At 62.3% G+C, this 57,671-nt stretch carries 44 protein-coding genes (1 of these 44 only partly in view); 29 read left to right on the forward strand and 15 right to left on the reverse strand.

Annotated features, from left to right (window positions below; all coding sequences use genetic code 11):
• From Tam10B_RS03860 to Tam10B_RS03875, 4 genes are all read left to right on the forward strand, one after another.
• Positions 1-261 carry the end of a DEAD/DEAH box helicase gene (locus Tam10B_RS03860; protein ID WP_093960139.1) on the forward strand. 1,404 nt of this gene lie to the left of the window's left edge, so only the last 261 of its 1,665 coding nucleotides appear in the window; its start codon lies off the left edge, out of view; its stop codon occupies positions 259-261.
• Between the two features lie 339 nt (positions 262-600).
• Positions 601-1,314, forward strand: coding sequence for an ABC transporter ATP-binding protein (locus Tam10B_RS03865; protein ID WP_093959952.1), 714 nt, complete (start codon positions 601-603; stop codon positions 1,312-1,314).
• A 419-nt stretch (positions 1,315-1,733) separates the two neighbouring features.
• Positions 1,734-3,026 (forward strand): COG1361 S-layer family protein, encoded by a 1,293-nt coding sequence (locus Tam10B_RS03870; RefSeq protein ID WP_143248530.1) that lies wholly within the window; start codon positions 1,734-1,736, stop codon positions 3,024-3,026.
• 12 nt (positions 3,027-3,038) lie between these two features.
• Complete coding sequence (locus Tam10B_RS03875; RefSeq protein ID WP_093959953.1) at positions 3,039-4,565, forward strand: ABC transporter permease; 1,527 nt, start codon at positions 3,039-3,041, stop codon at positions 4,563-4,565.
• A 392-nt stretch (positions 4,566-4,957) separates the two neighbouring features.
• On the opposite strand, the gene Tam10B_RS03880 is transcribed toward Tam10B_RS03875, so the two are convergent.
• Entirely contained in the window at positions 4,958-6,817 is a 1,860-nt protein-coding gene (locus Tam10B_RS03880; RefSeq protein WP_093959954.1) for a 1-deoxy-D-xylulose-5-phosphate synthase, read from the reverse strand.
• Positions 6,818-7,028: 211 nt separating this feature from the next.
• Between Tam10B_RS03880 and Tam10B_RS03885 the strand changes: the two genes are divergently transcribed.
• The 4 genes from Tam10B_RS03885 (at position 7,029) to purK (ending at position 11,572) form a co-directional block, all read left to right on the forward strand.
• A complete protein-coding gene (locus tag Tam10B_RS03885) occupies positions 7,029-8,018 on the forward strand; it encodes a zinc-binding dehydrogenase (protein WP_093959955.1) in 990 nt (329 codons plus the stop codon).
• A gap of 592 nt (positions 8,019-8,610) precedes the next feature.
• On the forward strand, positions 8,611-9,663 hold the full coding sequence (locus Tam10B_RS03890; protein WP_158214122.1) for an ATP-binding cassette domain-containing protein: 1,053 nt from the start codon (positions 8,611-8,613) through the stop codon (positions 9,661-9,663).
• 258 nt (positions 9,664-9,921) lie between these two features.
• Positions 9,922-10,419, forward strand: coding sequence for a 5-(carboxyamino)imidazole ribonucleotide mutase (purE, locus tag Tam10B_RS03895; protein ID WP_093959957.1), 498 nt, complete (start codon positions 9,922-9,924; stop codon positions 10,417-10,419).
• Positions 10,403-11,572 (forward strand): 5-(carboxyamino)imidazole ribonucleotide synthase, encoded by a 1,170-nt coding sequence (gene purK, locus Tam10B_RS03900; protein WP_093959958.1) that lies wholly within the window; start codon positions 10,403-10,405, stop codon positions 11,570-11,572. The genes purE and purK overlap by 17 nt, the downstream gene beginning before the upstream one ends.
• Positions 11,573-11,937: 365 nt before the next feature.
• Here purK and Tam10B_RS03905 read toward each other — a convergent pair whose 3' ends face one another.
• A complete protein-coding gene (locus Tam10B_RS03905; protein ID WP_126030791.1) occupies positions 11,938-12,261 on the reverse strand; it encodes a hypothetical protein in 324 nt (107 codons plus the stop codon).
• Between the two features lie 659 nt (positions 12,262-12,920).
• Between Tam10B_RS03905 and Tam10B_RS03910 the strand changes: the two genes are divergently transcribed.
• Positions 12,921-14,183 (forward strand): MFS transporter, encoded by a 1,263-nt coding sequence (locus Tam10B_RS03910; protein WP_093959960.1) that lies wholly within the window; start codon positions 12,921-12,923, stop codon positions 14,181-14,183.
• A 319-nt stretch (positions 14,184-14,502) separates the two neighbouring features.
• Here Tam10B_RS03910 and Tam10B_RS03915 read toward each other — a convergent pair whose 3' ends face one another.
• Together Tam10B_RS03915 and Tam10B_RS13695 are read right to left on the reverse strand one after the other, a co-directional pair.
• Positions 14,503-15,543, reverse strand: a complete 1,041-nt coding sequence (locus Tam10B_RS03915; protein WP_158214123.1) for a LacI family DNA-binding transcriptional regulator — start codon at positions 15,541-15,543, stop codon at positions 14,503-14,505.
• A 186-nt stretch (positions 15,544-15,729) separates the two neighbouring features.
• Positions 15,730-15,855, reverse strand: a complete 126-nt coding sequence (locus Tam10B_RS13695; RefSeq protein ID WP_269843566.1) for a hypothetical protein — start codon at positions 15,853-15,855, stop codon at positions 15,730-15,732.
• Positions 15,856-16,369: 514 nt separating this feature from the next.
• On the opposite strand from Tam10B_RS13695, the gene Tam10B_RS03920 reads away from it, so the two are divergent.
• Entirely contained in the window at positions 16,370-17,290 is a 921-nt protein-coding gene (locus Tam10B_RS03920; RefSeq protein ID WP_093959962.1) for a deoxyribonuclease IV, read from the forward strand.
• A gap of 262 nt (positions 17,291-17,552) precedes the next feature.
• Here the strand turns inward: Tam10B_RS03920 and Tam10B_RS03925 are convergent, their stop codons facing one another.
• From Tam10B_RS03925 to Tam10B_RS13715, 5 genes are all read right to left on the reverse strand, one after another.
• Positions 17,553-18,626: a hypothetical protein gene (locus tag Tam10B_RS03925; RefSeq protein WP_093959963.1), complete on the reverse strand. Its 1,074-nt coding sequence runs from the start codon at positions 18,624-18,626 to the stop codon at positions 17,553-17,555.
• A gap of 323 nt (positions 18,627-18,949) precedes the next feature.
• On the reverse strand, positions 18,950-19,072 hold the full coding sequence (locus Tam10B_RS13700; RefSeq protein WP_269843567.1) for a hypothetical protein: 123 nt from the start codon (positions 19,070-19,072) through the stop codon (positions 18,950-18,952).
• A gap of 90 nt (positions 19,073-19,162) precedes the next feature.
• Complete coding sequence (locus tag Tam10B_RS13705) at positions 19,163-19,288, reverse strand: hypothetical protein (RefSeq protein WP_269843568.1); 126 nt, start codon at positions 19,286-19,288, stop codon at positions 19,163-19,165.
• A 51-nt stretch (positions 19,289-19,339) separates the two neighbouring features.
• Entirely contained in the window at positions 19,340-19,465 is a 126-nt protein-coding gene (locus Tam10B_RS13710; protein WP_269843569.1) for a hypothetical protein, read from the reverse strand.
• Between the two features lie 122 nt (positions 19,466-19,587).
• On the reverse strand, positions 19,588-19,710 hold the full coding sequence (locus Tam10B_RS13715) for a hypothetical protein (protein WP_269843570.1): 123 nt from the start codon (positions 19,708-19,710) through the stop codon (positions 19,588-19,590).
• Positions 19,711-19,983: 273 nt separating this feature from the next.
• Between Tam10B_RS13715 and Tam10B_RS13215 the strand changes: the two genes are divergently transcribed.
• Positions 19,984-20,148, forward strand: a complete 165-nt coding sequence (locus Tam10B_RS13215) for a hypothetical protein (protein WP_158214124.1) — start codon at positions 19,984-19,986, stop codon at positions 20,146-20,148.
• Positions 20,149-20,706: 558 nt separating this feature from the next.
• Here the strand turns inward: Tam10B_RS13215 and Tam10B_RS13720 are convergent.
• The 3 genes from Tam10B_RS13720 to Tam10B_RS03940 form a co-directional block, all read right to left on the reverse strand.
• Positions 20,707-20,838, reverse strand: coding sequence for a hypothetical protein (locus Tam10B_RS13720; protein WP_269843571.1), 132 nt, complete (start codon positions 20,836-20,838; stop codon positions 20,707-20,709).
• Between the two features lie 1,066 nt (positions 20,839-21,904).
• Positions 21,905-23,257, reverse strand: coding sequence for an MFS transporter (locus Tam10B_RS03930; protein WP_093959964.1), 1,353 nt, complete (start codon positions 23,255-23,257; stop codon positions 21,905-21,907).
• Between the two features lie 1,153 nt (positions 23,258-24,410).
• Positions 24,411-27,593 carry an InlB B-repeat-containing protein gene (locus Tam10B_RS03940; protein WP_158214125.1) on the reverse strand — a complete coding sequence of 1,061 codons (3,183 nt, stop codon included), beginning with the start codon at positions 27,591-27,593 and terminating at the stop codon, positions 24,411-24,413.
• Positions 27,594-28,233: 640 nt separating this feature from the next.
• Here Tam10B_RS03940 and Tam10B_RS03945 point away from each other — a divergent pair.
• The 12 genes from Tam10B_RS03945 to Tam10B_RS04010 all read left to right on the forward strand — a co-directional run bounded on the left by Tam10B_RS03945 (position 28,234) and on the right by Tam10B_RS04010 (position 46,706).
• Positions 28,234-29,556 carry an ABC transporter substrate-binding protein gene (locus tag Tam10B_RS03945; protein ID WP_093959967.1) on the forward strand — a complete coding sequence of 441 codons (1,323 nt, stop codon included), beginning with the start codon at positions 28,234-28,236 and terminating at the stop codon, positions 29,554-29,556.
• 484 nt (positions 29,557-30,040) lie between these two features.
• Positions 30,041-31,018 (forward strand): carbohydrate ABC transporter permease, encoded by a 978-nt coding sequence (locus Tam10B_RS03955; protein ID WP_093959969.1) that lies wholly within the window; start codon positions 30,041-30,043, stop codon positions 31,016-31,018.
• 5 nt (positions 31,019-31,023) lie between these two features.
• On the forward strand, positions 31,024-31,920 hold the full coding sequence (locus Tam10B_RS03960; protein ID WP_093960140.1) for a carbohydrate ABC transporter permease: 897 nt from the start codon (positions 31,024-31,026) through the stop codon (positions 31,918-31,920).
• 7 nt (positions 31,921-31,927) lie between these two features.
• Positions 31,928-32,743: an alpha/beta fold hydrolase gene (locus Tam10B_RS03965; RefSeq protein ID WP_093959970.1), complete on the forward strand. Its 816-nt coding sequence runs from the start codon at positions 31,928-31,930 to the stop codon at positions 32,741-32,743.
• A 327-nt stretch (positions 32,744-33,070) separates the two neighbouring features.
• The gene (locus Tam10B_RS03970) at positions 33,071-34,231 is read left to right on the forward strand and encodes a LacI family DNA-binding transcriptional regulator (protein WP_093959971.1); all 1,161 of its coding nucleotides are present in this window, start codon (positions 33,071-33,073) and stop codon (positions 34,229-34,231) included.
• A 641-nt stretch (positions 34,232-34,872) separates the two neighbouring features.
• Positions 34,873-36,066, forward strand: a complete 1,194-nt coding sequence (locus tag Tam10B_RS03980) for a LacI family DNA-binding transcriptional regulator (RefSeq protein ID WP_093960141.1) — start codon at positions 34,873-34,875, stop codon at positions 36,064-36,066.
• A 507-nt stretch (positions 36,067-36,573) separates the two neighbouring features.
• On the forward strand, positions 36,574-36,852 hold the full coding sequence (locus Tam10B_RS03985; RefSeq protein ID WP_143248532.1) for a hypothetical protein: 279 nt from the start codon (positions 36,574-36,576) through the stop codon (positions 36,850-36,852).
• 27 nt (positions 36,853-36,879) lie between these two features.
• Entirely contained in the window at positions 36,880-40,080 is a 3,201-nt protein-coding gene (locus Tam10B_RS03990; protein ID WP_093959973.1) for an alginate lyase family protein, read from the forward strand.
• A 295-nt stretch (positions 40,081-40,375) separates the two neighbouring features.
• Positions 40,376-42,094, forward strand: coding sequence for a glycosyl hydrolase family 28 protein (locus Tam10B_RS03995; RefSeq protein WP_093959974.1), 1,719 nt, complete (start codon positions 40,376-40,378; stop codon positions 42,092-42,094).
• 1,055 nt (positions 42,095-43,149) lie between these two features.
• Positions 43,150-44,166 (forward strand): hydroxyacid dehydrogenase, encoded by a 1,017-nt coding sequence (locus tag Tam10B_RS04000; RefSeq protein ID WP_093959975.1) that lies wholly within the window; start codon positions 43,150-43,152, stop codon positions 44,164-44,166.
• Between the two features lie 47 nt (positions 44,167-44,213).
• Positions 44,214-45,473 (forward strand): AGE family epimerase/isomerase, encoded by a 1,260-nt coding sequence (locus Tam10B_RS04005; RefSeq protein ID WP_093959976.1) that lies wholly within the window; start codon positions 44,214-44,216, stop codon positions 45,471-45,473.
• Between the two features lie 201 nt (positions 45,474-45,674).
• Positions 45,675-46,706, forward strand: a complete 1,032-nt coding sequence (locus tag Tam10B_RS04010; protein WP_093959977.1) for a LacI family DNA-binding transcriptional regulator — start codon at positions 45,675-45,677, stop codon at positions 46,704-46,706.
• Positions 46,707-47,031: 325 nt separating this feature from the next.
• Here the strand turns inward: Tam10B_RS04010 and Tam10B_RS04015 are convergent, their stop codons facing one another.
• From Tam10B_RS04015 to Tam10B_RS04025, 3 genes are all read right to left on the reverse strand, one after another.
• Positions 47,032-47,700, reverse strand: a complete 669-nt coding sequence (locus tag Tam10B_RS04015) for a DUF4417 domain-containing protein (protein ID WP_093959978.1) — start codon at positions 47,698-47,700, stop codon at positions 47,032-47,034.
• Positions 47,701-48,096: 396 nt separating this feature from the next.
• Positions 48,097-48,447 (reverse strand): hypothetical protein, encoded by a 351-nt coding sequence (locus tag Tam10B_RS04020; RefSeq protein ID WP_093959979.1) that lies wholly within the window; start codon positions 48,445-48,447, stop codon positions 48,097-48,099.
• On the reverse strand, positions 48,444-48,821 hold the full coding sequence (locus Tam10B_RS04025; RefSeq protein WP_093959980.1) for a hypothetical protein: 378 nt from the start codon (positions 48,819-48,821) through the stop codon (positions 48,444-48,446). Before Tam10B_RS04025 ends, Tam10B_RS04020 begins: the two co-directional genes overlap by 4 nt.
• Positions 48,822-48,972: 151 nt before the next feature.
• Between Tam10B_RS04025 and Tam10B_RS04030 the strand changes: the two genes are divergently transcribed.
• From Tam10B_RS04030 to Tam10B_RS04055, 6 genes are all read left to right on the forward strand, one after another.
• On the forward strand, positions 48,973-49,695 hold the full coding sequence (locus Tam10B_RS04030; protein ID WP_143248533.1) for a hypothetical protein: 723 nt from the start codon (positions 48,973-48,975) through the stop codon (positions 49,693-49,695).
• 490 nt (positions 49,696-50,185) lie between these two features.
• Entirely contained in the window at positions 50,186-50,698 is a 513-nt protein-coding gene (locus Tam10B_RS04035) for a nitroreductase family protein (protein ID WP_093959982.1), read from the forward strand.
• Between the two features lie 226 nt (positions 50,699-50,924).
• A complete protein-coding gene (locus Tam10B_RS04040; protein ID WP_158214126.1) occupies positions 50,925-51,815 on the forward strand; it encodes a sugar phosphate isomerase/epimerase family protein in 891 nt (296 codons plus the stop codon).
• 342 nt (positions 51,816-52,157) lie between these two features.
• Positions 52,158-53,537 (forward strand): glycoside hydrolase family 28 protein, encoded by a 1,380-nt coding sequence (locus tag Tam10B_RS04045; RefSeq protein WP_093959984.1) that lies wholly within the window; start codon positions 52,158-52,160, stop codon positions 53,535-53,537.
• A gap of 91 nt (positions 53,538-53,628) precedes the next feature.
• Positions 53,629-55,788, forward strand: coding sequence for a glycoside hydrolase family 36 protein (locus tag Tam10B_RS04050; protein WP_093959985.1), 2,160 nt, complete (start codon positions 53,629-53,631; stop codon positions 55,786-55,788).
• Positions 55,789-55,809: 21 nt separating this feature from the next.
• Positions 55,810-57,552, forward strand: coding sequence for a glycoside hydrolase family 43 protein (locus Tam10B_RS04055; protein ID WP_158214127.1), 1,743 nt, complete (start codon positions 55,810-55,812; stop codon positions 57,550-57,552).
• The last annotated feature ends 119 nt before the right edge of the window (positions 57,553-57,671 follow it).

Genomic DNA, 57,671 nt, shown 5'->3' on the forward strand with positions numbered 1-57,671 from the left:
GGTAAGCGCGGCGCTGTGGCGCGGAACTCCGAAGAGCGCGGCCGCGGTCGTCGCGGAGCCGACGCCCGGTACGCCGACCAGCATGCCGCCGAACGCAAGGCCAAGCGTCATGGCAAGAACGGTGCCATGAGCGGTGGTTCCTACGGTTCCGGCTCTCACGGCTCGCATTCGCACGGCGGACACACCACGTCCCGCGCCGCGCAGGGCTTCCGCAAGTCCCGCAAGAAGGCCGCCCCCTTCCGCGTCTCCCGCGGCCGCTGACGGTCCCTTCCGCTAGGTATTAGACATTCGGCTCCCCTCTTAGGGGAGCCGTTTTGCAATCCGCCCGACACCGTCGTCGGGAAATCATCCCGGGGGACTATGGGGGTGTCGTTCCGATTCGCGATACGCTGGAAACAGCGTCGTCATGCTGCGCGAAAACCGTCCGATACACCTGTCCTGCCGTGTCTGGCACGGCAAGGGTTGACCATCGGAGAAACCCATACGATCCTTGATCGTGCAGCGGCGATCAGCGATGGCTGAACGCCGTCGAGGAAGAGACGATCCGCCGACCGCCATCAACGCCAAGGTGCGTACGGTCGACGGCAAAGGAGGTGAGCCATGGGTGAATCCGAACACGGACCATCCCGACCCATCATCGAAGTGCGGAACCTACGCAAGGAATATCCGGTCGGCGACGAGGTCGTCGTGGCGCTCGAACGCGTGAACCTGCGCATACCCAAAGGACAGATCTGCTGCATCTTCGGCGAATCCGGATCCGGCAAAAGCACGCTGCTCAACCAACTCGCCGGCATGGAAAAGCCCACGCGCGGCGGCGTGATGATCGGCGGCGTGCCCATCTCCAGACTCGAGGAGCATGAACTGGCCGAATTCCGTCAGAAGCATCTCGGATTCGTGTTCCAGTCATACAATCTGCTGCCCAACCTCACCGCCGTGGAGAACGTGGCCATGCCGCTCATGTTCCGCGGCGTGCCCAAGGAACAGCGGGAGGCTGCGGCCCGGGCCATGCTCAGACGCGTCGGCCTCGAACGACGCATGAAGCACTTCCCATACCAGATGTCGGGCGGACAGCAGCAGCGCGTGGGCATCGCACGCGCGTTCGTGGCCAAACCGCAGGTGGTGTTCGCCGACGAGCCGACCGGCAACCTCGACTCCAAGACCAAGACCGACGTGATGGAGATGATGTGCTCGTTCGCGCGGCGACTCGACCAGACGATCGTGCTGGTCTCGCACGACGGCAACATGGCCTCCTACGCCGACCGCATCGTCACCCTGCTCGACGGCCGCATCATCGACGACACCATGAACGACTGACCGACTTTTCCCCCTCCCTGACGCGTGCAGCCGGCAGCCGCGGCAACGCCTGAGACCCTTCGCATTCGCTGCTGGGAAGCCGGCAGCCGCGAGACGCCTGAAATGCTCCGCATGTGCTTCCCCTTGAGGGGAAGCTGGCAGCCGAAGGCTGACTGATGAGGTGAACACAGAACACACAGTCGTCGAAGACGACCCGATCCACGACTGGCGAAACGAAACCGGCCGATGACGAATGCACAGGCGTTGCGGCTGGCTGCGGCGTCACCTCATCCGTCGGCTTCGCCGACACCTTCCCCTCAAGGGGAAGGCGGCAAGAGAGACCGATCGGCATGGCCTTCCCCGGAAGAGAAGGGAAGAGAGCGATCGGCTGGGCTCGACATCGTACTTGACAACAACGGAACTAGAAGAAGGAAACCCCCATGAACGTCACATCCACCCGCCGTGCGTCGGCCACAGACTCGCCGATACGCCGACTGATCGGCATGCTGCTCGCGGTCATGACGAGTCTGACGCTCGGACTGGCCGTCAGCGCGCCATCCGCGCTCGCCGACGACAACACCGGCGCATCCTCGGCGAACGGCACCGCCACGACCGCCACGGACAACGGCTCCGGCTCCACGCAGACCGTGATCGCCGGACCCGTGCCGAACATCATCGTCACCGGCTACACGTACGGCGGCAACACCGTGGCCGCGGGCGCCACGTTCCCGCTCAACTTCACGTTCCAGAACAAGGGCAAGGTGCGCGTGGAGAACATGGTCGTCACGGTGGACGGCGGCGAGAACTTCACCATCGCCGGCGGCACGAACACGTTCTACTTCGACCGTCTGGCCGCGGGCAACAGCCTGAGCCAGGAGGTGCAGATGCAGGCGGTGACCGGCGCGAAGAGCGGCGCGCAGGGCATCACCGTGAGCTTCCGCTACGAGTATGTGGATCAGGACCAGCGCGGCTCGAACAACACCGACATCAAACTGTCCGTGCCGGTGAGCCAGCCCGACCGTTTCCAGGTGAACGACCCACAGATCCCCGAGACCGTCAACTCTGGCGAGGAGACCACCGTCACCATGGAATACGTGAACAAGGGCAAGGGCGACATCGCCAACGTGGAGGCCACGGTGGATGGCGACGGCATCGAGGCGGTGACCAAGACCCAGTATCTCGGCAACGTGGCGTCCGGCGCGTCCGGTTCGATCGGATTCGCGTTCACGCCCACCACCACGGGCGAGGTGAACGCCAAGTTCACCGTCACCTACGAGGATTCCGACGGCCATCCGCAGACCAAGGAGTTCCCGGTCACGCTCAACGTGCAGGAGCCGCCGACCCCGATCGAGTCCGACACAGCCGCCGACGCGACCGTGCAGGAGCAGCAGGGCGTACCGTGGTGGGCGTACGCCATCGCCGCAGTCGCCGTGGTGCTGCTGATCGTCGTGATCGTGGTGGTGCGTCGCAGGAGGAAGCGCAAGAAGAAGGCCAGCGTCGACGAGGCCTGGGATGACTGGGAGAAGGGCACCGACAGTACCTCGGCCGCCGGAGAGTCTGCCGCCGGCACGGGTGCAGGTGCGGCAGCCGCGGACGGCGCCGCCACCACGGTCATCACGCCCAACGACGACACGATGGACATGCCCGCAGTCGCATCCGTCTCCGACATGCCCGGCACCGGTCTGTCCGGCACGCACGACGCACCGAACGGCGCTCGCCGTCGCGGCCGCTAGACGGAGCCGGCCATGCGTTTCGACGATATCCTGCGCCTGTGCGCGCAGAACATGTTCCGACGCAAATCACGAACGATCCTCACCGTGCTCGGCGTGATCGTCGGCTGCTGCTCGATCGTGCTGATGATCTCGCTCGGCGCGGGCGTGAGCGAACAGAACCGCGCCATGCTCAAGCAGATGGGCGATCTCAACATCATCACCGTGTACCGGCCCGGTTCCGATTACGGCACCGCGTCGAGCACGTCCACAAGCTCGTCGGGCACCGGAGCGGACGGCGAGGTGAAGCTCGACGACGACGCCATCGCGGCGATAAAGAACATTCCCGGCGTGGTGGGCGCCACCGGGCAGATGACGATCGACTATCCGCTGACGGTCAGCACCGACAACGGCCGCTACTACACGACCTACGTCATGATCGACGCGATCGACATGGCCGAATCCGCGACCATGGGACTGGAGCTTACCCAAGGCGAGTCTCCCAAACGCGCCGACGAGGTGCTTGTCGGACAGTACTTCGCCTACCAGTTCATGGACAAGTATCGGCCCGACGGCTACAACATGCGCAACCAGCCGTATGACGCCGGCGACGGTCAGGTGACGCAGTGCGACAACACCGGCAACTGCGAGACCGTGCCCGCGGACGAGGCGCAGAAGCCGTTCTTCGATCCGCTCAAGTCCACGATCACGGTCACGCTCGGATCCACGGACGGCTCGTCTTCGGGCCTCGCCGGCTCAACGGGATCCGGCGCGTCCGGTGGCTCGACCGGGTCAACGGGTTCCGGCGACGGCGCGTCCGGTTCGGGGGCGTCCTCGGCGAACACGTTCAAGTTCAAGCCGACCGGCATCCTCAAGGAGGACTACAACAAGGGGCAGGCCACGTCCACCGGCATGCTGCTGGACATCACGCAGGTCAGGGCCATGCTCGCCAAGCTCGACAAGTCGACGGCACTGAAAAGCACGTCGTACACCCAGGCGATGGTCAAGGTGAGCGACATCTCGCAGGTGCCGGACGTGGAACAGCAGATCCGCGACATGGGATTCGGCACCATGTCGTACGAGCAGATGCGCAAGGATCTGGAGCAGCAGTCGCGGTTCATCCAGCTCATGCTCGGCGGTATCGGCGCGGTGTCGCTGCTTGTGGCGGCGATCGGTATCACGAACACGATGGTCATGTCCGTGACCGAACGCACGCGCGAGATCGGCATCATGAAGGCGCTTGGCTGCTATGTGCGCGACATCCGCATGATGTTCCTCGGCGAGGCGGGTGCAATCGGATTCCTCGGCGGCATGATCGGTTGTGTGCTGAGCGGCGTGATTTCGTTGGGCCTCAATCTGATCGTGCTCGGCGGATTCAGTTGGGAGCATGTGCGGCAGGCGATCATGGGCGGCGACGACGTGACCAGACTGTCGGTGATCCCGCCGTGGCTGTTCGTGTTCGCGATCCTGTTCTCCATGGCGATCGGCCTGATCTCCGGCTTCGGCCCATCCAACAAGGCCGTAAGAATCCCCGCCCTCGACGCCATCAAGAACGAACAGTAGTCTCGAGGAATCGGCAATCACGATCGTGCGCTGCCGATGCCGTCCTGTGAACGAGCGGCAGACGTGTGGAATCGGCCGGTGGCCGATGTGGCATCGCTGCGGCTTCGCCGCGTCATCTCATCCGTCCGGCTATCGCCGGACACCTTCCCCTCAAGGGGAAGGCGGGTATAACCCGTTTGACGTACAAAGGGAAGCATGAGCCTGTTCATATTGCGGCAAGGACGAAATGCATACCGGCCCTTCCTTCCCCTTGAGGGGAAGGTGTCGGCGCCAGCCGACGGATGAGGTGACCCCGACGCAGTCGGCAACAACACAGTATCGGTCGTAGACCGATACCTCATTCACCACCGCTTCCGCTCACGTCTCCGCTATGCCGAGAACCCGGAAGCCACTCACAGCGCCGCGAGCGCGCGTTCGGCGATGTGTTCCGGCGTGAGTCCGTAACGTTCGCGCAGCGTGGCCAGTGGCACGCGGTCGGTGACTTCCTTACGGGCACCGAAGTTGATCACGCGCATCGGAGTCGTACGGATCGGCTGCGTCTGGTCCGTCCGACCGTAGTATGAGGCGATCTTCTCGCCCCAGCCGCCCTCGAGCTGACCGTCCTCAACGGTCACGACCACCGTGTGATCGGCGCGCAGCGCGTCGAGCGTGGCGACGTCGATCGTGGAGAACTGATGCGGGTTGATCACCGTGGCCGTGACGCCGCGCGCGTCGAGTTCGCGAGCGGCGGCCTCCGCGGTGGGGTAGGCGTCGCCGAGGCCGATCAGCGCGATCTGCGATCCGGCACGCGTGACGGTGTACCGCGCCCACGGGTTGCCGACGGTCGGTGTGACGGTGATGTCGCGCTCGTCGTGCGCGCCGACGCCGGCGGTGTTCTCGCCGATCGTCGTCGTGCCGCCGAACGTCGGATATCCGCCCAACCGTTCCGCAGCGAGCACGTCGTTGCCGGGCATGCGGATCGCCACGGGGCGTGCGGCCGGTCCGGTCGACCAGGCGAGCATGTCGAGCAGTTCGCGGCCGCTCGTCGGCGCCAGGCAGGTCAGGCCGGGAACGTTGCCGAACATCATGATGTCGCCCGCGCCGGAATGCGTGTTGTCGGTGCCGGAGATGCCGCCGCCGAAGATCAGCAGCGTGCCGGGCGCCTGGTTGAGCGCGAACTCCTGATGGATCTGGTCGTACGCGCGCTGGAAGAACGTGGCGCTCGTGGCCAGCACCGGCGTGCCGCCCGCACGCGCTACTCCCGCGGCGAATGCGACGGCATGCTCCTCGGTGATGCCCGTGTCGAGATAATGCGCTCCGGCCGCGGCACGCCATTCGCGGGTGATGCCGTTCGAACCGGGCGTGGCGGGGGAGATGACCAGCAGGCCCGGCTCGCGGTCGAATCGTGCGGCCAGCGCGTCCATCGCCATCATGCCGTACGTCTTGCGCGCGTTAAGGGGGGATCCGGCCGCGGAATCGGGGTTATGCCAGTGGTTGCTCTCCACCGACCCCTCCTCATCGCCGAGCCCCTTGCCCTTGAGCGTGTGGATGTGCACCACGATCGGATGGTCGATGTTCTTCACCTCGTCGAACGCGCGGACCAGCGCGGCCACGTCGTTGCCGTCCTCCACATACCGGTAGTCGAGTCCCATGGAACGGAACAAATTGCGCTGCGCACGGCCTTTCGATACACGCAGTTCCGCAAGATCGTCGTACATGCCGCCATGATCCTCGGCGATCGACATCTCGTTGTCGTTGAGCACGATGATCAGATTGCCGTGCAGTTCGCCCGCCTCGTTGAGACCTTCGAACGCCACTGCGCTGCTGAGCGCTCCGTCGCCGATCAGCGCGATCACATTGCCGCTGCCGCCCATGAGATCGCGGGCCTTCGCCATGCCGCACGCCAGCGAGATCGACGTGCCCGTATGCCCCAGCACGAACGGATCGTGCGCGCTTTCCAACGGATTCGTGAAACCCGTCACGTCGCCGAACTTCGACGGATCGGTGAACGCCTCGCGACGACCGGTGAGCATCTTGTGCACGTAGCTTTGGTGGGAGACGTCGAAAATAATGTGGTCGCGCGGCGAATCAAACACGTAGTGCAGAGCGATCGTGGCCTCCACCAGGCCGAGATTCGAGCCGATATGCCCACCGTGGGCGTGCGAATACGTGAGGAGCGCGCGGCGGATCTCGTCCGCCAGATCAGGCAGTTGATCCACGGCAAGATGCTTCAGATCGCTCGGACCGTTGATCCCCGCCAGAAAATCGCTCATCCCTGCTCCTTCGCTGCTCGCGCGTCGCTCGTCTTCCAAAGGCGAAAGCATAGCCGAAACCATGCGACCGATGCATCTACTTCGTACGATACCCCCAACATCTCCGTATCACGGGTGTTTGCGTTGGGCCCGCGTGGGCGTGTCTGGCACAGTTTGCCGTGTGCCGGCGGCACAATGAATACGACGACATGCCGAGCGAAAGGGAACGCCAATGAAGGCCGTATACGCGAACGATGTGAACTACGACGATCCGCTGTCCGTGCTGGAGGTGGGGGAGAGGCCCGAGCCTACGCCCCGCGAATACTGGTCCACGATCAGCGTGAAATCCGCCACCGTGAACCACCACGACCTGTGGTCGCTGCAGGGCGTGGGCCTGTCCGCCGCGCAGACGCCGATGATCCTCGGCACCGACGCCGCCGGCATCCTCGACGACGACATCCCCGTGCGCAAGGGGCTCAAGGCCGGCAGCGAGGTCGTGCTGTACACGTTCGTCGGCACCGACGGCAACGGCGTGGCGCCGGGCGAGAGACGTACCATCCTGTCCGAAAAGTATGCCGGCACGCTCGCCGAGAAGACCCAGGTGCCCAGCGCCAACGTGTTCGCCAAGCCCGCGAACCTGAGCTTCGACGAGGCCGCGGCGCTCGGCACCAGTTGGTTGACCGCCTACTCGCTCGTGTTCAGCGCCGCCGGCGTGAAGCCCGGCGACACGATCCTCGTGCAGGGCGCAGGCGGCGGCGTGTCCACCGCGGCCATCCAGCTCGCCCACGCGGCCGGACTCGAGGTGTTCGTCACCTCCCGCAGCGAGTCCAAGCGCGACCGTGCCGTCGCCCTGGGCGCCGACGCCGCATTCGAACCGGGCGCCAGGCTGCCGCGCAAGGTGGACGCCGTGATCGAATCCGTGGGCGCCGCCACATGGTTGCACTCCGTCAAGTCCGTACGCCCCGGCGGCACGATCGCCGTGTGCGGCGCCACCACCGGCGACCAACCCGGCGCCGAACTGACGCGCGTGTTCTTCCAGGACATCCGCGTGCAGGGCGTGACCATGGGATCGCGCGACGACTTCGCCCGTCTTCTGCGCTTCGTCGAGCACGCCGACATCCACCCTGTGATCGACTCCACGTACGCGCTCGCCGACGCCCCCGCCGCCTTCCGCAAGGTCCTCGACGGCGACGTCTTCGGCAAGGTCGTCCTCCACGTGTGAACGTGCCAGCGTGTGAGCGGCGGCATCGCCGCGGCGATACGGTGGTTGTTTTCACTGCGTAAAAACGGGTCACCTCATCCGTCGGCTGCGCCGACACCTTCCCCTCAAGGGGAAGGCGGCACATTTCGGGATAAGCTTCACTGCGTAAACCCGGCTTCCCCTTGAGGGGAAGCTGTCGAGCGAAGCGAGACTGATGAGGTGCCCCGCCGTGCGACGAGAACGTGTCGCCGCGTCGCCGCTGTCGGTGCCGCTGCTCGTCGTCGAACCGTCGATTACGAATATTTGATCGGTTTTCACAAACGCCGTTTATACCGATCCGGGAGGAAGCCGGGAAATCCTTGCAATCGCAACGGTCATTCATGCAACGTCCAGCGAACTTTCCGGCATCTTCCCGCGACATCCCGCGCGTGCGGCTGGAAACCATGACCGAAGTTCACTACGATCGCAATCAGTAAACGTGTGTGAAACAAGCTGACGAAACCTGCGATGCTTGCGCTGCGGGCGACGACCTGCACGGCAGGCGATGCCGGAACATGCCGGAGCGAACGCCAGCGATGAACGTCGAAACGACGGAATGGAAGGGGAACTCCCGATGGTCGATGCGATAGTCTTCTCCTCGGTAACCAAGACGGTGCTGACCGCGGACGGTCCCAAGTCGCTGATCAAGGACGTGAATCTCAACTTCGAGACCGGTGGCATCTACGGCATCATCGGGCTCGGCGGCGCCGGCAAGTCCACGCTGCTCAAGCTCGTCGACCACACGCTCACCCCCACCTCCGGCACGATCAGCGTGTTCGGACAGGACCTCGGCGCACTCGACGAACGCGGCCTGGCCGCCGTCAAGGCGCAGATCAGCAAGGTGGGCGTGTTCCCCGACTTCGACCCCGAGCGCACCATCCTCGAATCCGTGGCCATCGCCGCAGGCGAGGACCCCGAGGCGCGCGAGCCCGACGAGAAGGCGCGCGCCAAGGCGTTCCGGCTGCTGCGCGAGGTGAGCCTGCGCTCGCAGAAGGACACCTACCCCTCGCAGCTGTCCGGCGGCGAACTGCAGCGTGCGGCCGTGGCCCGCGCGTTCGCATCCAGCCCGCGCATCGTGCTGCTCGACGAGGTGACCGCCGCGCAGGACCACATTGAAAGCCTCGACATTCTGCGACTCGTGCAGCAGTTCGCCCACGAATCCGACGCCACCGTGCTGCTCGCCACGCACGAGATCTCCGCCGTCAAGGAGATCTGCGACCACATCGTGGTGCTCGACCGCGGCCTGGTGGTGGAGGAGGGTGCCACGCACGCCGTGCTCGCCGACCCGCAGGCCGCACAGACGCGCATCTTCACCCAGTCCGCGTCCAGCCTCGGCAAGGTGCAGACCCTGCTCGACGGCCATGACCCGGTGGTGGACCTGCGCCCTGGGCAGAAGCTCATCTCCCTGCGCTACGTGCACGAGGATGTCTCCGAACCGCTGGTCTCGCTGGTCACGCGCAAGTTCGGCATCGACGTGAACATCATGCTCGCCGACGTGCAGATCGTGGGCAAGCATCCGATCGGCGGCATCGTGGCGGTGTTCGAGGGCCCCGAACGCAACATTCGCGACGCGATCACCTTCCTGCGTTCCAAGAAGGTGCGCGTGGAGGTCCTCGCCGAGAACTGACGGCGGTCGGCGTTCCCGTGGCGCCGCACGCTCTGAGGCATCGTACTCCCTCCACGGGGGCTGTCAGGGCTGTACGTTCGCAAGGATGACTGGCGTCGTGCTCCCTCCACGGGAGGGAGCTGTCATGCCATGCATGACTGAGGGAGGGCTACTGGCCGAACCGGATGCACCCTTCCTTCCTGATGCTTGGTTCCCGTTTTCCCCCGCCGTGCGTACAGTGGTGTCTGTTCTTATGGGTCCTTGAACGGGAGGTTCGACATGGCCGAAAACACGCCGCTGGTAGCGGTTGTTATGGGTTCTTCCAGCGATTGGGAGACGATGAAGCACGCTTGCGAAATGCTCGATCAGTTCGGCGTTCCGTACCACAAGCAGGTGATCTCCGCCCACCGCACGCCGGAGCTCATGGCCGACTTTGCCCACTCCGCGCGTGAGAAGGGCTTCCATGTGATCATCGCCGGTGCCGGCGGCGCCGCGCACCTGCCCGGCATGATCGCCGCGCAGACCACGCTGCCCGTCATCGGCGTTCCGGTACGCTCCCACGCCCTGTCCGGCTGGGATTCGCTGCTGTCGATCGTGCAGATGCCCGGCGGCATCCCCGTGGCCACCACGGCCGTGGGCAACTCCGGCGCCACGAACGCCGGCCTGCTGGCCGTGAGCATCCTGTCGACCACCGACGAGCGTCTGGCCAAGGAGCTGCAGGAGTACCGCGATGGTCTGAAGAAGAAGGTGGAGGAATCGAATGCCCAGCTTGTCTGAGGAAACCAACGGCGCGGTCAAGATGCTGCAGCCCGGCGCCACCATCGGCATCGTCGGCGGCGGACAGCTCGGCCGCATGATGGCCATCGTGGCCAAGTACCGCGGCTTCCGCATCGGTGTGCTCGACCCGACCCCCGACTGCCCGACCGCACAGGTGGCCGACTTCCAGGTCGTCGGCGAATACGACGACAAGACCGCCATTCACGATCTGGCCGAGAAGTCCGACGTGCTCACCTACGAGTTCGAGAACGTGGACGCCGACTCCATCGATGAGGTGCGTCATCTGGTCGCCGCCCCGCAGGGCACTGACCTGCTGCGCGTCACTCAGGACCGCATCAACGAGAAGACGTTCATCAACGAGCACGGCATCGAGACCGCCCCGTGGCGTGAGGTCAACGACTTCGACGAGCTCGAGGCCGCCATCGACGACCTGCACTACCCGTGCGTGCTGAAGACCCGTTCCGGCGGCTACGACGGCCACGGCCAGCATGTGCTGCGCAACGACTCTGATCTGGAGAAGATCCGCGCCCGTGGCGATCGCGGCGGCGGCTTCCCGCCGAGCATCCTCGAGGGCTTCGTCGACTTCGCGTTCGAGGCGTCGATCCTGGTCTCCGGCAACGGCAAGGACTATGTGACGTTCCCGATGGTGCGCAACGATCATCGCAACAACATCCTGCACATCACCGTTGCCCCGGCCGAGGTGAGCGATGAGCTGCACGAGCAGGCCCGCGACCTTGCGCTGCGTCTGGCGAAGGGCTTCGAACTGGCGGGCACACTCGCCATCGAGCTGTTCATCACCAAGGACGGTCGAGTGGTCGTCAACGAGCTGGCGCCGCGTCCGCACAACTCCGGCCACTACACCATCGAGGCGTGCTCCATCGATCAGTTCGACGCGCACATCCGCGGCATTGCCGGCTGGCCGCTGCCCGAACCGAAGCTGCTCAGCCCCGCCGTCATGGTGAACGTGCTCGGCCAGCATGTGGCGCCCAGCCGCGCGCTGATCGCCGACCACCCCGAGTGGAACGTGCACGACTACGGCAAGGCGCAGGTGCGTCACAACCGCAAGATGGGCCACATCACCGTGCTCACCGACGACACCGCCCGCACCGTGGCCGATCTCGAAGCCACCGGCGTGTGGGACGACCTGAAGTAGCCGAAGCATTCAGGTTCATTACCGTTCGCCCGGCTCCGGGTACGTTTGGTTTCCTTGCCGAAACACAACGTGCCCGGAGCCGGGCGAATGCGTACGTTCCGTTATTGTTGGCGGACATGACGTAATCGAATCTCCGGTCACGGTTACGTTGCGGTGCCTATGTGTGATGAATCGTAATCGAACCTGTTCCCACGGTTACGTTCTGTCATGGAAGCGAAATGGACCGTAACCGTAAGATCGGTCGGAGGAGTGGAACGCATTGGATGCCGCGCTCGACAGAAAGGCCCCGGACCGCAATGGATAGCACATTGCGATCCGGGGCCTTTCCGGTAGGAAACGAGAATGGATGAGGTTCCGTTCGGCGCTCAGCCGCGCTTCTTGACCAGATCCTCGGAATCCTTGTCCAGCGTGGCCATGATGGCGTGCTGGGCGTCCTTCACGTAGCCGAAGCCGCCGGCCTTGGAGAACGCGGTCTTGGCGGCCTCATCCTCGGAGACGGAACGGGTCACGCGGGCGATGGCGACCAGCACGTTCGGCAGCTGAGAGTCGGGCGCATCGTTGCCCAGCTCACCGTAGAACCGGATGGTCTCCACGTCGTTCGGATTGGCGCCATTGGTGGGAGCGGCCTTCAGTGCTTCCACGATGCCGCCGAGATACTGCTTCATTGGATACTCTGTTGGAATGCTCATGGCTCTCATGGTAGGAGCGTGCCCGCTGGCTGTTAAGCGCGGATCGCCACTGTTTTACCAATGGCAAACCACCGTTCACGCGCCATTGATCCGGGGTAAAATCCAAATGGGGCGTATACTTCTTTTTTCTCCGGTCTCTCCGTTCTTTTCCGGCTGCATTCGTATTGGCGAATGCCTATCCTCGAGTTCTGTGCACATTTGAAGATGCTGCCGGCATCTATCCTCGAGTTCTGTGCGCCCAATCGGCGAGTCGCCAGATATGGTCGTTGCGATTGCAACGCGCATACCTGCGATAGTGGTGATATGCCGCACAGAACTCGAGGATAGATGTCGGCGGGGGTGCGGATTCCGCACAAAACTCGGGGATTGCGCTCGATTCGGCTTCGGGGACAAGTGAGATTTCCCGGGTTTGACGAACGCGATGGGCGGATGCCCGAATGCGGCGATCACACGCCATGTAACTTGTTACAGAAAAACAAGGAGCCATCGGCTTGCTTCAAAACCTATATTCCGTTGTGATTCCAACGATTAACGAAGATTTCACCCACTTTTTGAAATCGGTTTCTTGCTGATATCGTTCTGAATTGTCACCGAACGACGATGTCGTCGGACGCCTGTCGGGGAAGACAGGTGGGAAATGAGCATGAAGGAGTGTTGTCATGGCCGCACAATATGTAAGCAACGGTCCGCACCGCGGAATAGCGGATGAGGATCAGCCGAAGTTCCCGTGGAAGCCGGGACTTGGTCTGCTCTTCGGAGGAGCGGGATGGTATTGGGCGGGCCAGGCCGTCAACGCCGTGCTGCTGCCCGCCAAGATCGGGCAGATCGACCCGCAGGGCAAGGTGGCCATGGTGGCCATTGTCTCCACGGTGACCATGGTGATCTCCATCTTCGCCGGCATCATCGGCGGCGCGCTTTCCGACATGACTCGCACCCGCTTCGGCTCCCGAACCCCGTGGATCGTCGGCGGCGTGATCGTGGGCACCGTTGCACTGCTGTGCTTCGCGTTCACCAGCCATGTGGCCGTGGTACTGGTGTCGTGGTGGGTGTACGCGGCCGTGTACAACGCCATGCTGGCGGCCGGCTGTGCATGGCAGCCCGATCAGGTGGCTCCCCGCTGGCGCGGCACCGCGTCGTCGCTGTATGGCGTGGGGCATCAGGCCGCGCTGCAGGGCGCCCAGGTGGTGGCCGCCCTGTTCGTGACCAACATCCCCACCGGCGTGATCATCTCGCTGGTCATCGGCGACGTGCTGTCGCTGCTGTCCGTGGCCGTGTGCCGCGAACCCTCCAACACGGACGTGCCCCGCGAAAAGTTCACGATCAGTGCCGCGCTCACCAACTTCCTGCCTCCGAAGGATGGCGGCCGCGACTACTGGCTGGCCGCACTCGCCCGCTTCCTGTGGATGGTCCCCGGCGGTATCGGCACCTACCGTCTGTACACGCTGACCGACTACATGGGCCAGTCCGAGGCCGACGCCGGCAAGTGGATGAGCTTCATGGCCCTGCTGGCCGTGATCGCCGCCGTGAGCTGCGGCATTATCGCCGGCCCGATCGCCGATAAGTTCCGCAGCATCAAGATTCCGCTGGGTGTGGCGATCCTCACCGTGGGTCTGCCGTGCTGGCTGCCGTTCTTCATCCCGACCCCGGTGATGTACACCATCTACGTGGCCGTCTCCTCGCTGGGATCCGGCGTGTTCAGCTCCCTTGACCAGGCGATCATGACCACCGTGCTGCCCAACCCGAAGAACGCCGCCAAGGACCTCGCGTTCCTTAACTCCTGCGGTGTGGTCGGCAATCTGTGCGCCCCGCTGCTCGCCGGCTGGGTGATTCACACCTTCGGCTACGCGGGTCTGTTCCCGATGGGCTTCATCGTGCTGACGCTCGCCGCCATCTGCGTGTTCTTCATCAAGAAGGTGCACTGATCCGGCTGATCGAGCCGATGGCTTGCGATTGATTCCGTGACTGATGGCCGTGGGGTCGCCTGGAGACAGGCGTCCCCATGGCCATCGTCGTTTTTTTTGGGGGGGGGCGGGTGAAGGACGGTCTGTTGTGGGATGGGATCCCTCCCTCTGTCATGACGTGCGTCATGACATCTCCCTCCCATGGAGGGAGAACCCCGGAGTTAGACGTGCTCCCTCCTGGGGAGGGAGCTGTCAGACGAAGTCTGACTGAGGGAGGGGCCCAACACCTCTTACCGATTTCTCGCGGAGCAAGCAGCCTCGCTTCGAACCTAGCTTTTTCCTACCGCTTCTCCGCCGGCGGGGCGATGGAGTCGCGGAGGATGAACCGCGACTCGAACGTCGTATGCAGATTGGGACTGCCGGGGCCGGGTTTTTCGAAGACCAGTTCGGCGGCGCATTGCCCCACGGCCCGGAACGATGGTCGGATCGTCGTCAGCGATGGCGTGACATCGGCGGCGAACGGGATGTCGTCGAATCCCACGACGGACAGATCGTCCGGAATGCGCAGGCCGAGCCGCTTCGCAGCCCGATACACGCCGATCGCGATGTCATCGGAGAACGTCATCACGGCGGTCGGCCGTTCATTCGGCCGCTCGATGAACCGTCCCAGCAGCTGTTCCGCGGCTCGGCTCCCGTCCGCGGTGATGCTTGGACACCGGGCGATCAGCGAGGGGTCCACGGGAATCCCCTCGCTCTCAAGACCCCGCCGATATCCATCCACGCGCCGGCGTGCCGAATCCTGGTCCCAGTCGCCGATGAAGGCGATCCGGCGGTGGCCAAGCATCGCCAGATTATGCACGGCGCGGCTCACCGCCATGGTCTGCTCGTACGAGACCGTGGCGACCTGCGGCAGTTGCGGAATCTCCGGCCTGCATAGCACCAGATACGAGCCGATCGACCGCAGCGCCTCATCATACCGGCGGATCCGCTCGACGTATTCGGGGGAGCCGTCCCCTGATTTGCCGAAGATCATGCCCGTGGCGCGCTGCTGCATGTACATGCGGATGAGCGCGCGTTCCTGGCGAATATCCGGCCCCGCGGTGTTGGCCGTGAACATCGCCCCGTGTCTGGCGGCCGTCTGCTCCATGCCGTCGATCACGTCGCTTTGCGTGCCGGACCTTGCGAACGTGATGTAGACCAACAGCCGCGGTCCGATGCCCATCATCGACTTCGCCAGCGTGTTGACGGTGTAGTGCAGGTCCTCGGCCGCCTGCAGCACACGCTCCCGGGTTCGCTCGCTGACGGACCCCTTGCCGTTGAACACCCGCGACGCCGTGGCGGCCGACACCCCGGCCTCCCGCGCCACATCCCGCAGCGTCACGCCATCCGTGCATCGGGGGCCTGGACTGTGCCGTCTTGTCATATCTGCTGATTGTATCTCGTTGGAATCGGTTTCGAACGATATAAAAAAGAACATTCGAACCACGCTGTCCGAATATTCCTCAAAAATGTGCTCGAACGGATCGGGAATCCGATCGGATATGTGCCTGCTGCTGGAGAACGGTTCTCAGCGGCTCTTGGCGATATCGATGATGGTGTCGTTCATTTCCTTGCTGCCGGCACCCATCGTGCTGGCCATCTTGGCTGCGCCGTAAAGAGCCATTCCGCGCATCATGGAGTTCATCTTGATCATGATCATTCCTTTCTTGGAGTGTGAAATCTTTTTCGTGCTGGTGTGAACCGGGGGAGAACGTTGGGTTTCGAGTGCCGTGGTTTTGGTGGACTTTCAGCCTTTTGAATCCCTGTTGTGTTCATCACAGCACCTTCACCATAACGCATGAAACCGATTTCAGCAAGTGGTGTGTTGGAGTTTGCCTGCCCTCTCATGCCGCACTATCGAGTTCGGGTGTCGCACCGGAGGCTGCCGGGGTGGTGTCTTCGGGCAGAACATTGGGCTGTATGAACTGCCCAGGCTGGCCTGCCCGAGCTGAACTGCCCAGGCTGGCCTGCCCGAGCTGAACTGCCCAGGCTGGCCTGAGCAGGCAGGCCTGCCAAGCTGACCGGTCTATGGGATGAGGGATGACAGCGCTGGCGTGACTGCACTGGAATGACCGAGCTGGCACGACTGCGCCGGGATACCCGCGACCTGGGATGACCACGCTTCCGGTCATACTGACGACAGTCCTGATGCGCGAAAGGGGAATGTCATGTCGGAAACGGAACGCACGCTGTACATCGGATCGCATCTGTCCACGGCCGGCGGCTGGGGCAAGCTGCTCGACCGTTCGCACAAGGAGGACGGCACCGCGTTCGCGTTCTTTCCGCGCTCGCCGTACGGCAAAAGGTCGAAGTCGCTGACGCCGGAAGGTGCGGCCGGCCTTGCCGGAAGTCTCGTGGCCGAACAGTACGGTCCGTTGGTGGCTCACGCGCCATACGTGTACAACTTCGCCGCCAAGGACGAGGCCAAACGCGAGTTCGCGGTCAACGCGATGATCGAGGATCTGCGGCTGCTGTCGGCGATTCGCAAGGCCGGCCAGCCGATCTATCTCAACGTGCATCCCGGTGCGCACGTGGGGCAGGGGAGCGAGACCGGCTGTCGGCTGATCGCCGAGAGCCTGAGCCGTGTGCTGATCGAGCTCGGCGAGGATGATGCCGTGGTGCCGATCCTGCTGGAGACCATGGCCGGCAAGGGCACCGAATGCGGCCGCACCTTCGAGGAGATCGCCACCATCATCGCCGGTATTGAGGGGCGTCTTGCCGAAGCGGGTGTTTCCGCCGTGTCGCGGGAGTTTGGCGAGCCGCTCGTCGGCGTCACGCTCGACACTTGCCACGTGCTCGACGCCGGCTACGATCTGGTGAACGATTTCGACGGTGTGCTCGCCGACTTCGATCGCGTCATCGGGCTCGACCGGCTCAAGGCCATCCATGCGAACGACTCAATTAACGGACTTGGTTCGCACAAGGACCGCCACGCGAACATCGGCGACGGCGCGCTCGGCCTGCCGTTCTTCGAGCGCATGGTCAACGACCTGAGGCTTTCAACGCTCCCGATGATCCTCGAAACCAAGGAGCTCACCCCGCAGACTCACCGCGACGAGATCGCCCTCATCCGCAGCTTGCGGCACTAGCGATGTCTGCTCCCCTCAGTCCGCTCTCCTCAGTCCGCTACGCAGACAGCTCTCCTCAGCGAGGGGGCCGAAGGTGCTGTTCCTGATCGCCTGTACCGCTTGGCTCCCCTCCCTGAGGGGAGCTGTCAAACGAACGTCTGACTGAGGGGAGCATGTGCCGGTCAGTATCGTGACGCTCCCTCGGTCGGTGTGACGTGCATCGCGTGGCTCCTCTCTCCGAGGGGAGCTGTCAGACGAACGTCTGACTGAGGGGAGCCGAAGATTAGACCCGAGATCTTGCCATTACCGCCGTGATCGTCAGGTCGGCGGCCATGATCGCCAGCATCATTCCAGCTCCGATGAGAGCGAGAATGCGTCCGCTGCCCGACTCCTGCAGCCCGCTCTGGTCGTACATCGGCCACGTGACGGCGGCAGTGCTCGCGCCAGGTCCCGGTCCATATTCGCATTGCACCTCGCCCACGGCATTGACCCTCGGATGAATGTACCGTGCTCCAAACGCCTGTACCTGATCCGATGTCGTATCGCCGGACATCGAAGCGTCATTCCCGTCACCCGTCACGGCATTTCCCAACGCCTCCAGCACCGCAGCCTTCTCCGCCGTGTGTGAAACAACGGGTGACGAATCCTTGTCGAGAACGGTCTCACCCCGCCATGCGGTCAAGCACATGTCACCGGTCTGTGAGGGCAGCATTGCGTAGGCGTTCACGCCCATCAGCATGATCAGCGTCACAGCAGCGAAGAACAGACAATGGCACATGCGCCCGATGAACGTCATTGTTTCACGCAGTGCATGTGCAGCCGAGCCGGAAGAAATCTGAGTGCCCTGTGGGCCCGAGCCATGAACATCCCGAACCGTCGATCGACGAACCCACGTCATCCGACACAACGTCACGAACAGCACGACCGCAGCAATAACTACCACGCCGGACGCAACCATGGACGCCGCCGGTATCCACCATCCCGCATTCGACGCGAACGTCACGACGGACCCGTCGCCGGAATGAACTGCACAATCTACATCAATTCGCGGCGATGGCAATGAGAACAATTTCCCGCCGCCGATCATGTCGCCGATCCTCGTCACGCGCACCCGGGCCTCGCCCCACCGCGTCACCGTCAGTGCGCCGGAGCCTCCCTGAGTAGCGGTCGTGAAGCTCGACTCCCCGCACGCCTCGAGATTGGAGACGTTCACCGCGCTCAGCATCGTCGCAGCATAAGCGATCAGGCCCAGAACCAGCGCCGCGAACGCGCCCAGGACCGCCATGCCGCCGCCTGTGAGATGTTTGCTGTGCCGGGTGCGTGTTTGCCGCACCGTATTCGTGAAATTCGCTGCCATGCTGTCCCGCCCCGCAACATTGCTTCCGTCATATCGATGTGATGCCGATTGTAATGCGGTGGAAGAAGGGAATTGTGCTCCGGGCGGCCGTTGCAAAATAATCAATACAAAATAATCAATACAGGGTAGAAAACCTGTCCGGATTTCATTCTCCGGAACCCCGTATCAGTTGCCGAACATAACAAAAAAGCGACCTCATCGGTCGCCTGCTTGGTAATAAATGAGAGTCGTACGCGGACGCCGTTGGCCGCATACTGTCTCTGTTCTTCTTCTCTGTTTTCGGATTTTTTTGTAAGGTTCCGAAGTTCCTCATCTAGCCCGGATCAGCGCTCGTCGTTGCTCATGGCAGATTCGGCGATCTGCTGGTAGGTGCGACCGTTGTAGGCGGTCAGCGAGGCGGCGCCCATGAGGGCCATGGTCTTCTTCATGCTGTCCTTGAAGCTCATTGTTACTCCTTGATTGATTTGATTGACGTTTGGTTGTGTTTTGTTATGCGTTGTTCGCGTTTGCGCGGGGGAGAGGCGTTACCGCTGGATTCAGCGGGCGTCGTTCTCGAGGCTGCGCAGGGTGGCGAAGATTTCCTTGCTGGCGGACGGGGTGGCGGTCATGGTGGAGGCGCCGTACAGGGCGAGGCCGCGGATCATGCTGTTCTTGAAGCTCATTGTTGTTCCTTACCTTGTGAAGTTTGATGTGTTATTGGTGCTGTTGATGGTTCAGCGGGCGTCGTTCTGCAGGTCGACCAGGGTGTCGGCGATGGCCTTGCCGGCAACCGGGTTGGAGGCCAGAGTGGAGGCGCCGTAGAGGGCCATGCCGCGCAGAATGCTCTTCTTGATGTTCATGATGTTCTCCTTGTTGGAAGTATTCGATGTGTTCTGTTATTCGGTTGTAAGTCTTTGATGTCCTGCGGTCTGCGGTGTGCTTTCGTTCGTTCCTATCCGTGACTCTGCAGGAGCGAGGGTGCTCAGCGGGTCTCGGCCGCGCGAGCCAGATCGATGACCGTCTGGTTGGCCTTGCTGTAGGAACCGGCCATCACGGAAGCGCCGTAGAGAGCCAGGCCACGCATCATGCTGTTCTTCATGTTCATTGCTGTCTCCTTTTTGCTTTTGTTGTCCGCCTTGCTTGGCTGACATGATTAACCATAGACCACCTGCGCAATTTGCGCAAGCGCTGGCGCAACGGAACTTACCAAGTGGTTGGTATTCCGCCGTTTTGTCGGCGTGTCGCGGATTGGCGATGATGTTTCCTTTGTGTTTCAAGGGATTTGAGCGGATTGTGAAGATGGTTGTGGACGGGATGTGAAGGCTCACATGGGATCAAACATGCATGGTGTTCGATTTTCTTGGTGCGATCGAGGGTGATGCTTGAGACAGCGTTGCCGCTTTTGCTGCGCTTGAATGATCCGGAATGCGCGTGGAATAAGCCGGTGGTGCTGCCGGTGGCTGCTTCTACTGCGATGGCCCGGAGTATGTGTGGGGATGAGGTGGCGGGCGTGTGGGTCGCGTTCGTATGGACGCTGATCTGAAGTGCGCAAGGGAATGGGGTGGTCGGGGGATTTTAGGTTGTAAAGGGCGTGGTGTTGTTGCCGGGCTGGGGCTTGCGGGTGGGTGATATGGGTGACTGCCGGTGGTTGCTCCTGCTGCCGGATGTAGCCGTGCCTTGGTTTTCCATGGTTCGTCTTGGTGGAGTGCCGTATGGGGGCTGTTGACTTGCTGCCGTTGGCATGCGGTGTGAGGTGACGCGGTCTTGGAATGTTCGATTGCTTTGTGAGATCTACCTGTGATGTGTGTGGAGGTGGGTGGGCTGTCGGTCTCGCCGGCCGTTGCGATGTATGCGAATGAAAGACGGGTGAATATGGGATGTGGAAAGGCGGACGCCGTTGTCCGTTTCCTGATTCGAGATATTCCCGGGGTTTGCTCGATTCCGAGTCCTATGACCGTGCCGGATGACAAGGAGCGAAAAACATCAAACGGTCGAAGGGGTCATGTGGCGTCGGAAGAGTGTCGGTCGATTGGCCTGATCGGTCGGATCGATCGATGCTAGCCGCGATTCGTGGCTGCTGTGGACTGAAGCCGATCCCGACTCAGCGCTGGTCTTCGTGAGCCAGATCGATGACGGTGTCCATGAGGTGGCGGTTGGCCATACCCGCGTGTGCGGTGGCGATGGAGGATCCGTACATGGCGAGTCCGTGCAGCATGCTCTTGGTGATGTTCATGATGTTCTCCCTGATTCTGATCGGTGCTGTTGGGGCTGCCGGCGTGTTGTCTGGCTGTGGAATCATCCCAACTTTGTTAGCGCTCACAATTATATGACAACAGCACGACGTTCAGGGCGAAATCGGGTATCCGGTACTGGGGCCTTTGGCGGCCGGATGCTTTCGGCGCTGGCGGTCTCGTCGTGTCTGTCCGGTCGGAGCTGATATGCCTTGGCCATATGCGGCTTCCCTTGCGGGTGCGCAAAAGTGACGTCATGGAGCAGATGGGCCTTGCGGCTGGAGTGCTTCTTCGATCGAGTGCGGAGGCTTGGTTATCGGCGGGCTACGGAGCTAACAGCGATGCCGGGTCGTACAAGGTGGGAGGCAATCTCCAAGTTCTGAATGGATTTTGCGATCTGCAGACATCAATCTCCAAGTTCTGACGTTTCAAAAGCTCATATGCGAAGTAGGAGCCTTGGAATTGCAGTCGTCCTACTCCGGGTATGGGGAATTTTCACTTCAGAACTTAGAGATTGGTGTCTGCAAGACCCCGAAATCACTTCAGAACTTGGAGAATGCTCCCCGATGAAGGCGAGTCAAGCGGAATTTGGGGTGTCAATGCCTTGCCGGCAGGCAATCTCCGAGTTCTGAGTGGATTTCCATGGGTCGCAGACACCTATCTCCGAGTTCTGAGCGGAATATTCCCCGTATCCGGAGTAGCGCGGTTGAAATTCCAAGGCTTCTACTTTGGGAATGGGCTTCGGGGCGCTCAGAACTCGAAGATTGATATTCGCAAGGCTTCGAAATCCGCGCAGAACTCGAAGATAGCCTCCGTTGGAGCATATATCCGCGCGGAATTCCGACGTCGGATTCCGCGTGGCGCCAGAACTCCGGGTTCCGAGGTCGATATGAAGCATGAGGCCGATATGAAGCATCCTAGAGGGGCCCGTTTCTTTAGTGTGATCACACTAAAGAAACAAAGGCGGTGCGGTGTGGGGCGCAGAGGATGGGGTGATTGTTGCCTAGTTTGGAGGTGATGGCCACGAACCAAGTGCCAATCACCTCGTGACGGGATCGCTTTCAGAGGTCACTCGAGATCGGAGCTGGCGCGAACCGCCTCGACCGTTTCCGTCGCCGAGGCCGCGGCCGCCTCTGCGCCGACTACCGTCTTCCTCCGCCTCTCCACAATGCCCGGCTGCTTCGGGTGCAGCGTGTAGGTCAGCAGGATTCCCGTCGCATACAGGATCGCGTACGCCCAGCAGATGCCGTCGATGCCAAGCATGGTAAGCAGGATCGTAGCGATGCCGGGGCCCACGAACGTGGCCAGACCTGCCGACAGGTTATAGACGGACAGCGCCGCGCCGCGCTCGTTCGGCGCCAGCGCATTCATGATCGAGGGGATGGAGGCGAACGCGCTCGTGCCCACGCCGATTAGAATGGCCGCGACCACCATGAGCGCCGCATTCGCGCCGAACCAGCGCGGAATGTAGTAGAACGACAGCGAGCACATGCCAAGCAGCGCGCAGCCGAACCACCGCATGGGCCATACCCAGCCGAAATGATCGAGGAACCATCCCCAGAACACGTTGAAGCCGAGCATCACGATGAACACGCATCCCCAGATGCGCATCCAGTCCTCGATGCGGAACCAGTTCTCGCCGCCATACTGCCTGCCGCACAGGTATAGCGGCATGATCACGGGGAATCCGTACAGCAGCAGACTGTTGATGATGCGGATCGCGGAGCAGACGGCGATGTCGCGGTTGCGGAAGATGATCGTGGCCCCCGACGCCACCCGTTCCAGCCGCTGCATATGCGTCAGGTTCGCGGACTGCGCGCTGCGGGTCCTGGGCACAAGCGCGAAGCACATGATCAGCCCGGCCACGGAGAACGGGATGGCGAACCAGAACGTACGGTATTCACCCACGATCGGGATGAGGAAGCTGGGGATATAGGCGCCGAACACGCCAAGACCCATGGAGAAGCAGGTCCAGAACAGGCCCATGGCGCTGGAGAGTCGGTCGGGCCGCACGGTCTGCGACAGCAGCACGACGAACGAGTAGATGAACAGCGGGTACCCGAATCCCCTCAGGGCGTAGACCGCCAGAATGAGCGGATAGATGCCGCTGGGCAACGCCACACCAAGGAAGATCAGATGGATGCCGATCCACCAGCCGGCGCCGACGAGCATGATGCGGCGTGCGCCGAACATCTCGGCGAGCATGCCCGCGGTCCAGCCGGCGAGCGCGGCGAACAGTCCGTAGACGGTGATGAGCAGTGAGCCCTGCGAGGCCGAGAATCCCTGATCCACCATGTATTTGGTGAGGAAGGTGAGTTCGAAGCCGTCGTCCGTCATGAAGATGGCGATGGTGAGGAACCCGACGATGAGTTTGCGTGGAATGCCGAACCGTTCCACGGCTTCGATTGCGCGGATGAACATGATGATCCTCTCTGATGAAATGTTCTTCCGCACTCAATGTAATTAGTTACATTAATGAATTCAAGTGGTTAATAATTGCCGTGAAACACAGTATGACGGGTGAATTTCGCCGGAAAACCAAGGGTTGCGAGTGGTGTCCACCTGTCGTTATGAAAGATGTATGACTAGTCACATTCCGGCGATCGTGACATTTCGGGAGTTCGGTTTGAGGATTGAGAATGGCGCGAGAGAGGGGAGTGCTGTGTGGCGGTTGGTTATGTGGCACGGAATGGTGGGGAGGACGGCGGCTCTTTGAAGGCGACGTATGGGCGTGGCTATGAGGCACGGGGCATTTGAAGCCCTCGTCGGTGGAGGGGGCGTGCGGGTGGAGGCGTGCGGAGTGCTGCGAGTAGGCGCAACGGGGCGTGGTGGGTGTTTGGGGTGGTGTCACCTCATCAGTCGGCTGCGCCGACAGCTTCCCCTCGAGGGGAAGCCCGCCTTTGGCGGAGAAGGGACGAGGTCTGTCTGGGGAAGAATGGCACGCGCGGGAAGCCCGCCTTTGGCGGAGAGGGGCGAGGTCTGGCTGGGGAAGGACGGCACGCGTGGGAAGACTGCCCTCGGCGGAGGAAGATACCGTCTTGACGGGGGTGGCTTTGTCGAGGCTCGCCTTCGGGTGGTGATTCGTCTATGGCGGAAGTGAGTTATGAAGTGGGGTATACGGAAATAGTCCGGTTGGGAGATGCCGCGTCTGGCGTTGTATCTCCCAACCGGACTATTGTTCGGTGCCGGGGCTCTTGCGTTTATCTATCGGGCTCCGGCACCGGCTGGTCCTGCTGATGCACGGGTCTTGCGGGTATCCTGTCCGCCATGCCCGCGATCCGACTGGGCTGGTCCTGCTGATGCACGGGCCTTGCTCTGCCGTGCTGGGGTCTCGTTCGTCACGCCTTGGCATAACGAAAACCAGCAATCAGCGAGGTGAAGAGGCCTTTTCCCGTCACTGCCATGGCACGACTTGAGAGGTGGGGCGGTTGCAGGGATCGCGCCGTTCTCGCCCCACCCCCTCATTTCTTAGTGTGATCGCACTAAGAAATGAAGGGCCTACACTGGTCTCTTCCTTTGCCACGCCGGACATGGCGCCTTCCCCCGTCAGAGGGGAGTCTGGAGGAGACGGGGCTTAGGCGCGGCGCTTGCGCAGGACCAGGGCGGCTCCCGCGCCGACCAGTGCGATCGCCGCGATGGCGATGCCAGCCACGGCGCTACCGGTGCGGCTCAGCCTGGAGACGCTTGCCTTTGCGCCGGAGACGTTCCGGTTCGCGTTGCTGCCGTTGACGGTGCCATTGGCGTTGCTGCCGCCGTTCGTGGAACCGCTACCGTTGGCGCCATTGGAACCGTTGCTACCGTTGGCTCCGGCGTTGCCCGCGTTGCCGTCATTGTTGCCGTTGCCGTCATTGCCGGAACCGTTCCCGTCGGAACCGCCGTTCTCCGAGCCGTTGCTGCCGTTGCCGTTGCCGCCGTTGTCCTTGTGCTTCAGCCCGTCCTTGGCGGTCTTCAGCGCGGCGGTTGCGGCATCCACCTGCTCCTGCGTGGCGTTCTCGTCGTCACGCACCTGACGAGCGCCGCCGAGCGCGGTCTGGAACGCCTTCCAGCTGGCATCGGTGTAATCGCCCTGACCGTTGCCGTCAACACCCTCTGCGTCGGTGATCGCGGCGATCAGACCGGCCTTGTCCACGCCGGCGACCTGCTTGGTCCATCCGGCGTACAGCGTCACGTTGCCGGTCACGGCATCGGCGTCGAAGTCCCACGCGTGGGTCAGCGCCTCGTCGGAGTACCAGCCGGTGAACGTGTAGCCGTCACGGGTCGGATCGGCAGGCTTCGCGGCCTTATCGTTCCACTCCACGGTCTGCGCGGCCACGTCGGAGCCGCCGTTGGCGTTGAACGTCACGGTCATGTCGCCCACCTGACGCATCAGACCGAACGAACCCTTCACGCCGTCCGCGCCGAGCACGAGCCTGGGGGAGGTGTTGGCCGGGCCGCCGCTGGTCTTCGGATCGATGGTCAGCTGACGGCTGCCGTGCGAGGGCGAGGTGATCGTGGCGCCCGGGGCGCCGATCGCGGAGACCTTGAACTTCTCGTTGTCGCCGATCTTGGAGGCGCTCGCCTTTACGACCAGCGTGCCGGCGTCGTCGGCCTTCTCGTCGGTCACGGACAAGTACTTGCCGTTCTGCGTGGCGAGCAGCGAGACGGTGCCGTCGGCGTTGTTCACGACCTCGAACACCGGGGCGCCCTCCCAGCGGGAGGTGATGGACACGGTGCCGTCGTCGGCCACGGAGAAGAACGAGTTGAGCGTCTGGTCCACGCCGCTAGGCAGCTCGTTGGTGTCGGGACGGTACTTGTTCACCTCATCCCATGTGTTCTGATACCAGGGCTTCTCGGAGGTGCGCAGCTGGATGAACGTGCGCTGCTCGCCGGCCTTGCCGTTGTAGTTGGTGAGCGTGGAGTAGTTGAGGAAGTCGAGCGTGTTGTAGCCTTCGGGGCGCATGGCGCGCGCGGCCTTCTCCATCCATGTGGTGTCCACGCCGTCCACGGTGCTGTAGTGGGCGAGCGCGGTTTCGAACGTGGGGGCGAGGAATCCGCGGTAGCTCACGTTGATCCACGTGTTGATCTTGTCCCAGTAGGCGAACGGCCCGCGGGCGTGGTAGATGTTGTCGACGATCTCGTAGGGCACGTCGTCGTGGCCGAGGTTGTACTTGGCGTACCAGTTCATGGCCTTGGCGAGACGGTTGTCGTACAGGCCCCACAGGTCGGTGTCGCCCTGTTTCTCGGCGGTCAGGCAGATCTGCGCCATCCATGCGATGGGCAGCTGCGCGTGGTCCATGTCGCGGCCGGCCTCCTGCGTCACGCCGTCGTCGTTGATGTATGCGGCGATGGATCCGTTGACGTGGATGTCCTGGTACATGGTGAGGGCGCGGTTGTAGATGTGCGCGTTCTCGGTGTAGATGCCGATGGCCATCATCGTCATGATCGAGCTGTCGTCCCAGCTGCCGTTGGCGATCATGGGGGCGCTGCCGTCGCGGATGACGGGGTAGAACACGTCGAGCATCTCGTTCTTGAGCGCGGTCTGCGCGTCTTTGGCGAAGCCGGCGTATCCGCCGTTGTAGTAGGTCACGATCTCGGCGGCGGCGAGCAGTCGGTAGGTGCCGATGCTGGCGCCGAGGATGCGGTCGCGGCCGTTGAACGCCTTGAGATGCGTCCAGTTGGTGATGGTTTCGGCGGCCTTGTCGCCGTACTTGGCGTCGCCGGTCACGGCCCAGGCGAGCGCGTTGTTGTAGGCGGTCTGCGCGTCCTTGTCGAACTGGTCGCGTCGCGGCGCGTCCCAGCTGGTGTAGGAGCCGCGGCCGATTTCGGTGTAGTTCTGGCCGAGTGGTCCGCTGGTGGTCAGCGGGTCGGAGACGAGCTTGTCGAAGTCGGCCTTCCACGGCTGCTCGCCCTTGGCCACGTGCTCCTTCATGGTGTCGAGGTCGGCGGCGGCCAGCGCGATGCCGGGGTGGGTGAAGTCGCGCGTCTCGCTGTCCTTGACGATCGTCGACTGCGGGTCGGCCTTCTCGAAGCTCACGCGGTAGGGGGCCTTGTCGGGGGTGGAGACCTCGGTGTTGAACGTGACGAAGCGGTTTCCGGCGATCTTGGTCTGGTACTTGGCGAACGACTTGCCGTCACTTTCGTCGCCGGGCTTGATGTCGCGCTCGGAGTTCATGTGGGTGCTCACCGCGTAGCTGCCGTCGATCTCGTTCTGGTCGAGGTAGAAGCGTTCGTTGTAGCTCACGTAGTCGGCGGTGGCGTCGATGCTGTACACGGTGGAGCCCCAGGTGGGCACGTCGTTGTAGTACTTCTCGGCCACCGTGTTCTTCTGCGTGTAGTTCTGGATGGTCAGGTACTTGCCGGAGCGAGTGTCCTGGATGGCGTATGTGGTGACCATGGAGCCGAACGTTTCGGCGGGGATCGTGTCGGTGCCCTTGACGTAGTCCTGATACTTGTATTCGTATTTGATCACGTTGAACACGGACGCCTCGTCCGCGTTGTCGGTGGGGTAGACCGCGCCGTCGTTGGTGCGCACGGCCAGATATTTGCCGTCGCTGCCCTTGATTCTGGCGGTCTGCCAGACCACGCCGTCCGGGTCGGGCGTGACGGTGCTTACGGGTGCGGCGAGCGGTTCGATGGCCTCTTCGGCGTTGGCCGCGCTGGCGCCCACGCCGAGCATGGAGAACGTCATGGCACCGGCGATGGCGGCGGCCAGTCCCGTTCTTCCCAGTCGGCGCAGCCATGACGGCCGCGTGGTTGACGACGATGTCGACAATGTCATTCCTATGGTCCCTTCCTCGGGGGGTTTCGGACGATGATCGTGCAATGGGACGCGCACGCGTTCCATCGCACTGCGGATATCGATGAAGCGCGGAATGCGTGCGGGCGCTCGCCGTGGCGATTGCTCGTCCGATGATCGGTTCGCCGTTGCGGGCGGCGAATGATACTGCGTTGTATTGGTGTGACTGTTGATGATTTGCCCGGCCGTGCGGCATTGATTGGCGGATGCCGCACGGCCGGATATGGGTTGACGTTGGCGGGCTGGATTGCCCGGTCCGTAAGCCGCCTGCCGACCCCCGTTCCGTACGTTGAACGGGAGTCGATCTCATACTGGAAAACCTCACAAATACAGCATGATGTGTAAGCGGTTACAGGCTTGATCTGCACTATACAAGGCGCTTCTTGAAATTGTCAATGTAACGAAACGCCGGAAATTTCAACGAAATTGACAGTTTGCCACGGTTTGCTCTATTCTGTAGTTGTTTCGCAGTTGAAACTAGTTACACAAACTACAGCAACACAAAACTCAGCATCGACATGATCGATTGAACGAGCCCAGCGGTTCGCGATCGGCATGCCGATATATCTAGACCAACCCGGTCGGCGACGATCGGGCAACAGCCAAACCAAGGAGGGTTCGGATGAACAAGCGTTGGATGAAGATCGCGATCAGCGCGGTCGCGGCCGTGGGCATGCTCGCCCCGCTGGCCGCCTGCGGCGGCTCCTCGAGCGGTAGCTCCAGCTCCAGCAACGGCACCACCACGATCGAATGGTGGGGCTGGGATCAGGGTCAGAAGGCCCAGGCCGAAGCGTTCAACAAGTCGCAGAACAAGATCAAGGTCGTCTACAAGCAGCAGGCCTCGCAGGAGAAGGCCGAGCAGGCCCTCGTCAACGCCGTCAAGGCCGGCAACGCTCCGGATCTGACCCAGGTCAACATGGACTCCACGATCTCGCTGCTCGCCGACGGCACGCTGCAGGATCTCAACCAGTACAAGCCCGACACCTCCAAGATCTCCAAGCAGGCCATCGAATCCTTCACCGTGGGCAACAACCTCGCCGTGATCCCCTACAAGGTCAGCCCGCAGTTCATGATCGTCAACCAGAAGACCTTCAACGACAACGGCGTGCAGGTGCCCACCACCTGGGACGAGATGATCCAGGCCGGCAAGGACCTCAAGGCCAAGAACCCCGACATCAAGCTGATCAACCTGCCCGGTGAGGATCCGTCGCAGCTGGTGCTCATGGCCCAGCAGTTCGGCGCCAAGTGGTACTCCACCAAGGGCGACAAGTGGATCATCGACATCAACGGTCCGGAGACCAAGAAGGCCGCCGAATACCTGCAGCAGATCGTCGACAACGACATGTACTCCCAGAAGACCTACGTTGAGTGGGACGCCCTGATGCAGTTCTTCCAGTCCGGCAACCTCGCCACGGTCGGCACCTCCACCTGGCAGCTGTCCGCCTACCAGTCCAACTTCTCGCAGTCCCTCGGCGACTGGCACGCGGTGGCATGGCCCAAGGAGTCCGCTGACTCCAAGGTCGTCACCCCGCTGAACGCCCAGGGCAACGGCGTGCCGAAGGGCGCCAAGAACCCGCAGGCCGCCGTCGAGTTCGCCACCTGGCTCGCCACCAACGACGAGGCCATCAAGATCGCCGCCAACGCCGAGACCGGTTCCGGCGCCTTCCCGGCAGTCGCCGACGCCTCCAAGTATGTTGCCGACTCCCTGCCCGACAAGCTGCTCGACAACAAGGACGACGCCGCCAAGGTGGTCGAGGAAGCCGACCAGACCCTCGCCCCGTACACCACCGGCGTGAACTGGAGCTCCATGTTCAAGCAGCTGCAGGACCAGTGGGCCCAGTTCACCGAGCACAAGATCACCGCCGACCAGATGCTTGACAACGTCCAGGCCTGGACCGTCAAGGACCTCAAGGACAAGGGCGTCAGCGTCGAGTCCGCGAACTGATCGCGCTGATCGCAGCGCAATCGCCGATAACCGGATCCCTCCCTCAGACGGGCTGACGCCCGCCAGCTCCCTCCCAAGGAGGGAGCACGAGCTCGGAACCCTGTGTTCTCCCTCCCTTGGAGGGAGATGTCGTGACGAAGTCACGACAGAGGGAGGGATCCAACCCCGCACCCGCCAATTCCTCAACCGCCATCCGCCAAACGAAAGGAGCGCAGCCCAACACCAGCGCGCAACCTCCACACAGCAATATCACTCACAGCACGCAATCTCGTATTGCATATACTTCTCTTCTTCCTTGTATTTCCTCTTCCCCAATGCAACGCCGTCGGGCTTTTCTCTTCTTCCTTCCGGCTCGACGGCTTTGCTTTGCCCGAAAAGAACGGGCGCTACGGGCCGCGGTGCATTCCGATCCCGCACAAGTCCCACATTCAAGATTTTCAATCCCACATATTGTTTCCCATTCCCGATCGTTAGGAGTTCGATCATGAGTGCCGTCAGCACATCGGTGCCAGCGTCTTCAACGGCGAAGCCTGTAGCGAAGACTCCGGCCGTGGCTCGTGAGAACAAGACCCCGTCGTGGCAGAAGCGCCTCGGTTACAAGGGCGCCCTGTTCGGAGTCCCGTTCTTCGTGGGCTTCCTCTTCGTCTTCATCATCCCGCTGTTCTACGCCATCTACGAAAGCCTCTTCAAGCGCCAGTCCAGCGGTCTGGGCATCGGCGAGCCGACGCTGCACTTCTCCGGCCTCGCCCAGTACGCGCGAGTGATGCAGGATCACGACTTCTGGGTGGGCATGGGTCGCGTGGCCATCTACTCGGTCGTCGTGGTGCCGATCATCATGGGCTTCGCGCTCGCCGAGGCACTGCTCATCGACAGCGCCAAGGCCCGCGCCAAGAAGTCCTTCCGCTTCATCCTGCTCATCCCGTACATGGTCCCGACCATCGTTTCCACGCTGATGTGGGTGTACCTCTACTCTCCCGACATCGGCCCGCTGCGTAAGTTCTTCCTGCTCTTCGGACTCGACGTCAACTTCTTCAGCGCCGGCATGCTGTGGGTCTCCATGGCCAACCTGCTGCTGTGGACCCAGGTCGGCTTCAACATGCTGATCCTCTACGGCTCCCTCACCGCGCTCGACCCGGCCCTGCTCGAGGCCGCCCGCGTGGACGGCGCCAGCGAGCTTCGCATCGCATGGTCCATCAAGATCCCGCAGATCAGGGGCTCCATGCTGCTGACCGGCCTGCTCTCCTTCATCGGCATGCTCCAGCTGTTCGACCAGCCGCTGCTCTTCCGGTCCGCATCGCCGCAGACCGTGACCGCCAACTTCACGCCGATCATGACCATCTACAACTACACGTTCACCGCCGGCGGCGACTACAACTACGCGGCCGCGCTCTCCGTGGTCCTCGCCATCGTCATCGGCATCCTTTCCGCACTCATCTACGGCTTCTCGAACAGGAAGAAGTGATCATCATGACCTCCGCAACAGCATCTCGACACGGTGCCAACAAGGGCATCAAGGGACTGAGCAACAAGCGCACCCGCACCAGCGTGCTCGTGGTCCTCGTCCTCATGGCGTTCTACGCATGCGCCCCGCTCTGGTGGCTCGTGGTCTCCGTCACCAAGACCCGCGTGGACCTCTACAACACCAACGGCCTGTGGTTCGGACACAGCAACAACCTGATCCAGAACTTCCAGCAGCTGTTCCAGTACGAGAACGGCCTGTTCTTCAAGTGGATGTGGAACTCCATCCTGTACGCGGGCCTCGGCTCCCTGGTCTGCATGGTCATCTCCCTGGCCGCCGGCTACTCGCTGAGCAAGTACAAGTATCCCGGCCGCAGCCTCGGCATGGGTCTGGTCATGTGCTCCTTCCTGATCCCCGCCGCACTGCTCACCATGCCGATGTACCTCATGTTCTCCGCCGTGCACATGACCGACACCATCTGGGCCGTGCTCGTGCCGTTCTTCATCAACGCGTTCGACGTGTACCTTGCCAAGGTGTACATCGACGGATCCGTGCCCGACGAACTGCTCGAGGCCGCCCGAGTCGACGGTGCCGGCGAGTTCTACATCTTCAGCAAGATCGTGCTGCCGCTGCTCTCCACCCCGGCCGCCACCATCTTCATCCTCACCTTCGTGCTCAACTGGAACAACTTCTACCTGCCGATCGTGATGCTGCGCGGCTCCGACAAGTGGACCCTGTCCCTGGGCCTCTACAGCTTCATGCAGACCAAGCAGAACGCCCTGTTCGACCCGACCACCATCGCGCTCGCCGGCGCCGTGCTCTCCATCGTGCCGCTGGCTGTGGTGATGATCGCCATGCAGCGCTACTGGAAGTCCGGCGTGGCGCTCGGCTCCGTCAAGGGGTGATTATCCGATGTCCTTCTCCACCACATACGCCGTCCTCGTCCACGGATGGGGCGGCTCCCCGAAGGCCTGGGATACGGTCCGCTTCCCGGACACATGGACCACGTTCGCCTACACGCTTCCCGGCCACGGCGACCGCGCCCAGGAAGGCCCGTGGACCATCCGCGAAACCGCCGAGGACCTGGCCGACTACGTGCGGTCGGTCGTGCCGGCTGGCGTGAAGCCGATCATCATCGCCCACTCGATGGGCGGGCAGCTGTCCATGCTGCTCAACGCCGAACACCCCGAACTCGTGTCCGGCGAAGTGGTGATCGACCCCGCATACAACGGCGGCGACTCGCCCGCGGAACTGGCCGAGACCCATCGGAACCTCGCCGAGCTGCATCGCGACCCGCACGCCATGATGCGCGAGTTCGTCAAGGGCGCGTTCGGACCGTACCTCAACAACGACGCCCGCCGCGTGATCCTCGACGACATCGAGCGCACCAACGGCCAGGCGCTGATCGACTACTTCGCCTCCGAATACCTCGATCCCGGCGCCTTCGGCCTGAGGTGCGACACCCCGAGCGTGGCGAAGAAGCGCACCCGTCCGGTGCTCGGCTTCTACATGACCGACGCCCGTGGCAATGCCGAACGCGAGTGCAATCCGGAAGGACTCGACGTGAGCATCTCCCTGTGGAAGGAGGCCGGCCACCGTCACTTCATGCACATGGAGGACCCGGAACGCTTCTCCCGCGAGGTTGTGGAATGGGCCGTGCAGCACGGACTCGCCGACGCCGGTGACCTGCTCGCCACCCCGGTCGAACCTGCAGCGGCACACGCCTAGGTTCTGAACCTTTCAGGCAGTGGCTCCCCTCAGTCAGCTACGCTGACAGCTCCCCTCAGGGAGGGGAGCCGGAAGGGTGTATCGTTGAGGCTCCCTTCAGGGAGGGGAGCCGGAAGCTGTGGACATGTCGCTTGGTTCCCCTCTCCGAGGGGAGCTGTCGTCGTAAGACGACTGAGGGGAGCCGAAGAAATTTCAGCAGCCTTCCCACACCCCCTGTCCGCACATCAGACGACAGTGGGTATGGTCCGAGGATACGGGCTTCGCACACATCGATAGCAATCCGCATCCGCCATTGTCATTCAACTTTTATCCGGTAAGGAGCCGAACGTGAATCAGCAGCAGTCATTTGATGCACCGTCAGGCTCACAGTCCGGAACGACCGGCGGCAAATCCGCCGGCACATCCAACGCCTCCAACTCCGCCAACGCCTCCAACGCCGTCCGCCATCGCGGCCACTCCGGTCCGGCCCGCACCAGCAGCGTCAACATCCGCGACATCGCCGCCGCGGCAGGCGTGTCCACCGCCACCGTATCGCGCGTGATGCGCGGCAACTCCAAGGTCTCCGACGCCACGCGAGAAAAGGTGCAGGAGGCCATCGAACGACTCGGCTACGTGCCCAACGCCCATGCGCTCGCCCTCACCACGCCCCCCAACTCCGTCACCCTGGTGGTCGACCACATCTCTGGCGGTACGTACAGCGAAATGACCGCCGGCGTGGAACGCGAGACGTCCGACCGCAAGATGATGTTCCGCATCGCATCCACCGGCGGCAAATGGGACGAACCCAAGCCGATACTCGACGATCTGCTCTCGCAGCGTCCACGCCTGGCCGTGCTCACCGCCAGTGATGTGATCGACGATCCGATCGACGATGTGCTCAACGACTATGTGGACAAATTCAAATCCGTCGGCACCAGTCTGGTTGTGCTCGCCCGTCCGCGCATGCGGCTGTCGTCCGAGATCGCCGTGGTGGACTACGCCAACGAATCCGGCATGTACGAACTGACGAAATACATGATCTCGCTCGGCCACCGCCGGTTCATGTTCGCCGGACTGCGCCGCAACTCCAGCGTGTTCATGGCCCGATACCACGGTTTCCTGCGCGCATTGCGCGAGGCCGGCATCGAATTCGACTTGCGCTGCACCATCCCGCTCGACGGTGACCGCGCCGCCACCATCGCCAACACCATGGCCATGTTCCCTGCCGTGCATGGTTGCACTGCCGTGGTGGCCGTGACCGATGAGATGGCGCTGTATGTGATCGCCGCGCTGCGCAAGCTCGGCAAGTCCGTGCCCGGCGACGTGTCGGTCGGTGGATTCGACGATATGCCGTATGCGGAGGATCTGGTGGTGCCGCTCACCACCGTGCACGCCCCCTTCGGCAACATGGGCCATATGGCCGTCAAGATCGGTCTGGACGACTTCGGCCGTGATGTGACCATGCCCACGCAGCTGGTGGTGCGCGGATCGGTCGCCCCGGTGCGGTGAGACGTTTTTTCAGGGGAAAAGAAGGGCGGTTCGCTTCGTGCGGGCGGACCGGGCCGTGACGTGATCGGCGGGACGGGCGGATGCTGTCGTCGCGGCGTAGTTGTGACGGTTGTCGTGGTCGTGACGGTTGGCGTTGTCGTGACGGTTGGGGTGGTCGTGACGGTTGGTGTTGCCGTGACGTCGTTGTGGTCGTGACGGTTGTGGGTGTAGCGCTCGTGATTACGGATGTCGTGGTTGCCGGTGATGGCGGGTATGGTCCGTGCTGCCTGTGTCATATCTGTGCGTCCCCTTTCCTGTGTCGTCGTGCGGTCGGCGTGGTCCGGCGCCGCGGATTCATGCGTTTGTGTGTTCGCGTGCCGGCGTTGCTGCGCGACCGCGGTGTCATGCGTTCGTGTCCCTGCACGTTCGCTGTGGTTGATGATCTGCGCAATCTCGGTAAGCGCTTTCCATAATAGCAACGTTGTAGACAACGATTCTGTGAGATAGGCAATACTTTTACCTATTTGCAACCATGCGTTATATGGAAAAACGTGGCGAGAGCGGTGTCATGGAAGTATTGGAAAACGTTTGCCAAATGATTGCCGTAGTAGACTTCATGATGATTCGACGACGATCGGAAGGGGCGGATGGTGACTGAATGGATGACCACACGTGCGATCGATCCCGATGCCGGCGGGAACGGCCGCGACAACGATCGGGGCAGCGGCCGCGGGGGAGACGCTGCCGACAGATCGGACGGACGCGCCGCCGGTCGTGGGAACGGTGCGCCGGCCACGCTGTCGGACGTGGCGCGCGAGGCGGGCGTATCCATCGCCACCGCGTCGCGCGTGCTCAACGGCGGCACCCGCAAGGTGCGCGACGATCTGCGCGGCAGGGTCATGCAGGCCGCCGAACGACTCAACTATCATGCGAACGCCTACGCGCAGGCCGTGGCCAAGGGTGGGTCATCGAACATCGCACTGCTCGTCTCCGACATCTCCGACCCGTACTTCGCCGGCGTCTCGCAGGGCGTGGTCAAGGCCGCGTCGCAGCGTGGGGTGACGGTGAGCATCGCCGTGGCGTCGAACGGCGAGGACGAGCTCGACCGTGTGCGCGGGATGGTGGCGACCCGGCCTCGCGGCATCATCATCTCCGAAAGTGAGAACGTCAACGACTCGTCGCGCCAGGAGCTGCAGGAGGAGCTGGAACGGTACCGTTCGTCCGGCGGGCGCGTGGTGTTCATCCTCGACCGTGGTCTGCCGTTCCCCGCCGTGGACGTGGCGAACGAGGCCGGCGGACGTGCCATCGGGCGGCTGCTGGTCGAATCCGGGTATCGCAGGCCGGTGATTCTCAAGGGCAACGACGGATACCGGTCGTCCGCCCAGCGATATCGCGGCGTGGTCGGCGCGCTCGCCGAGGCGGGGATCATGGTGGACCCGCGTGCCGTGGTCAACGGTCAGTTCAACCGGACGAAGGGCTTCTCCGCCATCATGCAGATGGCCGGTGCGGGCATGCTCACGCCCGGCGAGGGGGCTGTATATGGGGGAGCGGGCGCGGATTCGATCGTCGCGCTGAACGACGTGATGGCAATCGGCGCCATGACCGCGCTGCGCAATGCCGGAATCGTGCCGGGGCGCGACATCGGCGTAACCGGATTCGGTGACATCCCGTACGCCGTGGACGTGTATCCGGCGCTGACCACCGTGCATCTGCCGCTGACCGACATGGGGCGCGCCGCCGTGGAGAACGTGCTGTCCGACGACGACGGATACGTGGCGGACGATCCGGGCCGGCGCCTGATCTTCCTGCAAGGGCGTCCCGACGTGATCCTGCGCGACTCCCTGCCTCGGAGGTAGGGGCGCGGACCGGGTCTGGGGCGTTGCGCTGCTTTCGGGCGGTTGGAATTTGGGGCGCGAAATACCCGTTTCCCGCTCTTTGGGGCGTCAATTTCCCGAAAATCGGGTCGAAAACGGGATGTTGACGTCCCAAATCACAGATTTTCTCGCATTGCGGATGCTGGCGGTCAGTATGCGAGAATATCTGCGATTCACAGCGTCAATCGGAGCCTGAAACCACACTTCCGCGGGTGTTTGACGCTGTGAATTGCCGGATATGGGTGTTTGGTGCTGCGAATCGTCTGTGGCGGGGTGTGGGTGCGTGCCTGATGGGGCTGGTGGTTCCCTGATGGGTTGCCGGGGATGGTCGGACTGGGGTATATTGGAAGTCGCTTGTTTGTGAAACCGGTTACATTGGTTGGCTTTTTCGTGGCCGCGGAACGGCAGGTGCAATCCAAAGTCGGATGCGCGAAAAGCGCCATATGTGTGACGGTGATGTCGCCGTCGCAAGGAAGGGAGATCGTTCGCATGACGATCTTATCTGCAGTCAAACGAATGGGCGGCGTGATGGTCGCGGGAGCCATGATGCTCGCTGTGGGACTCACGGCCGCCGCGGCCACGTCCACCACGGCATACGCCGACACGGTGGACAACGTCATCAAAGACAACGCATGGGTCTGGGGATCCGACGCCGGCAACGCCCACGCCGACGGCGCCCTCATCGTCAAGAACGATATCGACTCGTACATGCGTCTCGACATCTCCGGTATCAAGGCCGACGCCAAATCCGTCACCCTGAACCTGTAGAAGAAGAACGCCGCCAACACGCTCAAGGTGCAGCGCGCCAGCGAAAACCTGAGCAAGGACGGCAAGGACACCGACGTCGCGTGGAGTGAAAGCAGCATCACCTGGTCCACGAAACCGATTGCAAGCGATACCGATGCGGTGAGTGTGGACATGGCCTACGGCAACGTCTCCTTCGGCGTGGACATCACCAAACTCGTCAACGACGCCAAGGCTGCCGGCGACACGACCATGACCCTGCGTCTGTCCACCGAAGGCACCACCGGCTCCGACCTGTACTCCACCCGCGCCGACGGCAGCCTCCAGCCCTACGTGGACGCCGCATACGCCGACGACGAAAAGCCCGCCGACCTCGCCGTGAAGACGCCGTTCGCGTCGTACATCGCCAACGGCGAGACCGCGCAGAAGATCGTGAACATCAGAACCGACGACGGCAAGTACCTCACGGTGAACAAGAACACCGGCGCGATCACCACCGTCGACTCCAAGGACAACGCCGGACTGTTCGCCATCTACGGCTACGACTACACCGCGTCCGACTACGACGGCAAGGGCGGCGCACAGCAGACCACCTACGCCATCAAGTCGCTCGTCAACGGCAAGTACCTGACCATCCAGAACTACGGCACCGAAAAGAACCAGCCGTACTACAACATGCCCGGCGACGCCTACGAAGTCAAGGCCACCGCCGACTCCGTGCTGTGGAACGAACGCTTCTACCTGAGCGAATACGCCAAGGCCGGCAAGATCGCCATCGCCACGCACCTCAACTCGCTGCGTGACGGCGCCGAGGGCGCGCAGTCCCCGGTGCAGACCACCGACAAGGGCATGACCGCAGTCGCCGGAGACCACCACGTGTACAAGTACACGTTCGAGGACGCCTCGGCCAGCCTGCTCGAAGCCCACGCCACCGTGAACGGCACCAGCGCCGTCGTGCAGTGGGCGCCCGTCAACGGCGACGCCGACGCCAGCCACTACAGCGTGCAGGGCGCCACCGTGACCAGCGCCGACGGCGTGCTGTCCGCCACCATCGACGGGCTGAAGACCGGCAGCCGCAAGATCACCGTCGACTACGCCAACGGCACTGCCAAGGCCAGCGACGACGTGACCGTACGCGTGTTCAACCACCCCGGCGTGACGCTGAGCGAGAAGCAGCTCGATGCCATGAAGGAGCACGTGGCCAAGAAGGAGGACCCCTGGTACTCCGACTACCTGCGTCTGAAGAACACCGCGCCCGACAACACCGCATCCGCCGACTTTGTCGATACCCCGCAGGAGGGCGTCGGTCGCGGCGACCAGCCCGGACACGGCAACATCGCCTACTACGAGAAGGCCGGCGCCGCCGCGTACTTCAACGCGCTCGAGTGGGTGATCACCGGCGAGAGCAAGTACGCCGACAAGACCGTACAGATCCTCAACGGATGGTCCGATAAGCTCAGCATCCTCGACGGCCGTGACCAGATCCTCGGCGCCTCCCTCTCCACCGACAAGCTCATCAACGCGGCCGAGATCGTGCGATACTACGACGGCGGATACAGCGGCTACTCCACCGCCGACTTCGCCAAGTTCCAGACGCTCATGCTCAACGTCGTCTACCCGGTGATTCAGGACGGCGGCGCGCCCATGAACGCCAACGGCAACTGGGACGTGATCCCAATCAACACGATGATCGCCATCGGCGTGGTCACCGACAACGCCGAGATCTACGACAACGCCGTGAACATGTACAAGAGCCCGTACATCAACGGATCCATCGTCAACTATGTGAGCGACTGGGGACAGACCGCCGAATCCGCGCGCGACCAGGCGCACGGCCAGCTCGGCGTGGGTGCCATGGGCGACATCTGCGCCATCGCCGAACAGCAGGGCGACGACCTGTGGAGCCTGGAGAACAACAAGCTCGCCAAGGCCTACAACTGGGCCGCCCAGTACAACATGTTCAGCGGCGAAGGCGAACTCAAGGCCAGCCCGATCGACAACATCTTCGGCCGCACCGACAACTGGGCCAAGTGGAGCACCATGGAGGAGCAGGGCGTGTACCGCGGCCAGCTCCGCCCGATCTACGAGACCGCGCTCGCGCACTACTCCAAGGTGCCTGGCGTGGACGTGACTTGGATGGCCAAGGCCGCCGCGGCGAGCCGCCCCGAGGGATTCGTGCACTACGACAACCTCAACTTCGACACACTCACCTCGTACAACGGCGAGGCCGACACGTCGAAGACCGGCACCACGCCGTACTTCCAGATCCGCACGCGCATCGCACCCTGGTACCAGACCGCGTGGAACGCGATCGCCCAGTACGGCGAGATCCCCGAAGGCTCCAACTCCATCACCGGTGGCGTGCTGCCCAAGAACTACACCACCGAGACCACGGACTCCTACTTCACCACGCAGTCCGACGGCACGGTGAAGGTCGCCGCCAAGCAGAAGGACGCCACCGTGTACCGACTGGTGACCAACAGCGACGAGACCTACTCCGTGCAGGACGCGACGACCGGCAAGTACCTGAGCGTGGGCGACAAGGCCGCCGACGGCACCAATCCGATCACCGCGACCGCTGAGACGATCGGCGACAACGAGAAGTTCACCATGACCAGCTGGATCGGCATCAGCTACCTGAGCCACGACGGCCGCATGGTGGAGCAGACGGTCGTCGGATCCGACGCCTCGTGCACGACCGACAAGCCCGACGTGACCAAGTGCGCGCCGGCGCTGCGACTCGGCACCGTGGCCACTCCCGCCGCCGCGGCGGATACCAAGACCACCAACTGGCTGCAGTTCACCTACCACGATGCGGTCAGCGTGCCGGGGGATGGTGATGACGGGAACGGTGACAACGGCTCGGACAACAATGGTGGTTCCGATAACGGTGGCAATGGTTCGGACAACAACGATGGTTCCGACAATGGCGGGACCGACAATGGTGGTTCGGACAACGGCGGAACCGGCAACGGTGGTTCGGACAACGGCAACGGTTCCGGCAATGGCGATGCCGGCTCCAACAACGGCACCGTGAACGGTTCGGGCAGCGGTTCGGGCAGCGGCAGCGGCTCCAATGGATCCGGCGTCACCGGCCAGCAGTCCGGCAAGCCCTCCGCCAACGCTGCCAAGACCGCGAACGGCAATGCCAATCTGTCCCGTACCGGTGCTTCGGTCGCGGCCGTGACGGTCCTCGCCGTCATCGCGTTCGCTGCCGGCGTGACTCTGACTCTCCGCCGCAGGGCGAAGTAACCAATTTAGGGCGCGAAAATCCCGAAATCCGCTCTTTGGGGCGCCAACTTCCCGAAAATCGAGGCAAAAACGGGATGTTGACGCCCCAAAGAGCGGATTCTCTCGCATACTGAGCGTCAATGACCAGCATGCGAGCAAATCCGTGATTCACAGCGCCAAACGGAAGCCGAAGCCAGTCTGACGCGGGTGTCTGGCGCTGTGAATCACCGGATATGGGTGTTTGGTGCTGTGAATTCCCAAAGCCTCAGCGCGTACTTCCCGCTGCTGAGACAAATCCCAAGATCTGAGGTCAATCATGACTGAACCCACGCTTTCGAAGCTGCGCATCTATCCCGTACCGGCCGGCGCCGTACTGCAACACGATCTGATCGTGAGGGTCCGTCCGATCGAACGTGGTTCCCGGTCCACTATCTCGGCCGATTCGCACGTTATCTCTCGCAACGCCGCACACACTCCTGCGCAATCCGGCGAATGGCAGACCGTCCCCACCTATCGCGTCAACGTCGACATGCACGACGTCTCCGCTGCGTCGATGGCGTACTTCGACTTCGACGGCACGGTGGAGATCGAGATCACGCAACCGGGCTGGTGGTACTGCTACACCGCCGACGTCCGTCCGCTGAGCCGTGGCATCACACCAACCATCGAACCGCAGCGCGTCACGTTCATACTCGACGAGCCGGCGAACCTGTCCGTCGAGATCAACCGCAACCGGTCGCACAATCTGCACCTGTTCGCCGGATCCCTCACCCATGCGGACGAACTGGACGGCAGGAACATCGCCGCCGACGTGGTAGTGGAGGGTCGCACCGACGGTCCGAACACGCTGGGGCGCGACGTACTGCTGCAGTTGGAGAACATCCGACATGGCCGTCCTGCGGACGCCGGGTATCTCGACGGCACGCGTTTCCGCGGCGCGATCGATGCAGGCGTTGCGGATGGCGGTGATGGGGCCTCTGTCGGAGTCGATACTGTTGCCAATGCAGACCGTGATGCCGTCATCGCCCCCACCCGTAACCTCGTCATTCGCGTCAAACCCGGTCACTACTGCATCGAGGATTGCGTGCTGAACCTGCCGTCACATACCACGCTGATCCTCGAAGGCGGGACGATCCTGGAGGGCGCGCTGCGTATCGCGAACGCCGAGGACGTGCACATCATGGGCCGTGGCATCCTCCACCTCGCCGACTTCAAGCGCTTCTCCGGCACCTGCGCGATCACCGTCGCGAACTCGCGCAACGTGACGATCGACGGCATCTGCTGCATCAACCCGCCGCACTACACGGTGATGCTTGGTTCGTCCCGCGGCGTCGCCATCCGCGATCTCAAGTCGTTCAGCTGCGAGGGGTGGAGCGACGGCATCGATATGATGTCATGCTCCGACGTGACGATCAGCGGCTGCTTCCTGCGCACGTCCGACGACTGCATCGCCATCTACGGCAGTCGGTGGGAGTTCCGCGGCGACACGACGAACGTGGCCGTGCGCGACTGCGTGCTGTGGTCCGACGTGGCGCATCCGACGATGATCGGCACGCACGGCGACTACCTGCGCGGTGGTGGTCGGTCTGACGGTCGCGGTGATGAACGCGGCGGCGACGTGATCGAGAACGTGACGTTCGAGAACATCGACGTGCTCGAACACAACGAATACCAGCCCGGATACCTCGGCGTGATGGCGATCAACGTGGGTGACGGCAACCTCGCGCGTGACGTCACGTATCGAGATGTCCGCGTCGAACCGTTCCGCCATGGGCGCGTCTTCGATTTCGAGGTGAAGAGGAATCCCGACTACAATCCCATTCCCGGCCGCGGCATCGAACACGTGACGGTCGAGCATGTGCGGATCGCCGACGGCTCGGGGGAGGAGCCGTCGCTCATCGCCGGATACGACGAGACGCGCACGGTGCGCGACGTGCGGTTCGTCGATGTGAGCCGTGGCGGTCGGCGTTGCATGACCGCGGAGGAGCTGGGTGTGGACGTCGGCCCGCACGCCACCGGGATTCAGGTGGAATAAGTCCGGATCGGCGCGGTATGCGACAGATGGTAGTAGCACGTGCTCCTCACCGGTCCCGCCGTACTCAGCAGATGCGCGAGCGAATGGTCTGGCCCGCCAGCGTCGAGACGATCACCAATCTTCGTATGCTCATACGTGTCGGAGCGCGTCTGTGCCGTCTTGTCGAGGCTGGTGCGACTGCCGAATTCTTCGGAGGGGGCGGTCTCTGGTACCCGGGGGCATCCCGACGTATCTGGTAGTCGAGGTGAGACATGTTCGGACGGCTGTGAACGTTCACGCCATCTCGTTTCGACTCCTACTTTGTCGCGTTTCGACTCCCAACTGTCCGCAAGCGCGTACGCATCGTGGGCATTGGGTCAATATGCGAGAATATTCGCTCTTTGGGGCGCGAACATCCCGTTTTTGCCTCGATTTTCGGGATATTGACGCCCCAAATCACAGATTTTCTCGCATCGCGGACGCTGACGGTCAGTATGCGAGAATATCTGCGATTCACAGCGTCAATCGGAGCCTGAAGCCACGCTTCCGCGGGTGTTTGACGCTGTGAATCGTCTGGTACGGGTGTTTGGCGCTGTGAATTCCGGATCTTCGCGAGGCTGGATGCTGGGTTTGATCGGGCTGCCGGATCTGATCGCGCCGGCGGGTGTGGCCGGGCTGTCGGGGTGTGGCCGGGGTACCGGGTGCTGGCGTAGCCGTGCTGAGCTATCGAGCCGGGTCGGGTCGCTGAGGTTGGGCGGATTGCTGGATTCGGTCGTGCATTCGCGTTCGACTCGGTCTGTTGTGTGCGGGGGCGGTTTGAAAATGCTGCGGCTGTCGGTCGAATCTCGCGCCGTCGTGTTCGGGGCGGCTGCTCGATCGTAATCCGGAGCCTGTGTTCGACGTGTCGGGGTTGCGGATTTGAAACCGATTTCATATAATCAATCTTGAAAACGGCAATCGTACTGATTTCAAGGATTTTGTGATTGTGGAATTAGGAAACCAATTTCACGACGAACCTTCGTGGTGATTCGGGCGACTGTCGTGCGCGAAACGTCTGACCATTGCAAAGGAGCGTCATGTCCGAGAAATTCAACGTCGTTATGGCCATCAAGCCCGGTCTGCCCGAGAAGCTGCTCGACGAGTCCATGTGGAAGCGTCTGCATGAGATCGCCAACATCGAACAGCACACCGAGATCACCGACTTCTCCGATCCGGCCGCACTCGAGCGCATGAAGGACGCCGACTACCTGTGGTACGGCTGGGAGGCCCCGCAGGTCACCGCCGAGGCGCTGAACGCCATGCCGAAGCTCAAGGGCATCATCGCCGCCCAGGGCGTCGCCTACAAGGGACTGACCGAGGAGGCCCGCCAGATCGCCAAGGATCGCGGCATCTTCGCCACCAACGTGCAGGCCGCCAACTCCATCCCCGTGGCTGAGTACTGCCTCGGTGTGGCACTGCTCGAAAGCAAGGACTACACGCTGTCGCAGCATCAGTACGGCGAGAAGCGCGCCTACATCAACCGTGAGGTCAACTACGCCGACGCCGGCACCTACGGCAAGACCATCGGCATCGTGACCGCCACCGCGCAGATCGCCCGCGACTTCATGCAGATGCTCAAGCCGTTCGACTTCAACGTGCTCGCCTGGAGCCGTCACCTCACCGACGAGGAGGCCGCCGAGTACGGCGCCAAGAAGGTGGACCTCGATACCGTGTTCCGCGAGTCCGACATCGTGTCCATCCACACGCCCGGCATTCCGCAGACCGCCGGCATGATCGGCGCACACGAGCTCGGCCTGATGAAGGACGGCGCCCTGCTGCTCAACTCCGCCCGCGGCATCGTGATCGACCACAAGGCGCTTGAGAAGGAGCTCGTCTCCGGCCGCATCCGCGCCGTGCTCGACGTGACCGACCCGGAGGAGCCGCTGCCTGCCGACAGCCCGCTGTGGGATCTGCCGAACGTGGTGCTCACCCCGCACATCGCCGGTTCCATGGGCTGCGACCTCAACCGCATGGGCGCCTCCGTGCTCACCGAGTTCGAGCACATCGCCGCCGGCGAGCCGCCGGTGCACTTCGAGGCCAACCCACTGGCCTGACAAAGCACCTGACGGGACGCAGGACAACAGGACAATAGGAGCGTTTCATGGACAAGAAGTACGAATACGGCACCGAGGAGAACCGTGTCCTCCTCAAGCGCGAAACCGAGAACCTGCTCGGCTTCGGCCACAAGTTCCCGGCGCCCGGCGGTGGTTCCGCCTGGCTTGACAACGAAGGCAACCCCGACCCGTCGCACGGCATCCAGACGTGGATCACCTGCCGCATGGCGCACGTGTATTCGCTGGGCAACCTGCTCGGCCACCCCGGTTCCGAGGAACTGGTCGACGCTGCTGTGGAAGGCCTGCTCGGCCATCTGCACGATGACGCCAACGGCGGCTGGTATCCCGGGATCACGTGGGACGGCAAGCCCGCCCCCGACAAGATCTGCTACGCCCACGCCTTCGTGATCCTCGCCGGCACGTCCGCCACGCTGATCGGCCGTCCGAAGGGCCCTGAACTGCTGGAGAAGGCGCTGGATGCCTGCAACAAGCACTTCTGGGACGACGAGATCGGTCTGGCCGTGGACACGTGGAACACCGAGTTCACCAAGCTCGACCCGTACCGTGGCCTCAACGCCAACATGCACACCACCGAGGCCTTCCTCGCCGTGGCCGACGTGACCGGCGACGAGGAGTACCGCCGTCGCGCGGGACGCATCATCGACCATGTGGTGGACTGGGCCGCCAACAACGAGTGGCGCATCCCCGAGCACTTCAACGAGGACTGGACCCCGGACCTCGAATGCAACCGTGACAAGCCCGACGATCAGTTCAAGCCGTTCGGCGCCACCCCCGGCCACGGCATCGAATGGGCGCGCCTCATCACCCAGTACGCGCTCAGCTCCGATCGTCCGCAGGTCGAGAAGGATCGCCTGATCGACGCCGCCGAGCACCTGTTCGCCCGGGCGCTCGAGGACGGCTGGAACCGCAACGGCACCGTCGGGCTTGCCTACACCACCGACTGGGACGGCAACCCCGTGGTCACCGACCGCATGCACTGGACGCTCGCCGAGTCGGTGAACACGTCCGCCACGCTCGCCAAGGTGACCGGCAAGCAGGTATACAAGGACTGGTATGCCAAGTTCTGGCAGTACATCGACGAGCATCTGGTCGACCATGACAAGGGTTCGTGGTTCCACCAGCTCGACAAGGACAACAACGTGCTCGACACGGTGTGGCCGGGCAAGTCCGACCTGTACCACGCCACGCAGTGCACGCTGATCCCGCTGCTCGACCCGGCCGTGTCCGTGGCACCGGCGCTCAAGGCCGCCAAGACCGAAGCTGCCGAAGTCGCCAAGGAAGCGTGAGACAATCGCTTACAGGCCGGGGTGGATGTCATCGCGGCCTGGAATAATCGGCAATTAGTCGCGTATCGGCATGAAGTCTGAAACGATTTCATGCCGATACTTGTACGCGTGGTATGCGTAGGTTCGTATGTGCGGGTCGGTTTGTACGTGCATGTACGCGCATACGCATATGCGCGCAGTAGTACCACTCAAGGAGTCCATATGCCCAGGAACGCGCAGCGCAGCACGCCGGTGATCAAGGACGTCGCCAAGCTGGCCGGAGTGTCCGCGCCCACCGTGTCGCGCTATCTCAACGGCACCGCCAACGTGAACGAGGAGAAGCGCGAACGCATCGCGCAGGCCATCAAACTGCTGGGGTACAAGCCGAGCATCGTCGCCCGCGCGCTGGCCAACAAGGAGATGGACTCCGTGATGGTGTTCGCCGCCAACTCCGGCACGTTCTCCACCAACATGACCAATATCGGCGTGGAGCGCGGCGCCCAGTCGAAGAACTACCTGTTCGCCGTCACGTCGCTGAGCGAGAACCGTCTCGACGACGTGCAGCAGATGGTGCAGATGGCGCTTGGCGCGAATCCGGCCGGCGTGATCGTGTACGAGTACGACCGTGCCGGCGCCGAGGCGCTGCGCTATATCCCCGACGACATGCCACTGGTCATCGTGGGTGGCAACGCGGGGGAGGGGCCGTACCAGGTCATCAACTCCGAGCGTGACGGCGGTCGAGCCATGACCGAATACCTGCTGAAGCTCGGCCACAGGACGGTGTTCCACGTGGCCCGTGCGGAGGGGCCGAGCGGCAACACGCGCACCAACGGCTGGCGTGACGCGCTCACCGCGGCCGGCGCTCCGATTCCCGAGATCGTCCGCGTGTCCGCCACCGACCTCGAGGAGGCCGTGGAGGCGGGGCGTGCGCTCGGCCGCCGCAGCGACGTGACCGCGATTTTCGCCGGCAACGACGAGACCGCGATCGCCGTGATCAACGGCCTGCGCGAGGTGGGTCGTCGTGTGCCCGAGGATGTGAGCGTGGTCGGTTTCGATGATCGTCAGTTCGCGCCGCTGTGGAGGCCGGCGTTGACGAGCTATCGGCAGAACTTCAACGATATGGGCGAGCGTGCGTTCGCCATGCTCTACGAGCAGATTCAGGCCAAGCGCGCCGGCGAGGAGCCGCCGCAGTCGCGTCTGGAGACCGTACAGGGAGCCATGATCGTGCGCGATTCCGCCAACGAGCTGGCGTGACGAGCCCGTACCGATCGCGCGTCGCACGTGGCTGCTTGCCGAGCATAACGGCACCAAGCTGCCCAATGCCCAGCGGTGGATCGCCACGGCCCGCAAGCGCGGATTCCTGACGCCGGTGGCTGGCGCAAACATTAGCTCTCTCCTGTGCTGACAGGTGTGAGGTCGTGGCGGTTCGAGGCTCCGCGCTTTCTCGTTGGTGCAGAGGGCTGGCTGACAGTCCTTCCAGTATGCATTGAATAGGTACGAGTTTTCTAGGATGTATATCAGTGTCGTGCCACAATTGCATGCACTTTATTCACGTCGACCATAGTTACAACCGTTATCGTTAATGAAACGATCCCTTTTTGGTTGCGGTATGTACGTCATCGTATCGCTGATATTTGATGCCAATGGTGTCGAGCTGTTTTTCCATAATCGAGTCTTCTTTCCCATACAGTAGTATTTCCGATGGCCGCAGTGCCAAAACCTTTTGAGGATAGCTGAGATCGAGCATGGACGGGGTCGGTTTGCATCCGAGCGTGCTGGATGCGCTCATGATTTCGCGCGGAACGCTGTTCGCAATGTACCGGATCGTTTTCGAGGATCCGCAGCGTAAATTCTGTACAATCGGAATTCCATTGATGCCTAAAATTGCTGTGAACAATTGATTAAGCAGCATGATCTCCACTTGCCAGGTCAAATCCATATCTTGTGTGACTGTTATGTCAGCGCCGATAACGCCCATAAACTGTCGATAGTATTTAATTTCATTAAAAACGTGTTCCATCCTTGGATATATGAGATTGTCGGGACAATAAAAACAAAGAAGTGTCGTTTGTGGATTTGCGGTCATATTCCTGTGTGAATATGGGACAATGTATTCTGGTCTAGATGTCAGAAACAGTTTGCGAGGTAATATCGGAAAGCCATTTTTGTCAGTTGGAATTCCTTGGTTGCGTAGGTATGTTGTATATGTTCTTGTGAGGTGACATATTTGAGGTAGCGTCGAAATCATGAAATTTTCTCATCTCTGGGATTCCTCATGGAATATATGGGAATAGTGGGTAAATCGTCACGCAATAGTCTGATCGCTTGACTGCGTCTTTGCTGTATGAAGCGCTTTTGTGCGAGTCCGTCGGACTCTGATGAACAGTCATCAATAATTGCGATTGCTGAGCATTCAGTTATCTGCTGAACGATTTCATTGTATTCGTCTTGTGTTTTCAGTGATAGTAAAGTACTGAGTGGTATATAACGGTGTAGCCCATCCATGTCGAACAGACAGTAGGGGAATCCGAATTCTAGATACCGGTCGTCATATGTGGCAAATGGTGGCTCTTCTGTACATTCTTCTCGTTGGTCCAAGAATGTGCCTATCAGGTGATATGTGCTTTTCAAAACAATCTCTTTTCTACAATTCGATGACGATTCCTGTGTTTAAGGAAATGGCTTGATGTGCGAAATCAGCCAGCGTTCGGTAGATGGTGACGAGACGATCTCCGATTGGCTGGCCCAGCCGGTCGGAGATCCATGTAAGAAGAATCCGGCACTGTTCCGCATTGAGATAATCAACATCTCCGATGTCAAGAAGAGCGTTACAGAGTTTGTCAACAGGTTCTATGAAATCCTGTTCGAGCAACGGAAGGTCTTCGGTTTCCAGCGGATAAACTCTTACTTTTTCGCTGGCTTCCAGCGGAGGTTCCGGAATGTGGCCATAGTAGTTGCATCCTTGTAGTGTTAAAAATAGGGTGAATCCAATCATTGCGCGTCCATTTCCTTTCTGGTAAGAATTTTGAAGTGAGTCTCCTGATTCGTGCCGGCTTTGCCGTCGAGCTTGACGTATCTTTTCAGGCGTTTGTCGAAAATTCGTGGATATCCTGCCACTTGGTCCACTCGAATTTCATACCGGTCACTTGTGAATACGTATTTGACGCCATGGCCATGACCAATGTCTCCGGGGGCGAATTGCTTGACAACCTCGTTGAGATTGACGGGCTGTCGCTTCCAGTTGTCATTCCATCTGGCTTCGCGAGCCTTGCTTCTCTCATAGCGTCCTTGGTCCACTAGATTCGACGGCACTGTATCTTCGATGTAGCGTTTGGCGTTGGAAGAATATAGTGCCTTACTGTCTGACATCGTTCATACTCCTTTCCGCTGCCTTGTTGGCTGTGCCGGCATCACTATATCACAAAATGATGAGGTTGTTAGCATATAGATTCTGAAACATTTCTGCATATGTAATTGAGTATAGCTTATACATAGTTGTGTTGTGTGTTATTCTGGCTGCATGAACGACTTTGAACTGCCATTCCCATGGAAAGAGGTTTCTCCTGCGGCCTCTGCGGATGCGACGGAGGTGCTTGGGAGGATCGGGGCGAGGAAGGATGAGTCCTATCGGGGTGATATCACCGAGGACAGCCTTCTGGAGCAGACCGCCGGGTGTCGACTCACCTATGCGGATATGACTGATGCCGATGTGATGCGGGATTCGATGATGACATTGCCGAAGTCCGCACGTTCCTACTATGTGATGGGGCATCGGTGGGTGCGCATCAAAAACATGGAAAACGATGTGGAAGTCATGCTGCGGTTGCAGTCTCGAATGCCCGAGTCGAAGGAGATCTACATCTCTGCCATCGTGGTGCCGTTCCAGCAAGGTCGGGAGATGAATGGAGCGGATCTGCGCGACGTGCCGGTGGGCGCCATTGCGGCAGCGTATACGCGTCGAGAGCTGCAGGGGACCATCAACGTCAACCGTACGTTTGCCCTTGGCGATGACATCAAGCGTGACCCGATGGAAAAACTACCCAAGCCATCGGGATCCGACCGTTTCCTTGCATTGGTCGGACGTCAGTACGATGCGTTGGAGGAGTCTCATCCTGGTGAAAGTATCGCGCGGCTGCTTGCCGAGCATAACGGCACCAAACTGCCCAATGCCCAGCGGTGGATCGCCACGGCCCGCAAGCGCGGATTCTTGACGCCGGTGGCCAGGGGACAGCGCAAACGATAGGGGGCTCTTTGCTCTGATGGGCGCGGGACGGGGCGGTTCGCGGTCCCGCGCTTTTTCGTACCGATCTCGGAGCGGGGATTGATCTTTCGGGCAATCGTTGAGTTCTGTGCGGAAAACGGGGGAGTGCGAACATCTATCCCCGAGTTCTGTGCGCTCAAACCGCGCAATCCGGAGTATGGGCGTTGGAATTTCAACGCCCATACTCCGACTCCCGGCATTTCGGCGCACAGAACTCGGGGATAGGTGTCTGCAGGGGGATGGAATCCGCACAGAACTCGCAGTTAGGTGGGTTCTCGTGATTCGTTTCCGCGTTTCGACGCATGAGACTCCTATAGTGGTGGCCCGAAGACGCCAATGCGAAGCGGGATGCCAGAGGGGAGTTTGTGTCGAGCATGCCGGGCCGTTGACGTCAGTGATGGGAACCATCGTGGGGGATCCATGGGGACTATGGGCGAATCCTGCGGTGGCATAACGACAAAAGGGGAACGCCATGGAATTCATGGACGTCGTACGTGAACGATACGCATGCCGCAAGTATGAGGACCGGCCGGTCGACCAGTCCGATCTCGATGCGATTCTGGAGGCGGGCCGTCTGGCACCGACCTCCACCGACCAGCAGGAGCAGCATGTGTACGTCATCCGGTTCGAATCCGGTCTGGAGAAGATCGACGCGCTGAGCGAATGTCGGTACGGTGCGCCGCTGGTGCTGATGATCACGTACGACAAGACTGACGTGTACGAATACCCCGGCGGCAAGTACGACTCCGGCGTGGAGGACGCGTCCATCGCCGTGACCCACATGATGCTCGAGGCCACGGAACGCGGTGTGGGCAGCTGCTGGGTCAACGTGTTCGACCCGGACAAGGTGAAGGCGGCGTTCAATCTGCCTGAGAAGGAGCAGGTCGTGGCCATGCTGGACCTGGGGTATCCGGCCGCCGATGCCAGGCCGTCGGCCAAGCATGATCATCGCAAGCTGATCTCGGAGCTCGTCACGTACCTGTGACGGGGGTTTCATGATCGCCGGCGGGATTCGCGATCGACGCCTCCGGTGAGGTGGCGCCCGATGCGGCGGATTCCGCCTTTTTGCAAAACCCGGTTTGCCGTGGTGTGATCGTGGTGTACACTGGAGATGTTTTTGAAACCGGTTTCAATATTGGGTTGACAGAGATGCCGATATTGATAACCGAATGAACGAAACCTCAGCAACGAGGCTTAGGAAAGGATTTGCTATGGCTTGGGAACTGGCAGCAAGCACGCTCGGTGCACCGTACGACACGATGGATGAGCTCGCCAAGACCTTCACTGAAACCGGTGTAACGAAGATTGAGGTCGCGGTCGGCGATGAAATGAAATTCACCATGACCTCCACCGACGACGAACTCAAGGCCATGCGCGACGAACTCGCCGAAAAGGCCAACGTCTCCATCTTCTCCGTGGACTCTCGCGTGCAGGTGTGCAACCCCGACCGCACCGAGGACGAACTGCTGGAAAGCCTGGAACACTGCCTGCACATGGCCGACGTGCTCGGCGCCCAGTACGTGCGCGTGTTCCCGACCGCCCCGCTCGACCCGTGCTGGACTCCTGACCGTCTGCCCGGTCTCGCCCTGCCCGACGGCCAGAACCTCGCCGGCATCTCCAAGCGCGGTGCCGCCATCATTGTCAAGGCTCTGCCGCTGGCCGACAAGCTCGGCGTGCAGCCGCTGCTCGAGACCCACGACTCGCACACCAACGGCGAGCGCAACGCCATGATCCACGCCGAGATCGATCGCCTGGCCCCGGGCAACCGCGTCGGCAGCATCTGGGATCTGGCCCACCCGTGGCGCGTGGGCGAGGACCCGGTGACCACGTTCGAGTACATCGGCCAGTACATCGCGAACGGCCGCGGTCTGGTGCAGATCAAGGATTGCGCGTTCCCCGGCGACCAGACCCCGGTGCTGCAGGGCACCGGCCGCGTGCCGCTGGCCAAGTGCTGCCGTCTGCTGAAGAATGGCGGCTACACCGGTCCGCTGTCGCTGGAGTGGGAGCGTCGCTGGTACCCCGAGGTCGCGCCGCTCAAGGACGCGCTCGTGGCCGCGCAGAACGCCATCGACAACCTGCCGCTCGACGCCCAGCTGGCGTAGGGCAAGTAGAGCGATAGGAGTCGTCGGCAAGACGGAATCGGATCCCTCCCTCAGTCACGCGTTGGCGTGACAGCTCCCTCCCATGGAGGGAGCACGGTGAGGGAACCGTCAACTCCCCTCAAATCATGAGGGGAGCCGGCTGATTTGCTGGCTCCCCTCGCTGAGGCCGAGTCCGTCAAATCAACGCCAAGGCGCATATAGGACTCAGGCGAGCCGACAGGCGAGCCAGACAATCGCGGCCGAAGGCGTCCATTCTTGCTGGACGAGCCGTCGGCCGTAAGGCTGACTGAGGGAGCCGGCAGCCTCCTCGCACCACATCACACAACACTAAGGAACCTTTCAATGACGATTGATCCCCGTACCTACGGCGCCAAGGCGGACGGCACGACCAACGACGCCGCGGCCATCCAGCAGGCCATCGACGCGTGCGAGGTGAACGGCGGCGGCACGGTCCGGCTGACCGACGGCGCGTTCCTCTCCGGCACGCTGTTCCTGAAGTCAAACGTGTACCTCAACGTCGCCGCGTCGGCAAGACTCGTCGCCAGCCCGAACATCGCCGACTACTCGCCGAACGTGCACCACAACCGTTATCGCAACGAGACGAACATCGATCGTTGCTTCATCTACGCCGAGGACGCGCACGACTTCGGTCTGATCGGCCATGGCATGATCGAGGGCCAGGCCGAGGCGTTCCCCAACGAGGGGTCGATCTACCGTCCGATGATGATCCGCGTGCTGCGCTGCTCCAACGTACATATCGAGAACCTGCGCCTGTACAACGCGGCCGCATGGACCACCGCGTTCCTCGACAGCGAATACATCTGGGTGCGCGGCGTGGACATCAAGAACGACAAGCACTACAACGGCGACGGCCTCGACTTCGACGGCTGCGCGCACGTGTTCGTCTCCGACTGCTACGTGCGCGGCACCGACGACAACTTCTGCCTGCAGGCCAGCAGCAAGGCGCTGCCCGTGCACGACGTCCACGTGACCAACTGCGAGTTCTCCGGCATCTGCGCCGGCATCCGCATCGGCCTGAAGTCGATCGGCGACATCCGCAGCGTCACGATCAGCAACTGCACGTTCGACCGCGTGTGGCGTGAGGGCATTAAGATCGAAAGCACCGAGGGCGGCACGATCAGCGACATCAGCGTCAGCAACATCGTGATGCGCAACGTCACCCGTCCGATCTTCGTGATCCTCAACAACCGTTTCGAACCGGACGAATTTGGTACGTCGATCGAACTTAATCATGTGCCGGCGATCGGACATCTGGAAAACGTTGATATTTCACATCTGACGGCGGTCGACGACGAGGAGATGGCCAACACGCACATGCGTTTCACCGACGACGTGATGGGCTCGCCGCGCTTCAACGGCATCCGTTTCGACGCGGCCGACGGCCATTCGATCAGCGGCGTGACGCTCAGCGACATCCGCTACACGTTCATCGGCGGCGTGACCAAGGCCGACATTCCGTCCGACGACGAGTATCCGAAGGTGCTCGACCGACTGGTCGCGCCGCACGGCAAATCCAGTGAAAACTATTATCCCGACTGGTCGCGCACGTCGTTCATGGATCTGCGCAACGTGGCCGACCTGCAGCTGCGCAACATCCGACTGAAGACGCTGCGCGACGACGAGCGTCCCGCGATCCTCACCGACGGCTGCGACGACATGGTCGCCGACAACATCCGCGTCAACGGAAAGGCGTGGGCGTGAGGGGTGCTGCTCCCCTCAGTCGGCAATGATTCGGATGAAACAAGGAATACGAACACAAGGAACACGAACACAAGGAGCGTGAGGAACACACATGCGAACGATTCTTCTGCAGGCCACCGTGGGCGGGACCGCGGCCGTGTATCGCCGCGACACCGAAACCGGCATCGTCGAACTGCTGCTCGTACCGGCCGACGTGTTCGGCGATGACGGGAGCATCGACGCCGCCCTGCGCGACGACTGCGCCGCCGAACCGCTCGTACAGGCCAAGATCATCGGCGACGACTACCCGTTCGGCTTCTCGCAGGGCCGCACCATGCGCAACTCGCAGACCGTGGCGCGCATGGAGTTCGGCAAGCCGCGCGCGCTCGCCGACGACAACGGCGTGACCACCGTGACCACGCGCATCGACGACCCGCGCGGCTGGCACTACGAGCACGTGCTCACCATGACCCCGCTCAGCCGGGCCGTGGAGATTCACACGTCCGTGGTCAACGACTCCGCCGAGCTGATCACGTTCGAGATGCTCTCCAGCTTCACGCTCGGCTCGCTCTCCCCGTTCGCCACGGGACTGGACCCGGAGAACCTGACGCTGCACCGCATGCGTAGTACGTGGAGCGCCGAGGGCCGGCTGCTCTCCCAGCCGGTCGAGGATCTGGAGCTCGAGCCCAGCTGGCAGCGATTCTCCGCCAACTCTGTGCGTTTCGGCTCGGTCGGCAGCTTCCCCGTACGTGAATGGGTGCCGTTCGTGGGAATCACCGACCGGCGCGCCGGCGTGACCTGGGCCGCGGCCACCACGCACGCGTCCAGCTGGCAGATCGAAGTCTACCGCCGCGACGAGGGACTGAGCCTGTCCGGCGGCATCGCCGACCGCGAGTTCGGCCAGTGGACGCACACCGTGAAGCCGGGCGAGCGCTTCGACGCGCCCAAGGCCGTGCTCGCCGTGGTGCGCGGCGACGTGAACCTGGCCGCGCAGGCCGTGGCCGGTAACGTGCGACAGTACGTGCACACGCCCGAATCCGAGCGGCATCTGCCGATCATCTTCAACGAGTTCTGCTCCACGTGGGGCGTGCCCACCGAGAAGAGCGTGCTCGAACAGCTCGACGCGGTCAAGGCGCTCGGCGTGGAATACTTCGTCATCGATGCCGGATGGTTCGACGACACCGCGTTCGAGGCGGCCAGCCGATTCGGCAAGTGGGAGGTCAGCAAGACCGCGTTCCCGCATGGATTGAAGCCCGTCGTCGATGCGATTCATGCGGCCGGCATGAAGGCCGGCATCTGGTTTGAGTTCGAGATCGCCGGACGCCAGGAGCCCGACTGCTTCAACAAAACCGAATGGCTGCTCACGCGCGACGGACTGCCCATCACGTCCGGCAACCGCCGCTGGTGGGACATGCGCAACCCCGACGTGCGGGACTACCTTGCGCATAGGGTCATCGACATGCTGCGCGACAACGGGTTCGACTACATGAAGGTCGACTACAACGACACGATCGGCGTGGGCTGCGAGACGCCAGGCGATCCGACCGCATCGCTGGGCGACGGCCTGTACTCGCAGATCCAGGCGTCGCAGGACTTCTTCCGTCGCATCCGCCGCGAACTGCCGGACCTCATGATCGAGATCTGCGCGTCCGGCGGCCACCGACTCGTGCAGTCGTTCATGGAGATCGGCGCCATGGCCAGCTTCTCCGACGCGCACGAGTGCGACGAGATCCCCGTGATCGCCGCGAACATGCACCGCATGATCCTGCCGCGCCAGTCGCAGATCTGGGCCGTGGTGCGCGACGAGGAACCGACGAGCAAACTGTACTATCAGATCTGCTCCGGACTGCTCGGCCGCCTCTGCTTCTCCGGCGACGCAAACGCGTTCTCCGGCGAAAAGAACGACGTGATCCACAACGGCGTCGACTTCTACCGTGCGGCCGCGCCGATCATCGACCACGGCGTAAGCGAATGGCACGGGTCCGAACTCGGCAGCTACCGTCATCCGCGCGGATGGCAGGCGATCGTGCGCCGCGGCGAGCACGGCACCGACGCGCAGGGCCGTACGCTCGTGGTGCTGCACACGTTCCATGACGCACCGGAGAACGTGACGATCTCGCTGGACGAGGCAAACGACGGTGACGCGAAGTCCGGTTTCGCCGACGTCATCGCCCGCGCGTTCCACCGCAACGGCATCGACGTGACGCTCGCCGACGGCACGCTGACCGTCTCCGGCCTGACCGACTTCGACGGTGTGGCCGTATTACTGTGATTTCATGACAAAGGAGTGCATATGACCACGATGATCCACAATCCGATCCTGCCGGGCTTCCACCCGGACTCCAGCGCCCTGCGCGTGGACGACGACTACTACATCGCCACATCCACCTTCGAATGGTGGCCGGGCATCGACATCTACCATTCCAAGGACCTCGTCAACTGGGAGTGGGTCGCCTCGCCGGTGAACCGCGAATCCCAGGTGAACCTGCTCGGCAACTACGACTCCGGCTCCCTGTGGGCGCCGCACCTGAGCTACGCCGACGGCAAGTTCTGGCTCGTCTACACGGACGTGAAGACCTACGCGCCGTTCAAGGACACGCTCAACTACGTGATCACCGCGCCGAGCATCACCGGACCGTGGAGCGAACCGCACTTCCTGACCGCGTCTGGCTTCGACCCGGCCATCTTCCACGACGACGACGGCCGCAAGTGGTTCCTCAACATGCTCTACGACTACCGTCCCGGCCACGAGCTGTTCGCCGGCACCGTGATCCAGGAGTTCGACCCCAGCACCATGAAGCTGGTGGGGGAGCGCAAGCACTTTTACAAGGGCACCAAGCTCGGCGTGTGCGAGGGGCCGCAGATTCTTAAGCGCAACGGCTGGTACTACCTGCTGTGCGCGGCCGGCGGCACCGGCTACATGCATGCCGCCACCGTGGCCCGCGCCCGCACGCTCGAAGGCCCGTTCGAGGACTCGCCGTACACGTCGCTGCTCACCGCGCGCGACGAGCCGACCAACCCGCTGCAGAAGTCGGGCCACTGCTGCTTCCTTGAGATCGGCGACGAATGGTACGTGACCCAGATCTGCGGCCGTCCGCTCACCGAACGCGGCAACTGCACGCTCGGCCGCGAGACCGGCATCCAGAAGATCTACTGGACCGAGGACGGCTGGCCGCGCTTGGAGAACAACACCATCAGCCCCGACCTCGACGTGCCCGCCCCGAAGATCTCGCAGGGCGTGGTGCAGAAGATGGACCACTCCGAACGCATCGACTTCTCCGCTCCGGTCGTGCCCGCGGGTGAGGGGATTGCCGACGTTCCTTCCACTGGCCTTCCCCTCGGGGGGAAGGTGTCGGCGCAGCCGACGGATGAGGGGGGCAAGGACTCCGGCAAGGCTCCGGCTCCCCTCACCTCCGTCACCGACCCGGCCATCCCGCCGAGCCTCAAGACCCTGCGCACCGCGCTCGTCGCCGGCGAGGACTACAGTCTCACCGCCCGTCCCGGCTGGCTGCGCCTTTACGGCGGGCAGTCCCTGCGCTCGCAGCACCGTCAGAGCCTGTTCGCCCGCCGCTGGGAGCACTTCGACTTCGACGCCGAAACCGTGATCGACTTCGATCCGAAGAACTTCCAGCAGCTCGCCGGACTGATTCTCTACTACGACACCCAGAACTGGATCTACGCGTGCGTCACCTTCGACACCGAGGGCACCGACACCCGCGTGCTGCAGATCCTGCGCTGCGACCACGAGAACCTGGAATACGGCTGCGAGCAGGTGGAGATTCCCGGCACCGACCCGGTGAAGCTGCACGTAGAGGTGCGCGGCGCCGTCGCACGGTTCTCCTACGCGCTGGGAGACGGCGAACTTCAGCCGCTCGGCGGCGACCAGCCCGCCGACCACATCAGCGACGACTACGTGGAGCGCACGATCAAGGGTTGCGCGTTCACCGGCGCCATGCTCGGCATCTGCGCCCAGGACATGGACGCCCACGGCTCCCACGCCGACTTCCAGTACCTCGACTACGTCGAACGGCACTGATTCGCTAGTTCTCAAACGGACGATCCCGACACCTTCTTCGGAAAGTGTCGGGATCGTCCGTTTTTTGTGTGGATTTGTGCATGTCGATATGAGATATGTGCGGTTAAGTTGTATTCCTC

The sequence above is a fragment of the Bifidobacterium vansinderenii genome, assembly GCF_002234915.1.
Taxonomy (GTDB): Bacteria; Actinomycetota; Actinomycetes; order Actinomycetales; family Bifidobacteriaceae; genus Galliscardovia; species Galliscardovia vansinderenii.

What these genes read in the sequence shown, in the direction of transcription:
- Tam10B_RS03865 (WP_093959952.1), top strand. Translation starts at nt 601, where the DNA reads ATGGGTGAATCCGAACACGGACCATCCCGACCCATCATCGAAGTGCGG.
- Tam10B_RS03870 (WP_143248530.1), top strand. Translation starts at nt 1,734, where the DNA reads ATGAACGTCACATCCACCCGCCGTGCGTCGGCCACAGACTCGCCGATA.
- Tam10B_RS03875 (WP_093959953.1), top strand. Translation starts at nt 3,039, where the DNA reads ATGCGTTTCGACGATATCCTGCGCCTGTGCGCGCAGAACATGTTCCGA.
- Tam10B_RS03880 (WP_093959954.1), bottom strand. Translation starts at nt 6,817, where the DNA reads ATGAGCGATTTTCTGGCGGGGATCAACGGTCCGAGCGATCTGAAGCAT.
- Tam10B_RS03885 (WP_093959955.1), top strand. Translation starts at nt 7,029, where the DNA reads ATGAAGGCCGTATACGCGAACGATGTGAACTACGACGATCCGCTGTCC.
- Tam10B_RS03890 (WP_158214122.1), top strand. Translation starts at nt 8,611, where the DNA reads ATGGTCGATGCGATAGTCTTCTCCTCGGTAACCAAGACGGTGCTGACC.
- purE (WP_093959957.1), top strand. Translation starts at nt 9,922, where the DNA reads ATGGCCGAAAACACGCCGCTGGTAGCGGTTGTTATGGGTTCTTCCAGC.
- purK (WP_093959958.1), top strand. Translation starts at nt 10,403, where the DNA reads ATGCCCAGCTTGTCTGAGGAAACCAACGGCGCGGTCAAGATGCTGCAG.
- Tam10B_RS03905 (WP_126030791.1), bottom strand. Translation starts at nt 12,261, where the DNA reads ATGAGCATTCCAACAGAGTATCCAATGAAGCAGTATCTCGGCGGCATC.
- Tam10B_RS03910 (WP_093959960.1), top strand. Translation starts at nt 12,921, where the DNA reads ATGGCCGCACAATATGTAAGCAACGGTCCGCACCGCGGAATAGCGGAT.
- Tam10B_RS13695 (WP_269843566.1), bottom strand. Translation starts at nt 15,855, where the DNA reads ATGATCAAGATGAACTCCATGATGCGCGGAATGGCTCTTTACGGCGCA.
- Tam10B_RS03920 (WP_093959962.1), top strand. Translation starts at nt 16,370, where the DNA reads ATGTCGGAAACGGAACGCACGCTGTACATCGGATCGCATCTGTCCACG.
- Tam10B_RS03925 (WP_093959963.1), bottom strand. Translation starts at nt 18,626, where the DNA reads ATGGCAGCGAATTTCACGAATACGGTGCGGCAAACACGCACCCGGCAC.
- Tam10B_RS13700 (WP_269843567.1), bottom strand. Translation starts at nt 19,072, where the DNA reads ATGAGCTTCAAGGACAGCATGAAGAAGACCATGGCCCTCATGGGCGCC.
- Tam10B_RS13705 (WP_269843568.1), bottom strand. Translation starts at nt 19,288, where the DNA reads ATGAGCTTCAAGAACAGCATGATCCGCGGCCTCGCCCTGTACGGCGCC.
- Tam10B_RS13710 (WP_269843569.1), bottom strand. Translation starts at nt 19,465, where the DNA reads ATGAACATCAAGAAGAGCATTCTGCGCGGCATGGCCCTCTACGGCGCC.
- Tam10B_RS13715 (WP_269843570.1), bottom strand. Translation starts at nt 19,710, where the DNA reads ATGAACATGAAGAACAGCATGATGCGTGGCCTGGCTCTCTACGGCGCT.
- Tam10B_RS13215 (WP_158214124.1), top strand. Translation starts at nt 19,984, where the DNA reads ATGCTTGAGACAGCGTTGCCGCTTTTGCTGCGCTTGAATGATCCGGAA.
- Tam10B_RS13720 (WP_269843571.1), bottom strand. Translation starts at nt 20,838, where the DNA reads ATGAACATCACCAAGAGCATGCTGCACGGACTCGCCATGTACGGATCC.
- Tam10B_RS03930 (WP_093959964.1), bottom strand. Translation starts at nt 23,257, where the DNA reads ATGTTCATCCGCGCAATCGAAGCCGTGGAACGGTTCGGCATTCCACGC.
- Tam10B_RS03940 (WP_158214125.1), bottom strand. Translation starts at nt 27,593, where the DNA reads ATGACATTGTCGACATCGTCGTCAACCACGCGGCCGTCATGGCTGCGC.
- Tam10B_RS03945 (WP_093959967.1), top strand. Translation starts at nt 28,234, where the DNA reads ATGAACAAGCGTTGGATGAAGATCGCGATCAGCGCGGTCGCGGCCGTG.
- Tam10B_RS03955 (WP_093959969.1), top strand. Translation starts at nt 30,041, where the DNA reads ATGAGTGCCGTCAGCACATCGGTGCCAGCGTCTTCAACGGCGAAGCCT.
- Tam10B_RS03960 (WP_093960140.1), top strand. Translation starts at nt 31,024, where the DNA reads ATGACCTCCGCAACAGCATCTCGACACGGTGCCAACAAGGGCATCAAG.
- Tam10B_RS03965 (WP_093959970.1), top strand. Translation starts at nt 31,928, where the DNA reads ATGTCCTTCTCCACCACATACGCCGTCCTCGTCCACGGATGGGGCGGC.
- Tam10B_RS03980 (WP_093960141.1), top strand. Translation starts at nt 34,873, where the DNA reads ATGACCACACGTGCGATCGATCCCGATGCCGGCGGGAACGGCCGCGAC.
- Tam10B_RS03985 (WP_143248532.1), top strand. Translation starts at nt 36,574, where the DNA reads ATGACGATCTTATCTGCAGTCAAACGAATGGGCGGCGTGATGGTCGCG.
- Tam10B_RS03995 (WP_093959974.1), top strand. Translation starts at nt 40,376, where the DNA reads ATGACTGAACCCACGCTTTCGAAGCTGCGCATCTATCCCGTACCGGCC.
- Tam10B_RS04000 (WP_093959975.1), top strand. Translation starts at nt 43,150, where the DNA reads ATGTCCGAGAAATTCAACGTCGTTATGGCCATCAAGCCCGGTCTGCCC.
- Tam10B_RS04005 (WP_093959976.1), top strand. Translation starts at nt 44,214, where the DNA reads ATGGACAAGAAGTACGAATACGGCACCGAGGAGAACCGTGTCCTCCTC.
- Tam10B_RS04010 (WP_093959977.1), top strand. Translation starts at nt 45,675, where the DNA reads ATGCCCAGGAACGCGCAGCGCAGCACGCCGGTGATCAAGGACGTCGCC.
- Tam10B_RS04015 (WP_093959978.1), bottom strand. Translation starts at nt 47,700, where the DNA reads ATGATTTCGACGCTACCTCAAATATGTCACCTCACAAGAACATATACA.
- Tam10B_RS04020 (WP_093959979.1), bottom strand. Translation starts at nt 48,447, where the DNA reads ATGATTGGATTCACCCTATTTTTAACACTACAAGGATGCAACTACTAT.
- Tam10B_RS04025 (WP_093959980.1), bottom strand. Translation starts at nt 48,821, where the DNA reads ATGTCAGACAGTAAGGCACTATATTCTTCCAACGCCAAACGCTACATC.
- Tam10B_RS04030 (WP_143248533.1), top strand. Translation starts at nt 48,973, where the DNA reads ATGAACGACTTTGAACTGCCATTCCCATGGAAAGAGGTTTCTCCTGCG.
- Tam10B_RS04035 (WP_093959982.1), top strand. Translation starts at nt 50,186, where the DNA reads ATGGAATTCATGGACGTCGTACGTGAACGATACGCATGCCGCAAGTAT.
- Tam10B_RS04040 (WP_158214126.1), top strand. Translation starts at nt 50,925, where the DNA reads ATGGCTTGGGAACTGGCAGCAAGCACGCTCGGTGCACCGTACGACACG.
- Tam10B_RS04045 (WP_093959984.1), top strand. Translation starts at nt 52,158, where the DNA reads ATGACGATTGATCCCCGTACCTACGGCGCCAAGGCGGACGGCACGACC.
- Tam10B_RS04050 (WP_093959985.1), top strand. Translation starts at nt 53,629, where the DNA reads ATGCGAACGATTCTTCTGCAGGCCACCGTGGGCGGGACCGCGGCCGTG.
- Tam10B_RS04055 (WP_158214127.1), top strand. Translation starts at nt 55,810, where the DNA reads ATGACCACGATGATCCACAATCCGATCCTGCCGGGCTTCCACCCGGAC.